This is a genomic window from Helicobacter pylori FD535, assembly GCF_000296015.2.
GTDB lineage: Bacteria > Campylobacterota > Campylobacteria > Campylobacterales > Helicobacteraceae > Helicobacter > Helicobacter pylori_CT.
This window is the reverse complement of the sequence record NZ_AKHP02000012.1, coordinates 1-42,191: the sequence shown is the minus strand read 5'-3', so window position 1 is coordinate 42,191 and position 42,191 is coordinate 1. Positions and strand designations below refer to the sequence as shown.

The 42,191-nt window shown below is 36.3% G+C and carries 39 protein-coding genes and 3 pseudogenes; 23 read left to right on the top strand and 19 right to left on the bottom strand.

Annotation, left to right across the window (positions count from 1 at the left end):
* Together DV63_RS11085 and accA are read left to right on the top strand one after the other, a co-directional pair.
* Nucleotides 1–428: pseudogene (locus tag DV63_RS11085) on the top strand (beta-ketoacyl-ACP synthase II); the annotation flags it as partial.
* A gap of 22 nt (nt 429–450) precedes the next feature.
* The gene (accA, locus tag DV63_RS11080; RefSeq protein WP_000312031.1) at nt 451–1,389 is read left to right on the top strand and encodes an acetyl-CoA carboxylase carboxyl transferase subunit alpha; all 939 of its coding nucleotides are present in this window, start codon (nt 451–453) and stop codon (nt 1,387–1,389) included.
* 85 nt (nt 1,390–1,474) lie between these two features.
* Here the strand turns inward: accA and DV63_RS18340 are convergent, their stop codons facing one another.
* The 6 genes from DV63_RS18340 to rpmE all read right to left on the bottom strand — a co-directional run bounded on the left by DV63_RS18340 (nt 1,475) and on the right by rpmE (nt 5,670).
* Nucleotides 1,475–1,648 carry a hypothetical protein gene (locus DV63_RS18340; protein ID WP_020982380.1) on the bottom strand — a complete coding sequence of 58 codons (174 nt, stop codon included), beginning with the start codon at nt 1,646–1,648 and terminating at the stop codon, nt 1,475–1,477.
* A 444-nt stretch (nt 1,649–2,092) separates the two neighbouring features.
* Nucleotides 2,093–2,914, bottom strand: a complete 822-nt coding sequence (locus DV63_RS11070) for a hypothetical protein (protein WP_000792858.1) — start codon at nt 2,912–2,914, stop codon at nt 2,093–2,095.
* Nucleotides 2,911–3,870, bottom strand: coding sequence for a hypothetical protein (locus DV63_RS11065; protein ID WP_000437281.1), 960 nt, complete (start codon nt 3,868–3,870; stop codon nt 2,911–2,913). The genes DV63_RS11070 and DV63_RS11065 overlap by 4 nt, the downstream gene beginning before the upstream one ends.
* A 12-nt stretch (nt 3,871–3,882) precedes the next feature.
* The gene (rlmB, locus tag DV63_RS11060) at nt 3,883–4,566 is read right to left on the bottom strand and encodes a 23S rRNA (guanosine(2251)-2'-O)-methyltransferase RlmB (protein WP_001149465.1); all 684 of its coding nucleotides are present in this window, start codon (nt 4,564–4,566) and stop codon (nt 3,883–3,885) included.
* Nucleotides 4,567–4,578: 12 nt separating this feature from the next.
* Nucleotides 4,579–5,442, bottom strand: coding sequence for a 16S rRNA (cytidine(1402)-2'-O)-methyltransferase (gene rsmI / locus DV63_RS11055; RefSeq protein WP_000965272.1), 864 nt, complete (start codon nt 5,440–5,442; stop codon nt 4,579–4,581).
* A 24-nt stretch (nt 5,443–5,466) separates the two neighbouring features.
* Nucleotides 5,467–5,670: a 50S ribosomal protein L31 gene (gene rpmE, locus DV63_RS11050; protein ID WP_000715278.1), complete on the bottom strand. Its 204-nt coding sequence runs from the start codon at nt 5,668–5,670 to the stop codon at nt 5,467–5,469.
* Nucleotides 5,671–5,932: 262 nt separating this feature from the next.
* On the opposite strand from rpmE, the gene rho reads away from it, so the two are divergent.
* Together rho and murI are read left to right on the top strand one after the other, a co-directional pair.
* Nucleotides 5,933–7,249, top strand: a complete 1,317-nt coding sequence (gene rho, locus DV63_RS11045; RefSeq protein WP_001004716.1) for a transcription termination factor Rho — start codon at nt 5,933–5,935, stop codon at nt 7,247–7,249.
* A gap of 36 nt (nt 7,250–7,285) precedes the next feature.
* Entirely contained in the window at nt 7,286–8,053 is a 768-nt protein-coding gene (murI, locus tag DV63_RS11040; RefSeq protein WP_000690320.1) for a glutamate racemase, read from the top strand.
* Nucleotides 8,054–8,211: 158 nt separating this feature from the next.
* On the opposite strand, the gene DV63_RS18750 is transcribed toward murI, so the two are convergent.
* From DV63_RS18750 to cagA, 8 genes and pseudogenes are all read right to left on the bottom strand, one after another.
* Nucleotides 8,212–8,787, bottom strand: a complete 576-nt coding sequence (locus DV63_RS18750; protein WP_238554906.1) for a DEAD/DEAH box helicase — start codon at nt 8,785–8,787, stop codon at nt 8,212–8,214.
* A 186-nt stretch (nt 8,788–8,973) separates the two neighbouring features.
* A pseudogene (locus DV63_RS18745) lies at nt 8,974–9,621 on the bottom strand (AAA domain-containing protein); the annotation flags it as partial.
* A gap of 47 nt (nt 9,622–9,668) precedes the next feature.
* Nucleotides 9,669–11,600, bottom strand: a complete 1,932-nt coding sequence (locus DV63_RS18740; protein ID WP_020982378.1) for a coiled-coil domain-containing protein — start codon at nt 11,598–11,600, stop codon at nt 9,669–9,671.
* Nucleotides 11,600–11,974 carry a hypothetical protein gene (locus DV63_RS18465; protein WP_238554905.1) on the bottom strand — a complete coding sequence of 125 codons (375 nt, stop codon included), beginning with the start codon at nt 11,972–11,974 and terminating at the stop codon, nt 11,600–11,602. The genes DV63_RS18740 and DV63_RS18465 overlap by 1 nt, the downstream gene beginning before the upstream one ends.
* A gap of 99 nt (nt 11,975–12,073) precedes the next feature.
* Nucleotides 12,074–12,223 carry a hypothetical protein gene (locus DV63_RS18335; protein ID WP_172635376.1) on the bottom strand — a complete coding sequence of 50 codons (150 nt, stop codon included), beginning with the start codon at nt 12,221–12,223 and terminating at the stop codon, nt 12,074–12,076.
* Between the two features lie 380 nt (nt 12,224–12,603).
* A complete protein-coding gene (locus DV63_RS0209030; RefSeq protein WP_031202273.1) occupies nt 12,604–13,062 on the bottom strand; it encodes a hypothetical protein in 459 nt (152 codons plus the stop codon).
* A gap of 14 nt (nt 13,063–13,076) precedes the next feature.
* Nucleotides 13,077–13,277: a hypothetical protein gene (locus DV63_RS18460; protein ID WP_031202271.1), complete on the bottom strand. Its 201-nt coding sequence runs from the start codon at nt 13,275–13,277 to the stop codon at nt 13,077–13,079.
* Between the two features lie 188 nt (nt 13,278–13,465).
* Nucleotides 13,466–17,011: a type IV secretion system oncogenic effector CagA gene (gene cagA, locus DV63_RS11025; RefSeq protein WP_000180729.1), complete on the bottom strand. Its 3,546-nt coding sequence runs from the start codon at nt 17,009–17,011 to the stop codon at nt 13,466–13,468.
* Nucleotides 17,012–17,423: 412 nt separating this feature from the next.
* On the opposite strand from cagA, the gene cagB reads away from it, so the two are divergent.
* From cagB to cagG, 6 genes are all read left to right on the top strand, one after another.
* Nucleotides 17,424–17,651 carry a cag pathogenicity island protein B gene (gene cagB, locus DV63_RS11020; RefSeq protein WP_000428886.1) on the top strand — a complete coding sequence of 76 codons (228 nt, stop codon included), beginning with the start codon at nt 17,424–17,426 and terminating at the stop codon, nt 17,649–17,651.
* Between the two features lie 143 nt (nt 17,652–17,794).
* Entirely contained in the window at nt 17,795–18,142 is a 348-nt protein-coding gene (cagC, locus tag DV63_RS11015; RefSeq protein ID WP_000670882.1) for a cag pathogenicity island type IV secretion system protein CagC, read from the top strand.
* Nucleotide 18,143: 1 nt separating this feature from the next.
* Nucleotides 18,144–18,767, top strand: a complete 624-nt coding sequence (gene cagD / locus DV63_RS11010) for a cag pathogenicity island type IV secretion system protein CagD (protein ID WP_031202270.1) — start codon at nt 18,144–18,146, stop codon at nt 18,765–18,767.
* Nucleotides 18,768–18,776: 9 nt separating this feature from the next.
* Nucleotides 18,777–21,728 (top strand): cag pathogenicity island type IV secretion system ATPase CagE, encoded by a 2,952-nt coding sequence (gene cagE, locus DV63_RS11005; protein ID WP_000495971.1) that lies wholly within the window; start codon nt 18,777–18,779, stop codon nt 21,726–21,728.
* Between the two features lies 1 nt (nt 21,729).
* Nucleotides 21,730–22,536 carry a type IV secretion system chaperone CagF gene (gene cagF, locus DV63_RS11000; protein WP_000814247.1) on the top strand — a complete coding sequence of 269 codons (807 nt, stop codon included), beginning with the start codon at nt 21,730–21,732 and terminating at the stop codon, nt 22,534–22,536.
* A gap of 54 nt (nt 22,537–22,590) precedes the next feature.
* Nucleotides 22,591–23,019: a cag pathogenicity island type IV secretion system translocation protein CagG gene (cagG, locus tag DV63_RS10995; protein WP_000855883.1), complete on the top strand. Its 429-nt coding sequence runs from the start codon at nt 22,591–22,593 to the stop codon at nt 23,017–23,019.
* Here the strand turns inward: cagG and DV63_RS18455 are convergent, their stop codons facing one another.
* On the bottom strand, nt 23,020–23,217 hold the full coding sequence (locus DV63_RS18455) for a hypothetical protein (protein ID WP_000562351.1): 198 nt from the start codon (nt 23,215–23,217) through the stop codon (nt 23,020–23,022). It lies immediately after the preceding gene.
* On the opposite strand from DV63_RS18455, the gene DV63_RS10985 reads away from it, so the two are divergent.
* From DV63_RS10985 to cagL, 3 genes are read left to right on the top strand one after another with little or no spacing between them, the layout of a single operon-like run.
* The gene (locus tag DV63_RS10985) at nt 23,204–24,148 is read left to right on the top strand and encodes a hypothetical protein (RefSeq protein ID WP_000125252.1); all 945 of its coding nucleotides are present in this window, start codon (nt 23,204–23,206) and stop codon (nt 24,146–24,148) included. The genes DV63_RS18455 and DV63_RS10985 overlap by 14 nt on opposite strands.
* 10 nt (nt 24,149–24,158) lie before the next feature.
* Nucleotides 24,159–25,304 carry a cag pathogenicity island type IV secretion system translocation protein CagI gene (cagI, locus tag DV63_RS10980; RefSeq protein WP_000649580.1) on the top strand — a complete coding sequence of 382 codons (1,146 nt, stop codon included), beginning with the start codon at nt 24,159–24,161 and terminating at the stop codon, nt 25,302–25,304.
* A complete protein-coding gene (gene cagL / locus DV63_RS10975; protein ID WP_000854581.1) occupies nt 25,301–26,014 on the top strand; it encodes a cag pathogenicity island VirB5 family T4SS-associated adhesin CagL in 714 nt (237 codons plus the stop codon). Before cagI ends, cagL begins: the two co-directional genes overlap by 4 nt.
* A gap of 81 nt (nt 26,015–26,095) precedes the next feature.
* Here cagL and cagN read toward each other — a convergent pair whose 3' ends face one another.
* Both cagN and cagM read right to left on the bottom strand, forming a co-directional pair.
* Nucleotides 26,096–27,016 (bottom strand): cag pathogenicity island type IV secretion system protein CagN, encoded by a 921-nt coding sequence (gene cagN, locus DV63_RS10970; protein ID WP_000835525.1) that lies wholly within the window; start codon nt 27,014–27,016, stop codon nt 26,096–26,098.
* A gap of 14 nt (nt 27,017–27,030) precedes the next feature.
* Complete coding sequence (gene cagM, locus DV63_RS10965) at nt 27,031–28,161, bottom strand: type IV secretion system apparatus protein CagM (protein ID WP_000879881.1); 1,131 nt, start codon at nt 28,159–28,161, stop codon at nt 27,031–27,033.
* Between the two features lie 399 nt (nt 28,162–28,560).
* Here cagM and cagP point away from each other — a divergent pair, with 399 nt between their 5' ends.
* The 5 genes and pseudogenes from cagP (at nt 28,561) to cagS (ending at nt 31,294) form a co-directional block, all read left to right on the top strand.
* Nucleotides 28,561–28,905: a cag pathogenicity island protein CagP gene (gene cagP / locus DV63_RS10960; protein ID WP_033636548.1), complete on the top strand. Its 345-nt coding sequence runs from the start codon at nt 28,561–28,563 to the stop codon at nt 28,903–28,905.
* 287 nt (nt 28,906–29,192) lie between these two features.
* Nucleotides 29,193–29,379, top strand: a pseudogene (locus tag DV63_RS18450) (hypothetical protein).
* A gap of 28 nt (nt 29,380–29,407) precedes the next feature.
* On the top strand, nt 29,408–29,713 hold the full coding sequence (locus DV63_RS10955) for a hypothetical protein (RefSeq protein ID WP_000516356.1): 306 nt from the start codon (nt 29,408–29,410) through the stop codon (nt 29,711–29,713).
* 55 nt (nt 29,714–29,768) lie between these two features.
* Complete coding sequence (locus DV63_RS18330) at nt 29,769–29,924, top strand: hypothetical protein (protein WP_000610509.1); 156 nt, start codon at nt 29,769–29,771, stop codon at nt 29,922–29,924.
* Nucleotides 29,925–30,694: 770 nt separating this feature from the next.
* A complete protein-coding gene (cagS, locus tag DV63_RS10950) occupies nt 30,695–31,294 on the top strand; it encodes a cag pathogenicity island protein CagS (protein ID WP_000069601.1) in 600 nt (199 codons plus the stop codon).
* 201 nt (nt 31,295–31,495) lie between these two features.
* Here cagS and cagT read toward each other — a convergent pair whose 3' ends face one another.
* Together cagT and cagU are read right to left on the bottom strand one after the other, a co-directional pair.
* Nucleotides 31,496–32,338: a type IV secretion system apparatus protein CagT gene (gene cagT / locus DV63_RS10945; protein ID WP_000776485.1), complete on the bottom strand. Its 843-nt coding sequence runs from the start codon at nt 32,336–32,338 to the stop codon at nt 31,496–31,498.
* Nucleotides 32,339–32,350: 12 nt separating this feature from the next.
* The gene (gene cagU, locus DV63_RS10940) at nt 32,351–33,001 is read right to left on the bottom strand and encodes a cag pathogenicity island translocation protein CagU (RefSeq protein WP_001285816.1); all 651 of its coding nucleotides are present in this window, start codon (nt 32,999–33,001) and stop codon (nt 32,351–32,353) included.
* A 247-nt stretch (nt 33,002–33,248) separates the two neighbouring features.
* Here cagU and cagV point away from each other — a divergent pair, with 247 nt between their 5' ends.
* From cagV to cagZ, 5 genes are all read left to right on the top strand, one after another.
* Entirely contained in the window at nt 33,249–34,007 is a 759-nt protein-coding gene (gene cagV, locus DV63_RS10935) for a cag pathogenicity island type IV secretion system protein CagV (RefSeq protein ID WP_000900791.1), read from the top strand.
* 4 nt (nt 34,008–34,011) lie between these two features.
* On the top strand, nt 34,012–35,619 hold the full coding sequence (gene cagW / locus DV63_RS10930; protein WP_000481936.1) for a cag pathogenicity island VirB6 family T4SS protein CagW: 1,608 nt from the start codon (nt 34,012–34,014) through the stop codon (nt 35,617–35,619).
* A 52-nt stretch (nt 35,620–35,671) separates the two neighbouring features.
* Complete coding sequence (gene cagX, locus DV63_RS10925) at nt 35,672–37,237, top strand: type IV secretion system apparatus protein CagX (protein ID WP_000371653.1); 1,566 nt, start codon at nt 35,672–35,674, stop codon at nt 37,235–37,237.
* Nucleotides 37,238–37,251: 14 nt separating this feature from the next.
* The gene (locus DV63_RS10920) at nt 37,252–41,658 is read left to right on the top strand and encodes a CagY family CD-EC repeat-containing protein (RefSeq protein WP_020982377.1); all 4,407 of its coding nucleotides are present in this window, start codon (nt 37,252–37,254) and stop codon (nt 41,656–41,658) included.
* Nucleotides 41,659–41,794: 136 nt separating this feature from the next.
* Nucleotides 41,795–42,191 (top strand): cag pathogenicity island translocation protein CagZ (gene cagZ / locus DV63_RS10915; RefSeq protein ID WP_020981590.1); only part of this gene is annotated, 397 nt, incomplete at its 3' end.

Genomic DNA, 42,191 nt, shown 5'->3' with positions numbered 1-42,191 from the left:
ACCACATCACAGCCCCAGCCCCTGAGGGTGAAGGGGCTTTTAGAGCCATGAAAATGGCTTTAGAAATGGCGAAAGTGGAAGTAGGCTATGTGAACGCTCATGGGACTAGCACGCATTATAACGATTGGTATGAAAGCATCGCTCTAAAAAATGTGTTTGGCTCTAAAGACAAAGTCCCTCCCGTCAGCTCCACTAAAGGGCAGATTGGGCATTGTTTGGGCGCTGCGGGTGCGTTAGAAGCCGTTATTTCTATCATGGCCATGAATCAAGGAATCTTACCTCCTACCATCAATCAAGAAACGCCTGACCCAGAATGCAATTTGGATTATATCCCTAATACGGCCAGAGAAAAACAAGTGGATGCGGTGATGAGTAACTCATTTGGTTTTGGTGGCACTAATGGTGTTGTGATTTTCAAAAAAGCCTAGTTTTACAAAGTTAGGATTTTGAATGGCCGTTTATTTAGATTTTGAAAATCATATTAAAGAGATTCAAAATGAAATTGAATTAGCCCTTATTAGAGGCGATGAGGACGCTAAAGAAATCTTAGAAAAAAGATTGGAAAAGGAAGTTAAAAGCATTTACTCCAATCTCACTGATTTTCAAAAACTCCAATTAGCAAGACACCCTGACAGACCCTACGCTATGGATTACATTGATCTCATCTTAAAAGATAAGTATGAAGTCTTTGGGGATAGGCACTATAACGATGATAAAGCGATCGTGTGTTTTATAGGGAAAATTGATAATGTTCCGGTTGTGGTGATCGGAGAAGAAAAGGGCAGAGGGACTAAAAACAAGCTCTTAAGGAATTTTGGCATGCCTAACCCTTGTGGCTATCGTAAGGCTTTGAAAATGGCAAAGTTTGCTGAAAAATTTAATTTGCCTATTTTGATGCTTGTAGATACAGCCGGGGCGTATCCGGGGATTGGCGCAGAGGAAAGAGGCCAGAGTGAAGCAATCGCTAAAAACCTCCAAGAGTTCGCTTCCTTAAAAGTCCCTACTATTTCTGTAATTATCGGTGAAGGGGGCAGTGGTGGTGCACTAGCGATTGCAGTGGCTGACAAATTGGCTATGATGGAATATTCCATTTTTAGCGTTATATCCCCAGAAGGTTGCGCGGCGATTCTTTGGGATGATCCTAGCAAGACTGAAGTGGCTATTAAAGCGATGAAAATCACGCCTAGAGATTTAAAGGAGGCAGGGCTTATTGATGATATTATCTTAGAGCCTAGCAAAGGGGCTCATAGAGACAAATTCTCAGCCGCCAACACGATCAAAGAATATTTTTTAGACGCTCTAAGGACTATCCAACAAGACCCTCATTTCCTTGACAACCGCTATCAAAAATTAATGTCGCTTGGTTCGTTCGTGGAGAGCATGGATTAGATCGATAAAAAACTTTGCTTTAATGAAATATTGATATTGGTTCTTTAAAAATTGTGTGTTTAAACTTTATTTTAAACCCATTCTCTTAAGGAAATAAGGGGTATTTTGAAATCCATTCCCCCCTACAACTAAAATCCATCCTAAAGAACGCTTTAAAAAATACCGCTTGAATAAAATCAAACTCTTTACTATCCAATCTTAAAAAATGCAATATTTTTTTATAACCAACGCTCAATAAAAACAAAGCTAAATTTTTCACTACTTGCTATCATTTTAGAAAAAAGCGGATATTTTACATAGTTTGTGTAATAATATAAAAACATCATTGTGTTACCAATCTGCTATCTCTCTCCTTTTGTTTGAATACAAAAAGACAACCATCATGCTCGGCATGTTGAATGAAAGCATTCTCATTTTACAATACAAAAGTTAGAACATTTGATTTGGTGGTTTTTGATTTCTTTTGGTGGGGAATTTGTAGCAGGCATGGCGTTTGGCAAAAAAGGTAAAATCTTTAAAACTCGCTTTGGAATTTCTATTGTTAGCGGCATTTCACTATTGCTTGGCACTTTACACGAGCGCATTTTATTTTTTGTATAGTTTGGTTTTATTAATGGGTGGGCTGTCCTTTTTATAGAAGCGGAAGCTTTGTCTTATTAGCAACCTGTTTTATTCCAATCAATTGGATAAGATTACCCCCTACTTAAGGCATCGCATCAAAAACCACGCTAATCCCATTTTTTAAAATGATAGGGTTTTTTGCGTCAGTGATATGGATAAAACGCACGCCATCAAGCAAATTAAGAGCGATTTCTTGTTGTCTGTTTTCTTTGGCAATGATTTGAATAATCTTTAAGTTTTCATCATAAAAAATGATTTTGGGTTGCCATAAAGGGTTATTAGAGCTTATTTTTAAATACGCATTTTGATTCACGCTCAGCCAGTATTTCCCGCTCGCTTCCTTAAACTCCACAGGATCGCTACTCAAAACTAAGACTCTCGCATTAGGGAGCTTGATTTTTTGTAAGACAAAGTCGTATTCCCACTCTTTTAAAGACACCCGTTTAATATCTGTAAAATCAAAACCATGCCTTTTCATCGTCTCTATCAAAATGTTAGGGTCTAAAACATATTCCGTTTTAAGCTCGTATGAAAAAACATTCTCGCCCAAAGAGCTTTGCATCTTAATGGGCAAAACATACGAATACCCCATCATGCTCAAAGAATTATTGATGCTTTTGGCAAACACTAAGGGATTGCTTGAAGCCTTGAAGGTGATTTTTAACATGCTTGGCTTGTCAAAATTAAAAGACAAAAGCCCGTTTTCTTTGAGAGTGTTGAGCAGTTTCAAGGAATCCAAACGCCCCATTACATAGAAATCCTTACGATTTTTAAACAAACGCTCTAAAAAAAGCTTGTTCGTATGATAAGCCCGCTCCCCCATTAAATTCTCAATCTTATCGTTTAAAGCATCAGCGCTTAATAGCGTTCCCCCAACAATAAAAGCTAAAAAAAGGTTTTTCATTGCTGGAGTTCTTTGTATTGGGCCTCGTTGATGAGCGTTAAACCTTTGGCTGGCTCGTATAAAAACCGCCTAGTTTTGCTGTCGTTATAATCTTGTTCTTGATGGTTGTTTTTAAGACTAAGATGCCCATGCCCAAAACGCAACAACAAGCGGTGGTTTTTGGTTTCTAAAGGATATTTTTTTTTAAAAACCTTTTGAAAGGAGTTTTTTTTCTCATCTAAATCAACCACTTCTACCCAAATATCTCGTTTAGGGATAATATAAATGGTGTTAGGATTTTCTTTGATCACTTCTTGTTTTTGCTCTTGTTCTTTGTGTTTTTCTTCTAGTTTAGGCGTTGTCTCTGGCTTGTTTTCTTCTGTAGGATTAGCTTTATTGAAAGTATTTTTAGTGCCGGATTTAATAGCGCTTTCTTGCCCTCTTTCTTCTTTTAAAGAAGAGCTGTTTTGAATGATAACAACCACTAAAACAATGACAATCACCCCTAAAACGATAACAAAGGGTTTCCATTTAGAAGATTTTTTGGATAGTGAAGTATTAGCCTGATTGATGCTGTAATCCAATTCAACCTTAAGGGGTTTTTTTGCTGTTTCTTCAGGGTTTGTTTCTTGATTTTTCTCTTCTCCCACGCCCTCTTTAAAAACACACACTTTGTCAAATTCTTTCACCCATGCGCTCAAATCAATTTTATACTCGCGCTCTAAAATTTGTATAAATCCCCTAGCATGCACCCTTGATAAAGACTCATAGCGTTTTTCCAAGATAGAATGGATATTTTTAGAAGCGATTTTAGTCGCCTTGCAAATTTCTGCCACTCCAACTTCTTTTAAAATTTGCAAATTTTTATCTAAATTTTTAAGCGATAATTCTTCTAAAGTCGCACCAGAAATATCTTTAGAAATGTTTTGAACATCAGAAAGATCTAAATTTTCTAAACTTTTTTTATTCTGTTCCATTCAATTGACCACCTAGTTGATTTTATCCATTAAGATCCCTGCTGCCACGCTCACATTGAGCGAATCAAAATCTCTTCGCATTTTTACGCTCAATATAGTGTCCATTTTAGCAAGGATTTTTTTAGACAACCCCTCATGCTCGCTCCCCAAAAAAAGAGCGCATTTTTTTAAGGATAGATTTTCTGCTTGACTAGAGCCTTGCATGCTCGCGCCCAAACATAAAAACCCGCTCGTTTTCAATTCATTGATTAAATCCAGCGTGTTAGGCGCAACGCTAAAAGGCAAATCATACATAAGCCCCAAGCTGGATCGTACAATCCCCTCATAAGCCAATTCTTTAGCAAAATCTAAAATAACGCCATCCATTCCTAAGCAATACGCGCTCCTAAAAATACCCCCAATATTCCCCACATCCGTAATCCCGCAAAGCACCAAAAGTTTTTGAGCTTTTTTAACCTCTTTTAAAGAAACCGCTAATGGCAGTTCCACCTTAGCCAAAACCCCTTGATGATTCCCCCCCTTAGCCAAGCTTTGCGCTTTTTTATTATCCACTTTGATGATATTAGGGCATGCTTTTTTGAGCGCGAAAAAAAACTTTTTGTCTATTTCTTTAGAAAGATAGATTTCTTGCAATTTTTCTTGATGGGAGTTTAGAATGCGCATAACCACCTGCTTACCATAAACCACTGCTTGCATGCTAAACCCCTTTTATTGATTTTTTTCTTCTAACAAACGCTGGAAATAAAGCTCTTTAGCGTTTTTTTGTGTCATAGCGGCTTCAATTTTAGCCTTAATTTTAGGAGGTAAATCCAACTCCAACAATGCTGATAGTCCCATGCAAGGCTCTATTTTTTTCTCATTCAAAAGCACTAAAACCCACTCCCCTTGGATAGTGCTTTGTTGCAACCGCTCTATGATTTGAGAAACTTCTCCTAAATAATATTGCTGGTGGAGTTTGGTAAGCTCTTTAGCCGCAAACAAATGCATGCCTTGAGCCAAATCGTTTAAATCCTTTAAAGTCTCCAACAATCGGTGCGGGCTTTCATAAAAAACCACCGGGGTTTTTTCTTCTAAATACGCTAAAGCGTTTAAAATTTTAGCGATTTTTAAGCGCCTTTCCTTACTCTTATGAGGTAAAAAGCCGGCGTAAAAAAACCGCCCTTCTAAAAACCCGCTCGCGCAAAACGCCGTAGTGAGCGCATTAGCCCCGGGCAAAACATCGTAGGGAATGTTATGTTTTAAAGCGTAAGCGGCTAAACTCATGCCTGGATCGCTCAAACTTGGCATGCCTGCATCGCTCATCACAGCGATTTCTTTGTCAAAAAAAGAGAGCTCTATTTGGTTTAAAAATTCCTGGTCATTGTGCGAATGGAATGCGATAAATTCCCTTTTTTTAGTAGCGATATTAGGGAAAGAATGGCTAATAACAGGGTTTTTTGCAAGCAAGTGCAACAACCTCTTACTCACCCTTGTATCCTCGCATAAAAAAACCTCGCAACGCTCTAAAACTTCTAAGGCGCGCAGCGTAATGTCAGCGAGATTACCTATAGGAGTGGGCAAAAAATACAGCACAAAAAGCCACGCTTTTTAAAAGAATTACTTCAAGTTGTAGCGTTGCTTGAATTTCTCTACTCTCCCTGCAGTGTCAGCGATTTTATCGCTACCAGTATAGAAAGGGTGGCAAAAGCTAGAAATATCAATACGCATTTCAGGTTTAGTGCTTAAAACTTCAATTTCTTTCCCGCTGGTTACGCAAGTAACTTTGCATGGGATATATTCGGGGTGAATGCCTTTTTTCATCAAGTATCCTTTATTTTAAATTTAAACTTAAAATTATAGCATAAGTAACAACAAATTAAAACCACTCTAAAGTTAAATAAAATTTGACTTTGTTAAAAAAATTATGATAGTATAGCAAAGCATTACGAAATTCAACACTTGTGGCATGCACCACTTATTAGCATCTTTTGGTTACACTAATTTTTTAAGAATGCTTTAGCTTTTTGTATTTTTATCTTAATTGCAACAAACTAGAAACCTCTTTTTGTTAAAAGGAAATTTAATGAACGAAAACGCGCCTACGCACAAGAGTTCGCACAAAGTCAAAACACACACGCCAGTGAGCGGTTATCACATTGAAGATTTACGCACCTACCCTACTGAAAAGCTTTTAGAAATCGCTAACAAACTCAAAGTGGAAAACCCCCAAGAATTCAAACGACAAGACTTGATGTTTGAAATTTTAAAAACCCAAGTTACGCAAGGCGGATACATTCTTTTTACCGGGATTTTAGAAATCATGCCTGATGGCTATGGCTTTTTAAGAGGGTTTGATGGGAGTTTTTCAGACGGGCATAACGACACTTATGTCAGCCCTTCTCAAATCAGGCGTTTTGCCTTAAGGAATGGCGATATTGTTACCGGTCAAGTGCGATCCCCCAAAGACCAGGAAAAATACTACGCCCTTTTAAAAATAGAAGCCGTCAATTATTTGCCTTCAGATGAGATCAAAAACCGTCCTTTGTTTGACAATCTAACCCCCCTATTCCCTGATAAACAAATCAAATTAGAATACGAACCCACTAAAGTTACCGGCAGAATGTTAGATTTATTCAGCCCTGTGGGGAAAGGTCAAAGGGCTTTGATCGTTGCGCCACCAAGGACCGGGAAAACAGAGCTGATGAAAGAACTCGCCCAAGGCATCACCTCTAACCACCCTGAAGTGGAGCTGATTATCCTTTTAGTGGATGAGCGCCCTGAAGAAGTTACGGACATGCAACGAAGCGTTAAGGGGCAAGTTTTTAGCTCCACTTTTGATTTGCCGGCAAACAACCACATAAGAATCGCTGAATTAGTCCTAGAAAGGGCTAAAAGGCGAGTGGAAATGGGAAAAGATGTGGTGGTTTTATTAGATTCAATCACTCGTTTAGCCAGAGCGTATAACGCTGTAACGCCTTTAAGCGGTAAGGTTTTAAGTGGGGGCGTGGATGCGAACGCCTTGCACAGGCCCAAGCGCTTTTTTGGAGCCGCAAGGAATATTGAAGAAGGCGGGAGCTTGACGATTATCGCTACTGCGTTGATTGAAACGGGATCCAGAATGGATGAGGTGATTTTTGAAGAATTTAAAGGCACCGGGAATAGCGAAATCGTTTTAGCGAGGAATATTGCGGACAGGCGCATTTACCCGGCCTTTGATATTTTAAAATCCGGCACACGAAAAGATAATATCTTGCTTGGCAAAGACCGCTTGACTAAAGTGTGGGTTTTAAGGAATGTGATGCAACAAATGGATGACATAGAAGCCTTAAGCTTTGTGTATTCTAAAATGCAACAAACTAAGGACAATGAAGAATTTTTAAATTTAATGAATGAAAAATAAAATCCCTAATTAATCCCATTAAATTAAAAAAGTGTCATGAAAATAGGCGTTTTTGATAGCGGTGTGGGAGGGTTTAGCGTTTTAAAAAGCCTTTTAAAAGCGCAATTGTTTGATGAGATCATCTATTATGGCGATAGCGCTAGAGTGCCTTATGGCACTAAAGACCCCACCACGATCAAGCAATTTGGTTTAGAGGCTTTGGATTTTTTCAAACCGCACCAGATTGGATTATTGATTGTGGCATGCAACACAGCGAGCGCTCTGGCTTTAGAAGAGATGCAAAAGCATTCCAAAATCCCTATTGTGGGCGTGATTGAGCCAAGCATTTTAGCGATCAAACAACAAGTAAAAGATAAAAACGCCCCCATTTTAGTGCTAGGGACAAAAGCGACGATTCAATCCAACGCTTACGATAACGCCCTAAAACAACAAGGCTATTTGAAGGTTTCGCATTTAGCCACTTCTCTTTTTGTGCCTTTGATTGAAGAAAATATTTTAGAGGGCGAATTGTTAGAAACTTGCATGCGTTATTATTTCACTCCATTAGAGATTTTACCTGAAGTGGTTATTTTAGGCTGCACGCATTTTCCCTTGATCGCTCAAAAAATTGAGGGCTATTTTATGGAACATTTTGCCCTTTCAGCACCCCCCCTACTCATCCATTCGGGCGATGCTATTGTAGAATATTTGCAGCAAAAATACGCCCTTAAAAAAAATACATGCACATTCCCTAAAGTGGAATTTCATGCGAGCGGCGATGTGATCTGGCTAGAAAAACAGGCTAAAGAATGGCTCAAATTATAACACTAATCAAAATTTAGAGTCAAAATAACTCCATTCCAAAAAAGGGCTATAGCTCACACTATAAGGGTGTTGTGTTGATTGTAAAGTGCCTTAGAGAGATCCATTGAAAGCGTTTTAAAACGAAGAAGGTCTGATGGTTATATTCAAAAAAGAATTACCTATCTACAGACTTGCAAAATAGCGCTAAAGATATTCTTCTCATCACTTTGCAAATCCTCAAAGAAAGACTTTTTACCCACAAAAATAAGATTTTCTTTTGCTCTAGAAATAGCGACATTCAAGCGTTTAGAATCCAACAAGAAAGAAAGATTACCACAAGTTTTCACGGTGGAATAAATAATAATGTCTGCCTCTTCACCTTGAAAAGCATCCACAGTGTCTATTTTGGGATTATCAAAATTCTTGAAGCCGCATTTTTTTACTTCTGAACGCAAGCGTTGTTTTTGGGCACTATAAGGCGTGATAATTCCTATGGTTTTTCTGATTTTTCTTTGATTAAGAGCGCGATTGATTCGCTCTAAAATCTCTATGATTTTTTGAACTTGAGCTTTGTTATAGCTGCTTGTTTTTTCTAATTTATGTCCCCCTTCAACATTAATCCAACGGATAATATTCTTAGGATCGTAAAATTGCTGGGTATTTTTGATCACTCCATTCTTAAGTTTCTCTTTATAAAAAAGCTGACTAACTAGCGATCCAATAGGAGCAGGCATTCTAAATTGCCCATTGAGCATGGCCTTATTACTCTTTGGAATGTGCTTATAGAGATTCTCAAAAAAACTCTCTTGCAATAATTGGCGATCAATGGCATCCAAGTTTTGAAGATCATCGCTCTCTAATTGTTCTAGGAGGTGTCTATCAATGCTGGGCGGGAGCTGGTTGTGATCGCCTATTAGGATCAGTTTTTTAGTGCAAAGTGCAGGAATTAAGATTTCTGGTGCTGTGGTTCTGCCTGCCTCATCGACGATAATAACATCAAATTCCATCAATTCAATCCCAAGATCTTTAACAGCAAGCCCAACGCAAGTAGCTCCTAAAATTTGATGCTGACTTATTAAAAGTTGTTTGATGTCATTATCAATGTCTTTAAAATCCTTGTCTTTTATACACTCATGCCATTTGTTCCTATAGTGGTGCAACCTAGCGTTTTGGGTTGCATTTATTGGATTCTGTTTTATCTTTTTTTCTATCTTTTCTTTATAAGATGACCACCAGTTTTCCAAAACATAGGGCTTGATATTTTCATACTGCACCTTCTCTTCTTTACCGATGCGCACCATTGATCTAATACCTTGCTGTTGCAAACCGTTCAACACATTGTCCACGGCTATATTTTGCTGAGAAATGATGCATACTTTGGCAAAATGGCTAGCGTTGAGAATTTGAAACACGATTTCTTTAATCACGGTTGTTTTGCCCGCTCCCGGTGGACCTTGGATTAAAAAGATATTCTTTTCATTGAGAGCTTTTAAGACAATTTCTTTCTGATTTTTTGTTAGTTGCTGATTATAAAACTTCTCAAGGCGTATGCCCAGGGGGGTATAAAAAATTATCTTTGGATCGAGCAAGAAACGCTTGAGATCTTGATTGACAATTTCGTTTCTATTAAACTGTTCTAAAGCTTTTTTTGCCGCTCCAAAGGGGCAATATAATCCGTTCTAAGAAACAAGAAACCTTCTTGCGGGAATGTAACACCCAGAGGTTTAAATTCTATACAGATCTCTTTATTAGTTTTATCAATTCCGCCGATCACTTTGCCTGTTCTTTGGACTGCTTTTTCACCCACGAAACCATCCACTTTCGCTTCGATCGCACTCTCTATTTTCTCTATTTTAGGATCAGTAGTTTTAAAAGTGTATTGATGATTTTTCTGCGTATAAGATTGATAAGCCACTTGAGTGTAAGAATTAGTTTGAATTTGGTGCTCGATGATTTGTTGCCATTTTTTAAAGGGGTCATACTCAGGCGCTTGAATTTGGCTTAAACGCATCTGCGTTTGAATATAGACTAACATGTCTTCCATACCCACACCGAGTGCTACCGCTAATTCATCATAACGCCCTTTCTCTTTCTCATACACAAAAGTGATGCCTCGCTCTAGGGGAAAAATTTTGTCGTTGAATATTTCAGTGAAATTTTCAGGCAGTTTTCTAACCTCTTGCAATACGAGATGATTAGGAGTGGTGCGGCATTTTAGCATCAGATGAGCGATTCCCAAGGTTAAAACATTTTTTTGATAATCTAACACGGAATAATTAAGATTGAAGTCATTAAAAATATAAGCATATTTTAAAATTTGAGATCCCAGTCGGTCATTAAAGAGCATAATCACATCCATGTGTTTGGGTTCTGGCTCTTTTTCAGCAATGAATGCACTTTTTAGCAAGCTGTCATAATTTGTTACCCACACCTTGAGAGTATCCCTTGGTGTGTACTTTTTGTGTTTAAATTCCTTGTATGCAATGGGCAGTGAAAGTTGTATCCCATGAAACAAACACTTGGTCATTTTCTTATCAATTGCATCTTCATACCTAGGCGACACTTCAAAAACGCTCTCTTCTAAAATGTGTTTATAGAGCAAACCTTTACACAAGCTAGCTTTGAAAAGTCTGTTGTCTTCTTTATTTGGCCGTGTGATTAAAATATAAAATTCCTCTTGAGAGTTATAAGAATCCCATAACTTTTTTTCATGTTCTCCAGATTCCAAACTTAGGCGTTGCCCATAAATATTGCTTTCTTCATCTCCATCATGCGCATAGATTTCACTTTTATTGAAACAAGCAAGTTTTCCGACATAAAGAAAGTCTTGAGGTAAGAGATAGTTTGGCTCCATAGTTTGGATATGCTTTAAAATTTCATCTATGTCGCATTCTTTTTTATTTATCCAACTTTGAGTCTTAGCGATAAAATCTTTGGCTTTTTTGATATTGTCTTCATTGCGATCCATTCGTTCTTGCATCTCATCTGCATTGTCTGGGTTATCGAATTGCGACTTATCTCGCCACTCTCTATGTCTCTCCAGCCACTCTTGGTTATAGGCGATATTCTCGTAACTCTTTTTGACTTTTTGCTTTAATTCTTTAATCCCACCCAAATCGCTTTCAATACGCTTTTCTTTCTCTTGTAATGAAGTTTTTAAGCGAGACAAATAATCCAAATAAGCTAAAGCGCGGCGTTGCGCGTCTTCAAAGCGGTTATAATTTATTTGCAACGCATGTTTTTGCTGTGTGGGTAGAGATTCCATTTCTTGTTGGATTTGCTCTAAAACAGCCTTTAATTGCGTGGGTGCATCTTTCTTTTCTTGTTGCAATCTTTCAATTTCTTGCAAATAGCGTTGAATAATATTGAGACAATGGTTTGCGATCTTTAGGGTTTGCGAGTATTTGTGGTGTTTTTTAGCCTGTTGCACCTTATGTTCATAACTCTTTATCTCTTCTTTGAGCTTTTTTTGATTCTGTTTTTCTTTTTCGGTTTCAACATCAAAAACAAACGCCAACACACTGAAACCAACTGCTAGAATGGCCCCACCCACAATAAAGGGTAGCATTAATGCACCTTAGATACTAATGACAAAAGATTTTGTTGTTTAAGGATAAGCTGCTCATAAATATCATCCACCACCTGGTGCTTCCCTTGTTCTCTGTAACGGATTAAATCTTTTTGCAATGAATCAATCTTATTGATGATGTCTTGCATTATTTCTAAACGCTTCATATCTTTTTCATGCTCATTAGAGAGTTTTCGCATTTCCTGCTCATGCATATTGTTGAGCACTGTCATATCTCTTTCAAATTCAGCGAGCTTTTCTATCAACCTGTTGTCTGAAGCTTTAATTTCTTGATCTGCTTGTATTCCTACTTGTTGGGTCTTTTCTTGCTCTTTGATAATTTCTTTACGAGCATTAATTGTTGCTGAAATCAAGTCTTTAAAAGCAGTTACCAACTTAACTGATGAAGAGAGATTGTCAAAAAACTCCCTTTAGAGCTGCCTTTTGGTGTGGGTAAATCAACGCTTTTCATACTAACCTCCTATAAAATTTAAAGACGCTTGGCAATGCGCGCTGAGTGCTTCATGGTATTGTTGGCGCAAATGCACCACTCTTTGGGCATTGTCATAAGGGAATTTTTTCTCATATTCATCTAAACGCTCCTTGATGCATTTTAGAATCATGAAGCTGCTTTCATAAGCTGATTTAAGCAGATGCATTTTGTCCGCACGCTTGCGTATTCTGGCATCTATCTTTTCTGAATCTAATGCAAGCTGTAATCTGAGCTTCTGTTTGTCTAATCTTAATTCTTTCAAAAGATTTTCGTATTGTTTTTTCAAACTATTGCGTATTGTTTCTAATTGTTTGGTCTGCTCTTTAGCGACACGATATTAGCTATAAGATTGGATCAGATCGGCCAAACTAAGTGTTACATCCACACAAACTAAAACTGGACTCACTTGAGCAATCCCTTTTGCTCCATAGCGTATGGCACTATAGATGATTTTTGTGTTATGCATACCACGCGCAAAACGCCCATTGGTTTTAAAGAGATTGATGCTTATCATAGTTGCTTGCAGAGTGTTTCTGTCTCTATAAAACACTCTTTCTCCCCATGGATTGCACGGACATATATTTTCCCTTCGATCTTTGTAAGTGTTAGCGCCTTTGGATTGATTTTAAAAACTAAAAACCGCTCTACTTCCTTTGGTTCTAAACGCACCATGATCTCATCTGAAACATCTTTGAAGTCTTTCGCATTATCCAATAAGCACAATACCTGATTAATGTCCTTGCGCACATTATAAAGCTTCTCAAATTCTTGTAGGTTTAAACATTCTTCTGCGATGAGCCACCCACGAGAATGATCTGTTAGATCTTGGCATTCACGCCATCTTTTCACTTTTTCTCTCACTGCATTTTCTAAAAACACCACTTTATTTGTGCGATTAAATTTCTTGATGCTATCATGTAATTTTAAAATGTTGCACCCATAAGCACTGATCTTGTGTTTTTCATCCACAAACCCCCACTTTACTAAAAATCTAGGTGTTTTTGAATAATCATGCGATCAATGGCTGTAACTTGCGATAATTCATTAAGATTTAATCCATCCTCAAAAGCATGCAAGCAGAATAGAGTGAATTCCCCTATATCTTCAATTCTTTCCAAACAAAAACTTAGCTTATATCCATGATATGGAACACTCACACCTACAACACTAATGCCATGCTTCACTCTTATAGCTCCTAAAATTCTCTTTTTATTAATTGAGTTTCTTTATCAAAGAGTTAAGTTTTTTTGGGGTAGGAAATATCCATGCAGACTTTAAAGAATAAAGCCTTTCGTGTTAGTGCCCATTAGGGTGCTTTAGTTAGGAAGCCCTTTGCTTTAGCAAAGGGGTGTTTTTAGTGTTCCTTAATCCTTTACGATTTTTGGAAACCACCTTTTGTATTAGCGTTCTTGATTCCATGCTCTGCATGTTCTCCCGCCAAGCAGTAATAAGATGCTGTAGAAAATGCATTGGTTAAAAATTGCGTAAAGCCAGACTTAATGTCTTTTGCGGCATTGTTTAACTTGGTGGAAAACTTGAACGAATCAGAATAATCTTTCATGTTCTTTTGGTTGAATCCAATCTTATCATACTCTGACAAAGGAACGCTTCCCACATTATGCGCAACTATCTTATCATTCACGAGCTTAAGCCACTCAGGGTTTTTTTGCGTTAGCATGCCGGTCGCTTTTTCATTGATTGCTCCATTTCGGATATTGCTATTAATGCGTGTGTGGCTGTTAGTAGCGTAATTGTCTAGTTTCGCTGACAAACTAGCAGGCACTTTTTTCGCACTTTCAGCCCATAGATTCACAGGATTGTTTTTTGCAGAATCTTTGAGATTGTCTATCGTTTGCTCTAGATTGCCAAAAAAACCTGCTTTAGCCTCTGATACCGCTTGATTGAGATTGTCAATTTTCTGAGCCAATTCTTGATTCCTTGAAAGCCCTACCTTACTGAGATCATCAACTTTATCATGCCTTTTCAAAGGGAAAGGTCCGCCGAGATCATCAATCGTAGCATAGATGGGTTCAGGGCTAACCGATCGCCCTACCTTACTGAGATCATCAACTTTATCATGCCTTTTCAAAGGGAAGCCCGCTGCTTTCCCTACACCACCCAAACCATTTGCTATTTGATTGAGTCGGTCAATTTTTGCATTTACCTTTTTAGCAACTTGAGCATAAATGGGTTCTTCAGGGCTAGCTGCTTGTCCTGCTTTCTTTTTATTAACTTTAGCATAAATGGGTTCGTTTTTGAGTCCATTATTGTTATTGTTATTGAAATTTCCAAGTTTTGCATTCAACTCTTTCTTGATATCCGAAAAGTTTTTAGAAAGAGTTGTGGCTTCTGCTTGAGATAATCCATTACCGACTAGGGTTCCATTCACACCATTCTTAACGGATTGGTATATTTCAGATTTTTTTTCAGCATTGAAACTTTCATTTTTTTGAGCTTGTTGAGCCAATTGATCCTTTGAGAAATTTTTGAGATCGGCTAACGCTTGCTCTACCTTACTGAAATCACCCATTGCTTTAGCCACTGATACCGCTTGATTGAGATTGTCAACTTTATCCGTTATCTTTTGATTGATGATCACATCTTTAACGGAATTTTCAAGGTCGCTTTTTGCCTGTGTTACCTTGCTGAAATCCTTATTTTTGCCATTTTTGAATTCATTCAAAGCTGCATTAAGGTTTTCAACTTTTGAAATCCATTCTGGACTGATACCTAAATCTTTCACCGAGCCTTTAAGGGCTTTTAGCGTTTCTTCTGCCTTGCTGAAATCCTTATTTTTGCCATTTTTGAATTCATCAAAAGATTTACTAAAGTCTTTCAAATTCTTGTTGACATTTTCAAGTTTATCAGACAATTCCCTTTTGATGCCTTTAAGATTCGAAGCGTAAGTGGCCGCTCTTGCTTCCCTACTAGCCTCTTTATTAATCAACGCAAAAATCTCATCTTTTTGGCTGTTAGCTTGAGATTTCGCTTCCATTTTGTTTTTGTTGCCGCTTTTGCTCTCCAAATCTTTCGCTACTTCTTTCTCTAAATGCTCTCGTTTCCTTAGAGATTTTTCAAGATCTTTCTGAGCTTTTTTCACTTCATCATAATTGCCTGTGTTTTTAGCTTCAGCTACAGCTTTATTGAAGTTTAAAGCTTTTCCAACCAACTCTTTGTTGTTGCTCAAAAAGTCTTTGATGAGCTTATTAGCTTCTTGTGGGGACAATCCTTTAGCCCATAGTTTACCTTCTAAATCCTGCCTTATAAAATTAGTGATAGCGAGATTATTCAAATTAGGCAAATTAAAGACAGCTACCTTGTTAAAGCCTGCTTCTAAATGGGAAACGCCATTCGTAACGCCTACACCCTTATTGGGATTCTTGGAGGCGTTGGTGTATTTGAAATTAGAATAATTAACAAACATCACGCCATCATGTTCTAGGTTACCTTGAAGAGTAACATTTTTCTCCCTATCTAAAGCTTTATCTGCTTTTTTCCCATAATCTTTGAGAGTGTAGCTCAAATCCCCATTACCAAACTCAGTAATTAAAGCTGAATGTTTTGTGTCTTTTTTAGAAACAAAAGCAATACGATCATTCCCTAGGGCGTCTAAATAAGCCTTAGAGTCTTTTTGGAAATCTTTAATCTCAGTTCGGAATTTTTCCTTCTCTTTCTCGCTCAAGTTGTCTAATTTAGCATTATTTTGTGCAAGAAATTCCATGAAATCTACTTTGTTTCGGATCTCTTCTTGACTCAATGCTCGTTGTGAGCCTGTGAGTTGGTCTTCTTTGTAGAGATAAAAACTAGGGTTGTTAATCCCTTTCTCACCACCTGCTATGACTAAACCACTGCCGTTTTTCATATGCACATTAATTATTGTAGCCACATTGTTACCTTGTTGGTCTTTATAACCAACGGTGGCGTTCCAATCGTGTCTAGCTCCAGGACCACCATTACCCCCATACAATAATGAAACTTTTTCAGGTTCTATGCCATTATGACTCCCCATTAACACAGAAGACAGAGCGTTATTGTGAATCAATAATTGGTTGAACTTGTAATTGGGATCAATGTCAGCGACTCCCTCAACATCTAACATTTCCATATCGCCAAGAGTGAATTTAGAAAAATTACCCCTTTCATCAAGTAAATCTCTAGCTTCAGGCGGTAAGCCTTGTATGTGGGTGGTGGTAGTGGCTATATCTGGTTGGACATGGGGAACTGGTTCTTGATTGATTGCTTCTTTGACATCAGAAGATTGTTTTTTGTCAAATATAAATGAGAGAAAAATATCCAACCAATCCCCACCAGTAGGCCCTCCATTTTTTTCTGCTTCTTGCCTTTCTTTCAAGGATTCATCAAACACGCCCATGAACTTTTGATCCGTTCGGATTTGATTCCCTATAATGATTCCTGCAAAAGATTGTTTGGCAGATTTCAAAAACTCTGCTTTTTCTTTATCATCAGAGATAGGGGGTTGTATGATATTTTCCATAAAATTTCGGATCGATCGGGTGTTGATTTTAGACGGATCGTTTTGATGGGACACCCAACTTGTGAAAATTCGGTAACGCTGATCCCCAAATTTCTGAAAGCTCTTTGTGGAAGATTCTACATCAATGAGAGCGTCTTTGTTGATTAAATCATTGCTCTTATTGATAAAGTCTGAAAAATACTGATTCTTTTTGGTAGGATTTTTGATCGCTTTATTGGAGTATTCTTCCCTTAATTGCGAGATTCCATCAAAAGCTTGCCTGTTATCCCTATCGTTCTTATCAACGATTGGTTTTTGATCAGGATCGTATGAAGCGACAGCGTTATCAACTTTAAGAAAAGCCACTTGAAGATTATTGATAAATTGCTGCGGGTTAAAAGCCGCCTCGGTTTGTGGTTGTTGGTCAATAGTTTCGTTAGTCATTGTTTCTCCTTACTATACCTAGTTTCATACCTATCGGTATCTTATTGGTATCAAAGACTGCTAAAAATCGCTACACACTTGAGTGATCAATTCAGGTCTTTGAACATTTTTATTATACAACAAATGTTAGGAATTTTTTCATTAATATTGTTAATATTGAAAAAGTCCAATCGTTGCAGGCATCTAAAAGCTAGGAACGATTCACATTTTTACCCACAATTAACAAAAACTTGCTAAAATGAACAAGTTTTAAGAAGAAATCAAATGCAATGCTTAAAGTATGGTTAAAGAAATGGTTGGAAGCAAGGTGGGTGCATGAAGCGTTCTAAAAATAGTTTGGTTTGTGTGTGCCATGCTTACCATTAAGTATATATCTGCAATTAGGCGTTTGTGATCCACATTGGGAAACAAAATGGAAAACAAATCAATAGGACAGATTTTCAAAGACAGCTTCAAAAAAAGTTTCTTTAGTGGTCTATGGAGTTGCTTGAAATGGAGCTTTATTCTCACTCTGATCAGCTTGGGTTTGTTTTTGCTTGTTTTTAGGTTTCAACCTGAGACGATTAAAAAATACATCAAAGATCCTAAAGATCTACAATTCTACAACGACTTGAGAAAGAAAAATGGTTGGGACAAGTAGGTTTATTGTTTCTAAATGGTGCCAATTGTCAAACAAAAGCGTCGGTTTTGATTTAAATTATGAAGTAGTGCTTGTATGAATAGTATAAAAATACTTTTTTTTTGATATACTCAAGCAATTGATTTCAATTTGAAAGGAAACGCATGAAATTTCTTACAAGAATCACTGACAGCTACAAGAAAGTTGTAGTCACTTTAGGGCTAGCGATAACAACCAATCCTTTAATGGCGGTCACTAGTCCTACAGCAGGCGTCACTGAGACTAAAACTTTGGTGATTCAGATCATTTCTGTTCTAGCGATCGTGGGTGGTTGCGCTCTAGGGGTCAAAGGCATAGCAGATATTTGGAAAATCTCTGATGACATCAAAAGAGGTCAGGCGACTGTTTTTGCTTATGCGCAACCCATAGCTATGTTAGCGGTGGCAGGCGGTATTATCTATTTGAGCACTAAGTTTGGCTTCAATATTGGCGAAAGTGGAGGAGCTAGCTAAATTGATCAATAATAATAGTCATAAAAAACTAAGAGACTTTTTTTTAAAAGTTCTCTTAAGTTTCGTTGTTTTCAGTTCGTATGGGTCAGCAAATGATGATAATCAAGCCAAAAAAGAAGCACTAGAAAAAGAAAAAAACACTCCTAGTGGGCGTGTTTATACGAATTTAGATTTTGATAGTTTCAAGGCGACTATCAAAAATTTGAAAGACAAGAAAGTAACTTTCAAAGAAATCAATCCCGATATTATCAAAGATGAAGTTTTTGATTTCGTGATTGTCAATAGAGTCCTTAAAAAAATAAAGGATTTGAAGCATTACGATCCAATTATTGAAAAAATCTTTGATGAGAAGGGTAAAGAAATGGGATTGAATGTAGAATTACAGATCAATCCTGAAGTGAAAGACTTTTTTACTTTCAAAAGCATCAGCACGACCAACAAACAACGTTGCTTTCTGTCATTGCGCGGAGAAACAAGAGAAATTCTATGCGATGATAAGCTATATAATGTTTTATTGGCCGTATTCAATTCTTATGACCCTAATGATCTTTTGAAGCATATTAGCACCGTAGAGTCTCTCAAAAAAATCTTTTATACGATTACATGTGAAGCGGTATATCTATAAAAGAGAGGGGTGTTTGTGGCAAGCAAGCAAGCTGACGAACAAAAAAAGCTAATCATAGAGCAAGAGGTTCAAAAGCGACAGTTTCAAAAAATAGAAGAACTTAAAGCAGACATGCAAAAGGGTGTCAATCCCTTTTTTAAAGTCTTGTTTGATGGGGGGAATAGGTTGTTTGGTTTCCCTGAAACTTTTATTTATTCTTCTATATTTATATTGTTTGTAACCATTGTATTATCTGTTATTCTTTTCCAAGCCTATGAACCTGTTTTGATTGTAGCGATTGTTATTGTGCTTGTAGCTCTTGGATTCAAGAAAGATTACAGGCTTTATCAAAGAATGGAGCGAGCGATGAAATTTAAAAAACCTTTTTTGTTTAAGGGCGTGAAAAACAAAGCGTTCATGAGCATTTTTTCCATGAAGCCTAGTAAAGAAATGGCTAATGACATCCACTTAAATCCAAACAGAGAAGACAGACTTGTGAGCGCTGCAAACTCCTATCTAGCGAATAACTATGAATGTTTTTTAGATGATGGGGTGATCCTTACTAACAACTATTCTCTTTTAGGCACAATCAAATTGGGGGGCATTGATTTTTTAACCACTTCCAAAAAAGATCTCATAGAGTTACACGCTTCTATTTATAGCGTTTTTAGGAATTTTGTTACCCCTGAATTCAAATTTTATTTCCACACTGTTAAAAAGAAAATCGTTGTTGATGAAACCAATAGGGACTATAGCCTTGCTTTTTCTAATGATTTTATGCGAGCCTATAATGAGAAGCAAAAGAGAGAAAGTTTTTATGATATTAGTTTTTTTCTGACCATAGAGCAAGATTTATTAGACACTCTCAATGAACCCGTTATGAATAAAAAGCATTTTGCAGACAATAATTTTGAAGAGTTTCAAAGGATTATTAGAGCCAAGCTTGAAAACTTCAAGGATAGGATAGAGCTCATAGAAGAGCTATTGAGTAAATACCACCCCACCAGATTAAAAGAATACACCAAAGATGGGGTTATTTACTCCAAACAATGCGAGTTTTACAATTTTCTTGTGGGAATGAATGAAGCCCCTTTTATTTGCAACAGAAAAGACTTGTATCTCAAGGAAAAAATGCATGGTGGGGTGAAAGAAGTTTATTTTGCCAATAAACATGGAAAAATCTTAAATGACGATTTGAGTGAAAAATATTTTAGCGCTATTGAGATTAGTGAATACGCCCCTAAATCACAGAGCGATTTGTTTGATAAAATCAACGCTCTAGACAGCGAATTCATCTTTATGCATGCTTATTCGCCTAAAAACTCACAGGTTTTAAAGGACAAACTAGCTTTCACCTCTAGAAGAATTATTATTAGTGGAGGCTCTAAAGAGCAGGGCATGACTTTAGGTTGCTTGAGCGAATTAGTGGGTAATGGTGATATTACGCTAGGCAGTTATGGTAATTCTTTAGTGCTGTTTGCTGATAGCTTTGAAAAAATGAAACAAAGCGTTAAGGAATGCGTCTCTAGTCTTAACGCTAAAGGTTTTTTAGCCAACGCAGCGACTTTCTCTATGGAAAATTACTTTTTTGCCAAACATTGCTCTTTTATCACGCTTCCTTTTATTTTTGATGTAACTTCTAATAATTTTGCTGATTTCATCGCCATGAGGGCTATGAGTTTTGATGGCAATCAAGAGAATAACGCTTGGGGCAATAGTGTGATGACGCTAAAAAGCGAGATCAATTCGCCTTTTTATCTGAACTTCCACATGCCTACTGATTTTGGTTCAGCTTCAGCAGGACACACTTTGATACTTGGCTCAACCGGTTCAGGTAAGACAGTGTTTATGTCAATGACCTTGAACGCTATGGGACAATTTGCTCACAATTTTCCTGCTAATGTCAGCAAAGACAAGCAAAAGCTCACTATGGTCTATATGGATAAAGATTATGGCGCTTATGGGAATATTGTCGCAATGGGTGGGGAGTATGTCAAGATTGAGCTAGGGACAGATACAGGATTAAATCCTTTTGCTTGGGCGGCTTGTGTGCAAAAATCCAATGCAACAATGGAGCAAAAACAAACAGCTATTTCTGTTGTCAAAGAGCTTGTGAAAAACTTAGCAACCAAAAGCGATGAAAAAGATGAAAATGGTAACAGCATCTCTTTTAGCCTAGCAGATTCTAATACGCTTGCAGCGGCAGTAACCAACCTTATCACAGGAGATATGAACCTAGATTATCCCATCACTCAACTTATTAATGCTTTCGGGAAAGACCACAATGATCCTAATGGGCTTGTCGCGCGATTAGCGCCTTTTTGTAAATCAACCAATGGTGAATTTCAATGGCTTTTTGATAATAAAGCAACCGATCGCTTGGATTTTTCAAAAACGATTATTGGCGTTGATGGGTCAAGTTTCTTAGACAATAATGATGTTTCGCCCTTTATTTGTTTTTACCTTTTCGCTCGTATCCAAGAGGCAATGGATGGGCGTAGATTTGTCTTAGATATTGATGAAGCGTGGAAATATTTAGGCGATCCAAAGGTCGCTTATTTTGTAAGAGACATGCTAAAAACTGCAAGGAAAAGAAACGCTATTGTCAGACTTGCGACTCAAAGCATCACTGATCTTTTGGCTTGCCCTATTGCTGATACTATTAGAGAACAATGCCCTACAAAGATTTTTTTGAGAAACGATGGGGGCAATCTTTCTGATTACCAAAGATTAGCTAATGTTACAGAAAAAGAATTTGAAATCATCACTAAGGGGCTAGATAGGAAAATCCTCTACAAACAAGATGGAAGCCCTAGCGTTATCGCCAGTTTTAATTTGAGAGGCATTCCTAAAGAATATTTGAAAATTTTATCCACGGATACTGTATTTGTCAAAGAAATTGACAAGATTATCCAAAACCATAGTATCATAGATAAATATCAGGCCCTAAGGCAAATGTATCAACAAATAGAGGAGTATTAAAATGAAACAAAGTTTGCGCGAACAAAAATTATTGAAAATTTTAGAAAATGATGTCTTGACGATTTTGGATAGTTTTTCTAATTATCTTTTTGAACTGAAAGAAGAATTGGACTTCATAGAAGAAGAAATGGAAGGCGAAATCACTGAACAAAACCTTACCACTCTTTATGATTTTTCTAATTTCTTAGAAGACCATGTCAATGTGTTTTATGAGAATGTTTTAAATATAGATGATGTCAAAACAGAACACCTTTATTCAGGTCTCATAGATAGTCTCAATGCTAATCTCCACTTTGTCAAGTCATTTCTCAGTAATCAGGATTTAGACTTCAGCTTTTTTAAAGAAATAAACGATGGGCAAGATCCCCAAAAAACATTATCAAGATTGATTCCTCTTCAAAGTGGGAAAAATGACGCAAGCTCGTTTAAAGCCAATAATTCTTTTGTCTCATTAGTTTATGTTTATGTTTATTTCATGCTAGAAACTATCATGCAGTCGTATAGGATTCTCAGATTACTAGAAAAACCTATCAATAACAATGTAAGCGAGGATATGCAAAGCGATATAGAGAATTTTTTTGTTCAAGCGAATTTTTTAGAATACTATGTTCAGAACAAAATATACCCAACCAATCATGCCTATGACTTCACGCATTTAATCATGGACTCCATTGTTCCTAATTGGATTCAAATTGATATGAACGTTGAAGCTAAAAAGAAAGAGCTTTTTGAAAAATATTTTCAAAACATTGATGAAGTAACAAACAAAATGCTCGATCAAAAAAATCAAAACAAAAACAGCGATTGAGTGGTGTTAATGCGCTAAAATAGTGCTAAAAATAAGAATAAAGGAGTCAAAAATATGAAAACGAATTTTTATAAAATTAAATTACTATTTGCTTGGTGTCTTATCATTGGCATGTTTAACGCTCCGCTTAACGCTGACCAAAACACTGATATAAAAGATATTAGTCCTGAAGATATGGCGCTAAATAGCGTGGGGCTTGTTTCTAGAGATCAACTAAAAATAGAGATCCCTAAAGAAACCCTAGAGCAAAAAGTGGCCATACTCAATGACTATAACGATAAGAATGTTAATATCAAGTTTGACGACATAAGTTTAGGGAGTTTTCAACCTAATGATAATCTAGGCATCAATGCGATGTGGGGCATTCAAAATCTTCTCATGAGCCAAATGATGGGCGATTACGGTCCAAACAATCCTTTCATGTATGGTTATGCGCCAACATACTCAGATTCATCGTTTTTACCACCGATCTTAGGGTATTAACTAGGGGGGTATTAACATGGCAGGTACACAAGCTATATATGAATCATCTTCTGCAGGCTTCTTATCGGAAATTTCCTCAATCATCTCAAGCACAAGTGGTGTTGCAGGGCCATTTGCAGGAATAGTAGCGGGTGCTATGTCAGCAGCGATTATTCCTATTGTTGTGGGATTTACTAATCCGCAAATGACCGCTATCATGACCCAATACAATCAGAGCATCGCTGAAGCCGTAAGCATGCCTATGAAAGCCGCTAACCAACAATACAACCAATTGTATCAGGGTTTTAACGATCAAAGCATGGCTGTGGGGAACAATATCTTAAATATCAGCAAATTAACAGGGGAATTTAACGCGCAAGGCAACACGCAAGGCGCGCAAATTAGTGCTGTTAATAGTCAGATTGCAAGCATTTTAGCGAGTAACACTACCCCTAAAAATCCTAGCGCTATTGAAGCTTATGCGACGAATCAAATCGCTGTTCCTAGTGTGCCAACAACGGTTGAAATAATGAGCGGTATCTTAGGCAATATTACAAGTGCAGCACCAAAATACACCCTAGCTCTACAAGAGCAACTGCGTTCTCAAGCAAGCAACAGCTCAATGAATGATACAGCCGATTCCCTTGATAACTGTACCGCTTTAGGTGCGCTTGTTGGCTCATCAAAAGTGTTTTTTAGTTGCATGCAAATTTCTATGACTCCTATGAGTGTTTCTATGCCCACTGTTTATGCCAAATACCAAGCGTTAGCCGCTAATGCCCTAACTTCAGGCGTTAATCCTATGACCACTCCTGCATGCCCTATTGGGGACAAAGTTCTTGTCGTTTATTGCTATGCTGAAAAAGTAGCAGAAATTTTGAGAGAATACTATATAGAATTTGTGAAAAACAATACCAATTTGTTGCAGAACGCTTCTCAAATGATACTTAATCAATCAGGATTAGCTACTAGCACCTATGACACTCAAGCGATTTCTAACATAAGCTCGCTATATAATTACAATATAGTAGCGAATAAATCTTTTTTGAAATCGCATTTGACTTATCTTGATTACATCAAAGACAAACTTAAGGGGCAAAAAGATAGCTACTTAACAGAAAGGGTGCAAACTAAAATAATCGTGAAGTGAGGAAAGAGATGTGAAATGTTTTTTAAGCATATTTTCTTTCTTGACTTTTTGTGGCTTGTCTCTGAATGGTGCAGGGGCAGTAATAACGCTTGAACCTGCCTTAAAAGCCATTCAGGCAGATGCACAAGCCAAACAAAAAACCGCTCAAGCCGAATTAAAAGCCATAGAGGCTCAATCTAGTGCCAAAGAAAAAGCCATTCAAGCGCAAATAGAGGGAGAATTGAGGACTCAGCTTGCAACTATGAGCGCTATGTTAAAAGGGGCTAATGGCGTTATTAATGGTGTCAATGGCATGACAGGGGGGTTTTTTGCAGGTTCAGACATCTTGCTTGGCGTCATGGAAGGGTATTCAAGCGCGCTTAGTGCATTGGGGGGGAATGTCAAAATGATCGTGGAAAAACAAAAAATTAATACCCAAACAGAAATCCAAAACATGCAAATTGCGCTCCAAAAAAATAACGAAATAATCAAGCTCAAAATGAACCAGCAAAACGCTCTCTTAGAAGCGTTAAAAAACAGCTTTGAACCGAGCGTTACCCTAAAAACACAAATGGAAATGCTTTCTCAAGCTCTGGGAAGTTCTTCTGACAACGCTCAATACATCGCTTACAATACGATTGGTATCAAGGCGTTTGAAGAAACCTTAGAAGGTTTTGAAACATGGTTGAAAACAGCTATGCAAAAAGCAACTCTTATTGACTATAATTCCCTAACGGGTCAGGCTTTGTTTCAAAGCGCCATCTACGCGCCTGCTCTTAGTTTTTTTTCAAGCATGGGAACACCATTTGGAATCGTTGAAACATTTACTCTAACGCCCACAAAATGCCCCTATCTTGATGGGCTAAAAATTTCAGCTTGCCTTATGGAACAGGTTATTCAGAATTACAGAAAGATTGTAGCCCTTATTCAAAATAAACTGAATGATGCAGATTTTCAAAATATCGCTTATTTGAATGGGATCAATGAACAAATCAAAACCTTAAAAGGATCAGTAGATTTGAATGCGCTCATAGAAGTTGCTATCTTAAACGCAGAAAATCATTTCAACTATATAGAGAATCTTGAAAAAAAAGCCGATCTTTGGGAAGAACAACTGAAATTAGAGAGAGAAACAACAGCAAGAAACATTGCTAGCTCTAAAGTTATTGTCAAATGAAAACACTCATGAAAAATACCATATCTTCTTTTTTGCTATTGTCTGTTTTGATGGCAGAAGATATAACAAGCGGCTTAAAGCAACTTGATAGCACCTACAAAGAGACCAACCAGCAAGTGCTCAAAAACTTAGATGAGATTTTTTCAACCACTAGCCCTAGCGCTAATGATACAACGGGTGAAGAAGATGCTCTAAACATCAAAAAAGCGGCCATTGCTTTGAGAGGAGATTTAGCGTTATTGAAAGCCAATTTTGAAGCGAATGAGTTATTTTTCATCTCAGAAGATGTGATTTTCAAGACTTATATGTCTAGCCCTGAACTTTTATTAACCTATATGAAAATCAATCCCTTAGACCAAAACACTGCTGAGCAACAATGCGGAATATCCGATAAAGTTTTAGTTCTTTATTGTGAAGGGAAACTGAAAATCGAGCAAGAAAAACAAAATATAAGAGAGCGTTTAGAAACTTCTCTAAAGGCGTATCAGAGCAACATTGGAGGTACAACTTCCTTAATCACTGCTTCACAGACGCTTGTAGAAAGCCTAAAGAATAAAAATTTCATCAAAGGAATCAGAAAGCTTATGTTGGCCCACAACAAGGTCTTTTTAAATTATTTAGAGAAGTTGGACGCATTAGAAAGATCCCTAGAACAAAGTAAGCGGCAATACCTACAAGAAAGGCAATCAAGCAAGATCATTGTCAAATGATTTTTCTGAGACGATAGGCTATGATTTCTAACCTTTGGGATTTGTTTCTCTAGTTGTTTTTTGATCTAATAATTTTGATCGCTATTTTTTTCCATGAGCGATGCTTTGTTCTATTTGATTAATGACGCTATTGGGCAGTTCAGATTTAGAGCGATTGTTTGAAAACGCTGCATCTTTGGCTTCGTTTTCTTTTGCATCATTAGCTCCAAACTCAATTGCATTTGTAGTATCTTGGTAGTTATTTTCTTGCTCCATTTCTTTTTTTCTCTTCTCACAAATAGCGCACGAAGCTATAAGAAAGGTTTTATTGTTGCTGTTATGAAGAGCGAGTTTTAAACCACTCAAGTGTTGTCTAGAAAACTTGTTATTTTCTGTCTCTATTTCTTGAATTTTTTTTAATAAGGGGGCAAGAATTTTTTGATCCTTGATGCCTTTGATCAAACACTTTCTTAACCCATCGTAATCGTTGCTTGAAATAATACACTCATTGATAACGATTTCAATTTCAGGGGTTCTCCACTCATCAGGCACCAGCGGAGCAGCAGGTTTCACAAAAGCTCCATTCACCTTATTGATCATCTCATCAAAGTTATCATCTTTATTAGATTTGGTTTCAGCGGAAGAATTGCTATTAGGGTTGTCATTCAAAGGGGTAGCGTTAATTTCGTTTAATTCTTGTAATCCTTTGTGCTTAGCCGCTTTTTTTTGAATAGAAGAGTTGTTCTTTTTTTCAAACGCTTCAATATTCTTTTGAATTTGCTCTGCTCTCGCCCTATCATTTCGTAATTTTTCTCTCAAAGCGTTAGTGGCGAATTCTTTTTCCTCTTTTGTAATTTCTTCGTCGTCATGTCTTTGATGGAATGTTTTGATTTTTTTAAAGCCCAAAGCCACTAATTTTTTGTATTCACTCGGCAATAATGCTGTATTGATAGCGTTTAAGCCCCCATAAATAACTAAAGAATAAAGAGCGACAGAACCTAGTTTTTTGAAGATACTTTTCAAGAGTGTCTCCTTTCCTATTCAAAGGGATTATTCTTGGCAACATTGTTTCGGTATGCAGAAACCACTGTTTTGAAGAAATTAAATATCTTGTAGTGTTCTTTTTGCATAGTGGTTTTGTCATGCATCATAGGATCGCTATCTACGAAAATATTGTATTCATTAGTCTTTTTTAATATAGATTTTTTGGATTGGGTATCAAAATTGAAGCTGTCTAAAACCAACAAACACAATTTTTGTTTTTGAGCGAAACTCAATTTTTGATTGGTAAAGTTTTTAGTCAGAGTATTCAATTCCACATCATCTTTGACATTTTTCAACAAGTTAGAAAAAGCCTCATAGCCCCTTAAGTATTTCTCATTGATCTTATCAATCGCCATGCTAAACGCCAAGCGTTCCGAGTTAAAAATAAGCGTGTTAGTGGCTTTTTGAGCAATATCTTTTGCTTTGGAGTCAAACTTGTTTCTTTCAAGCTGTAAGTAATAATCTATATTATCCAATTCTTTTCGGCTCAATAAATTAGAAACGTTATTGGAATATTCTTCAATCGCTTGCTTGTAAGATAAAGCTAATCGGCTCGCTTTTTTGTTTTGTTCTTCATCTAAAGAAAACACACCCATTTGAAGCAAAGCCTGAGCCTTATCTTTAGTGGTAGCGGTGGTTTTTTTAAAAATACTGCTCGTTTTCACTTGGGGGTAGTAATAACTCAGACGCTCCTTATCTTCTTTGGTGAATGTTTCTTGGTTTAAAACATAGGCATAAGGGTTAGGGAGGAGTTTCTTATAGAGAGGGTTATCTTTTAAGGCTTGCTCCAAATCCCCATAAGCCTTTGACTTAGCAGTAAGGATCTTACCTCTTGTCTCTTTCTCTAGAGCTTCTTTTTCTTTTTTGTATTTGTTTTCTAAGTCTGAAAGAACTTTAGCTCTATGATCCATAAGCTCTTTGATTTTTTGTTTTCTAAAAACCAAGTCTTCTAAGAAATCATGCGTATTGTTTAAGAGCTTCTTGCGAGCCTTAAGAGCGTCTTCTTTTGCAGCCACTTCTTCTTGTTCTTTTTTTATCTCGTTGAAAAATGAACCAAACTGCTCCACATTAGCCAACAAAACTCCAAATGCAACCAATGAGCTAAAAACGATTTTTGCAAGCATCTTATAGTTTTTGTAACCTTAAAATTTCAAAAAATACTAGCTCATTTTACCACAATTTTTACAAAACTATGGATCAAAATTTTTCCATATCCAAAAGGTAAGTAAAATCTAGATCTTATAGTGTTATGTTTTTCTTGCTTGTATGCGGTTTGTTGGTATTTTTTAAGTTTCTCTTAAGATTATTTCTATACAATGGATCTGTGTTTTTTCTTTAACAGATGTTTTCTGTTTTTTGTTTGGCACAAACAAATCGTGGGTTTGTGCTACACCACATGTTAGTATCAACAAGTGGGGTATTCTTTGAAATTTGGAGTTAGATTAGGGTGGTTTTGTAAAATATTTATTATTTTATGCTCCTTTATAGGTTCACCGCCTTGAACTATTTCTTTAAAAACCAAAATGAAACAACCAATTAACCAATTAAAACAAAACTTCTTACAATTCAAACATTCTTTTAACAAACATTTAAATAAGTACAGCCTTTATTATAGGCTGTTCAATATCAGCTCTATCGTTATAGGTTTTTTAATAGCGCTTTTTTCTTATGGGGCAGGAGTGATTTTAGTTTATCCAATATTATTCTTATTCGCTCTTATAATAAAACCTAGCTTTTTTTATTACACTACTTATCTTTTGTTGCTCGTTTCTCTCAGCGTAATAAGCAAATACTATCTCTTAAGCCACGCAAATTTCACAATGAAGCTAATCATACTTATGACTCAATGGCAAAATTGGTTCTTGTAAGTGTCTCAAGCTCTAATGATAACTTTATCCCACTAGCGAAAAACTCCGTCCTTTAAGGCACTACATGTAAGTGCCTAGCCCATTAGGCTATTTTTAGTATCGTTCTATCTAATCCATTTAATTTTTAGTGTATTCTGCTAAACATTGGAGTTTCCCCACAACTCCTAACAATAGATCAATTTAAATTAAAAAGTGTTAAGATGCTTCTATGAAATCCAATAAAGGTTTTAAATTCCGTTTAATATTAAGAAAAATTTGCTATAATAAGCAATAGAAACAAAAAGAATATGAATGTTTGGTGGCAAAAAATGTTTGATTTGTTTGTGGTTGGTGGTTATTTAGCACTTGATTTCATGGATAATTTTAGGATCAAAGGATTTTCTTAGTGGTTTTAGGTATATTGCTGTGGAATGCTCTCTGCTAAAACACGCATTAGAACTCCGAGCAAGCAAGAACTTGTGCAACCAAAAATAATAGGAATTCAAAAATAAAAGGACTGATTATGGGAAAAATTTTAGCTTCTTTGTTGGGTGGCGGAACAAATCTTTTTTCAGGTTTATCTAGCGATTTGTTTTCTATGATATTAAATTTTTTGTTCTTTCTAATGCTAATGATGGGACTTAATGAAATATTAGAGAAGAAATTCAATTTACCCATGGATAATATCAAGGATTTTATGACGGAAGTGCTGAAGAATGGATTTGGTAGTATGAAAAACATGGGATCTGCTTTGATTGGCAATGTTTTTAGCAGTAGCAAATCAGACAGAACCGCTAATAAAATGAGTGTCCCCCAAGTAAAACTTTAGTGGTGCATTAACCATCTAAAGATGGAATTTTTTCATCTTTCACGGAGAGATTTATTTGATCAACAGGCTTTTTGTCGCCCTTAATTTTCTACTCGCTTCAAAAGAGACTTTAGAACAACAAGACAAAGAATTTTCACTCAATGGAATCAAAGAATTAAAAGAGAATCGCTTGTATCCATCAGATAAAAACAATTGCAATATCAATAACTAAACCACCGCAATACCCACTAAAATCTGTCTTTTCACTATAAAAATCTTGAAAAACCAATGATTTTCCACCTAAAAACACGCTAAAAACGCATACTCTTTTTATGACTTTAATTTTACTTAAACAACCTTTTTAAAAGGATCAAAAACTCTATATGCCATTTATTCTTTAAGAGTTTCACTCTATAGTGTGTTTTGAACTCATAACCCACTAATCTGTCATAAGATTTCTCGCTATTACATTATGCTCTCATCAAGGTTGCTAAATCTCTTAAAATGGGTAATAACTCACTAGCTGAACATTATGATTTTATTGATGTTTGATTTATGATTGATTTTTGCTATTTTGAAAAGCTCAATACCCATTGAAAAATATTGAATAATCTCTCTGAATTTGGTCTTAAGAATTTTAATTAAAAACTTGTTTAACATCGTGATAATGGTAACTTAAGAATCCTTTTTGAAAATTGAGTTATCCTGACCCTTTATTTTAGTTGTAACGCATTTTTACGACTTATCTTGCTTTTTTATAGCATTAAAACTTTTTTAAATCGGTTTTTAGAGCTATTTGTGAAAGCGTTTTTTGTAGGTTTTGAAAAATAGATATAGGAGTGGTTGAAACAATATTTTATGGTTAAAAAATAGTTTCTTGATCTTTGAATGATGACCGCTCTGAAATTTTCACACAACAGATATTGTATAATTTTAATATAAAGCTTTACGATTTGAACAATCTAAAGAGAAACAAAATCCATTGAAGGGATCAAGAGCGATATGAGTAATAACATGCGAAAACTCTTCTCAATGATTGCTGACTCAAAAGATAAGAAAGAAAGACTTATTGAGAGTTTGCAGGAGAACGAACTTTTAAACACTGATGAAAAAAAGAAAATCACAGATCAAATAAAAACCATGCATGATTTTTTCAAACAGATGCATACAAACAAGGGAGCGTTAGATAAGGTTCTGAGAAATTACATGAAAGATTATCGCGCTGTTATCAAAAGCATTGGTGTTGATAAGTTTAAAAAGGTTTATCGATTGCTTGAGAGTGAGACTATGGAGCTGTTGCATGCGATTGCAGAGAATCCTAATTTCTTATTCTCTAAATTTGATCGATCAATTCTTGGAATATTTCTGCCTTTCTTCAGTAAGCCCATCATGTTCAAGATGAGTATTAGAGAAATGGACTCGCAAATAGAATTGTATGGCACTAAGCTCCCACTATTGAAATTGTTTGTGATGACAGATGAAGAAGTGAATTTCTATGCTAATCTAAAAACCATTGAACAATATAACGACTATGTTAGGGATTTGCTGATGAAATTTGATCTTGAAAAATACATGAAAGAAAAAGGAGTGCAAAATGTTTGATGTGGAAAACGAACAAAAAATCTCGGTGTAACTAACAAAATTCAGTTTGAAAAATATTTGTCTCAGGCAGAGACAGAATTAAAAAATGACGAGCACTTTAAAAAGATTACCTACTTGATCGCCTTACCTATCAAGTAAGGCTAACGCCTATTGGCGTTGCCCTCTACCCTTAGAAAAATCTACTCTCTCCCTTTCTTCCAATCACTTACCACTGAGCAAACTTCTGATTTGATTGCGCAAGTATTCATTCTCTCTTTCTTCTTGTAGCTTCTCCCTAACTTCTTCTTCTTTGGCTTGCATGTTCAAGTTGCCATTCTTAAAAATCTCAGAACTAATCACATTCTGCCTCATTTGATAACCTGCACGATTACTCAATGTTTCTAAAATTTCTCGTTGGTTATTTTTCCTAGTGGTATATTCTTGTTCCTTGTCTTGTAAGAGAGTTTTGTAATACTGATTGATTTTTTCTAGCTGAGCTTTTTCTCTTGCCACTTCATTGATCACTTGCTTGTTGTTTGCTCCACTCACATCATAGCCATGCAAGTTTTTTGTATTAGCTCCTAGCATTGGCTGACTTCCTTGCAACACATCAAAGGTCTGTGGTTGTTCTTTGTTGTTAGGATTATCATTGTAGTTACTCGCTATCATCACCACACCCTTTTGATTCAAAGTAGGCTGCAAGTAAAAATCAATGTCGGATCTCGCTCCATTAGCTTGGAAGTAATTCTTGTATTGAAGTATCTTATTGGCATCGCCTATGAGCGTAATCTTTTTAGAATGATGAACAAGTTTGAAAGTTAGTACAACTTGTTTATTATCCAACAAATAGTCCTTGTAATTTGGCAACTTCACTTGCACCATGAATGGTGTGTCTTTGAGTTTGTCATTTAAGGGTATCTCACTATACTTCTCTATCAGTTCATTATACACAGGCGTATAAACATGATTCTTTTGTTTCACCACTTTTTTCGCATAATTACTGCATGCACTTAAAGTTAAGCACAGAATTGCCACACCGATTAAAACACTTGCTCTCAGTTTCATTGTCGTTTCTCCTTATTGCCCTTGTTTCTTTGAAGTGAAAAGACCATTGATAAAATTTTTTATACCAATAACCTTAATAACTTTATAAATCAAATAGCCCATACCTATAAAACAAATGTTTTTCAAAACAAAAAGCACCTTGTCGTTAGTGCTACCAATTCCTAATATATATAGTTCATAAATAGATCTAATTGTTTCTAATCCAAAAAACAAAACCGCACCTACACCAAAGGCATAATAAAAATACTGAAGTTTTAGTTTTGTTTTTAGACTTTCCACCAGATCCGTGTTTTTGCTAGTTCTTAAAAATACAAAATAGATTGCAAACAAAACAAATATCCCACCCATACATAATCCTAACAGATGCTCTAGTCCCCCTATATATCCTAAGAATGAATGAGCGTATGCTTCCATTATTCTCTGTTTAGCTTGTCCTATCTGCATCAAAAGTTCATACCTTTTTTCTTGCGGTAGCTTTTCTATTTCTATTAGGATATTTTTCAACTCTTCTTGATTCTTTAGAGCTTCGTGAAATCTTTGCTCCCCTAAACTCCCTTTGGGATATAACGAGTCTAGCAAATTTAAAAGATCATTGCTCTGTGAGTTGCTAGGTGGTGGGGCGTTTAGCGCATTGGATCCATGATGCTCTGTTGTATCGCTCATGAAACTCCTTTCAAGAATTAAATTGAGAAATTGTTTTGTTATTATACCATTCTCTCTGAGTTGTGATTGTCTTATCTATTTAGAATTAGGCGCTTCTAAAATTTCATTACTGAAAGGTTTTTTCAAATATATATTTTTACAGAAATTTTGCTATACTATAATTGAGATTGATTTAAGGGGTTCTTAATGAAAAAATTTCTCAAGTTCTACAACCAACAAACCAATAACTAAACAATAAAGCTGTCGCATGTTAGGGAAAAAAAACGAGGAAGTCTTGATTGATGAAAATTTGGTTGGGGGTGTGATAGCCCTTGATAGATTGGCAAAACTCAATAAGGCCAATAGGACTTTCAAAAGGGCTTTTTATCTCTCTATGGTGCTCAATATCGCCGCTGTAACGAGTATTGTAATGATGATGCCTTTGAAGAAAACGGATATATTTGTTTATGGCATTGATCGATACACAGGAGAATTTAAAATTGTCAAACGCTCCGATGCTAGACAAATTGTCAATTCTGAAGCTGTTGTGGATAGTGCAACTTCAAAATTTGTTTCATTGCTGTTTGGTTATAGCAAAAATTCTTTGAGGGATCGCAAGGATCAACTAATGCAGTATTGCGATGTGAGTTTCCAAACCCAAGCAATGAGAATGTTCAATGAAAATATCAGACAATTCGTAGATAAAGTCCGAGCAGAAGCTATCATTAGCTCTAACATACAAAGAGAAAAAGTCAAAAATAGTCCCTTAACGAGATTGACATTTTTTATTACCATCAAAATCACACCGGATACAATGGAAAATTATGAATATATTACTAAAAAACAAGTAACTATTTATTATGATTTTGCTAGAGGTAACTCTTCTCAAGAAAATCTTATCATCAATCCTTTTGGTTTCAAAGTGTTTGACATTCAAATCACAGATTTACAAAACGAACAGACGGTAAGCGAAATTTTGAGAAAGATTAAAGAAGTGGAATCAAAAAATAAGGCATTAAAGCAATAAGAGCATGTTTAATATTAAAAGGACTTTTTTAGTAACGATCATAAGTTTTTTTCTCATTGTTCCTAATTGGTTGAAAGCTATTGATTTGCCCATTGTTTCAAATCTCAAAATTTACCAAACAGTTTATTGCATGCTGATACCGAGTTATGTTTTAACCAACAAAAGTTTTGCAGATATTTTGACAGGCTATACATCTATTGGTGCATCAGGGAGTGGAAAGAGTTCAGGGCAGGGTGTGATCGAAGCGCTTAGCACACCATTAGCCACAAGTTTAGCTGCTAGCAATCTGGTGAAATATTTGAATACTTTAGGCCCTTTATGGGGATCGGCGTGGGCAAGCGTCGCTACAGCTATACAAGGTTTTGCTCTAACGCCATCAAGTGGCTGTAATTTTGGTTGGAACGCATTGATAAATAAAAACATAGATGTATCCATGGATAGCATGCTAGACAATTTGAGCAACAAGATTCAGAATTTTACCAAAGGCGGTGTTGAGGACAATGTGAAAGGTAATGTTCTTTTACAAATAATTAGCTCAATAACCGCTCAAGCTTCTACGAATATTACAGCTGATGGTTTAATTTGGCTGATTGGCAAAGAATTCACTGCAAATAAACTGCAAAACAACACTACAGCCATGCTCGCTTTTGCCGCACTAGAATCTGTTGTCAAAGGAGCGGACGCTGCTGTTCTTCCTGCATATGGTGTAGTCAATCTGCCTGATATTATCATAGGGCAAGGGTCATATCTTGATTTTGTTTCTTACCTAATTTATATTGTCTTTGGGATTTTTGTTTTTATTTCTTTTATGAAATTAAGAGATATTTCAAATGGCATTCAGATCAACATAGGTTTTGAATACATGCGGTTTGTTGGGGGGACATTATTCAAAATGGCGATGGTCTCTTTTATCGCCTATGCAGGTTTTGGTTATCTTTATAAAATCTCTTATTCCATTTATTTTGGTTTAGCAGGCGCTTTTGGGCTGAATCAAGTTCTTTTTTGGGCTTTAGATTTAGTGCTGAATTACACTGTTAATTCAATTTTACCTGCAGTAAGAGCTGTTTTTTCTAATGTTGGCAACAACGCTCCTAGTTTGTTACAAGGCTTGCAAGTGGCAGGCATTTCTTTATTCGCTATTTTTATGCAAGTAACTATCATTATGAGAATAAGCACTGTTGTTGTGAAACCTTTGATAGCGGGGGCTTTTAGCGGTATTGTGTTCCCTATTGCGGTATGTTTGATCGTGCTAGATTGGTTCAAAGATTCTATGAAAAACATATTGATATGGTTTATTAATAATTTGTTTATCTTGGTTCTAGCCATTCCTATTTTGCTCTTTGGTGTTTTGGCATTATTGGCATTCAATTTGACCATAACGCCCTCTGTTGCTATACAAAACATCAATCAAGGGGGACTGGGTATCGATTCAACTATTGCGAGTTTGATCACCCTATTTATTTTAAAAGGTTTCATAGAGACGATCATTGAGAGTGTCAATGCGATCGTTAATACTATTTTCAGCTCTGTTTCTATGGATGGCAGCAGAATGGATAGAGAAAGAGATGCCTTAATGATAGGAAGAGTTCATGGATCTATGTTTAAAGGATAAGCCGCTTTATTCTTGTATTACAATTACAAATATTTTTTAAGAGGAATTGTTGATGGATCAGGCATTTTTTAAAAAAATTGTTGGCTGTTTCTGTCTTGGTTATTTATTTTTATCTAGCGCAATAGAAGCAGCACCTGACATTAAAAATTTTAATCGTGGTAGGGTGAAAGTGGTGAATAAGAAGATTTCTTATTTGGGAGATGAAAAACCTATTACGATTTGGACTTCATTAGACAATGTTACTGTGATCCAACTTGAAAAAGATGAAACTATTTCTTACATCACAACAGGTTTCAATAAAGGTTGGAGTATTGTGCCTAATTCTAATCATATATTCATTCAACCTAAATCGGTAAAAAGTAATCTCATGTTTGAAAAAGAAGCAGTGAATTTTGCCCTAATGACAAGGGATTATCAAGAATTTTTAAAAACAAAAAAACTTATCGTAGATGCGCCTGACCCTAAAGAATTAGAAGAACAAAAAAAAGCTTTAGAAAAAGAAAAAGAAGCTAAAGAACAGGCGCAAAAAGCGCAAAAAGATAAAAGGGAAAAAAGAAAGGAAGAGCGTGCGAAAAATAGAGCCAATTTAGAAAATCTCACTAACGCTATGAGTAACCCACAAAATTTGAGCAATAACAAAAATCTTAGCGAATTTATCAAGCAACAACGAGAAAATGAATTAGACCAAATGGAACGACTAGAGGACATGCAAGAACAGGCTCAAGCTAATGCGCTCAAACAAATTGAAGAACTCAACAAGAAACAGGCTGAAGAGGCAGTTAGACAAAGAGCCAAGGATAAAATCAATATTAAGACAGATAAGCCTCAAAAAAGCCCTGAGGATAACTCCATAGAATTATCTCCTAGCGATAGCGCTTGGAGAACTAATCTTGTTGTGCGGACTAATAAAGCCTTGTATCAATTCATTTTGAGAATAGCTCAAAAAGACAATTTTGCTTCGGCGTATCTAACAGTCAAATTAGAATACCCACAAAGACACGAAGTCTCTAGCGTTATTGAAGAGGAGCTAAAAAAGAGAGAAGAAGCAAAGAGGCAGAGAGAATTGATCAAGCAAGAAAATCTTAACACCACAGCCTACATCAATAGAGTGATGATGGCGAGCAATGAACAGATTATCAACAAAGAAAAAATAAGAGAAGAAAAACAAAAAATTATCTTAGATCAAGCAAAGGCGCTAGAGACTCAATATGTGCATAATGCCTTAAAAAGAAACCCCGTGCCTAGAAACTACAATTACTACCAAGCGCCTGAAAAACGCTCTAAACATATTATGCCCTCTGAAATTTTTGATGATGGCACATTCACTTATTTTGGTTTCAAAAACATCACTCTCCAACCTGCTATTTTTGTGGTTCAACCTGATGGGAAATTGAGCATGACTGATGCTGCCATTGATCCTAACATGACCAATTCAGGATTGAGATGGTATAGAGTTAATGAAATTGCAGAAAAGTTTAAGCTCATTAAAGACAAAGCCCTTGTAACAGTAATAAATAAAGGCTATGGGAAAAATCCATTGACAAGAAATTACAATATCAAAAACTATGGTGAATTGGAGCGCGTGATTAAAAAGCTCCCTCTTGTCAGAGATAAATAAAAAGGCGTTAAGACATGAATGAAGAAAACGATAAACTTGAAACTTCTCAAAAAAACCAACAACATTCACCCCAAGATTTATCCAATGAAGAAGCGACAGAAGTCAATCATTTTGAAGATTCTTCAAAAGAATCCGAAGAAAGCTCAGATCATCATCTTGACAACCCCACAGAAACTAAAACCAATTTTGATGAATACGAGTTAGAAGAAACCCAAACTCAAATGGATTCTGGAGGTAATGAAACTTCAGAATCTAGCGATGGCAGTCTAGCAGACAAGTTATTCAAAAAAGCCAGAAAATTAGTTGATAATAAAAGACCTTTCACTCAGCAAAAAAATTTAGATGAAGAAACCCAAGAACTGAACGAAGAATACGATCAAGAAAATAATGGGTATCAAGAAGAAACTCAAATAGACTTAATTGATGATGAAACTTCTCAAAAAACCCAACAACATTCACCCCAAGATTTATCCAATGAAGAAGCGACAGAAGTCAATCATTTTGAAGATTCTTCAAAAGAATCCGAAGAAAGCTCAGATCATTATCTTGACAACCCCACAGAAACTAAAACCCATTTTGATGAAGACAAGTCAGAAGAAATAACTAACAACTCTAACGATCAAGAGATTATCAAAGGAAGCAAAAAGAAATATATTATTGGTGGCATTGTAGTCGCTGTTCTTATCGTGATTATTTTATTTTCTAGAAGCATTTTTCACTACTTCATGCCTTTGGAAGATAAAAGTTCTCGTTTTAGCAAAGACAGGAATCTTTATGTCAATGATGAAATCCAAATAAGGCAAGAGTATAACCGATTGCTGAAAGAACGGAATGAAAAAGGCAATATGATCGATAAGAATCTTTTCTTCAATGACGATCCCAATAGGACCTTATACAACTATTTAAATATTGCAGAAATTGAGGACAAAAACCCATTAAGAGCCTTTTATGAGTGTATTGGTAATGGTGGCAACTATGAAGAATGTTTGAAGCTTATCAAAGACAAAAAACTTCAAGATCAAATGAAAAAAACTCTAGAGGCTTATAATGACTGCATCAAAAATGCCAAAACTGAAGAAGAAAGGATCAAGTGTTTAGATTTAATCAAAGATGAAAACCTGAAAAAAAGCTTATTAAACCAACAAAAAATTCAAGTGGCGCTAGATTGTTTGAAAAACGCTAAAACCGATGAAGAACGAAACGAGTGCCTAAAACTCATAAATGACCCTGAGATCAGAGAGAAATTCCGTAAGGAATTAGGGCTTCAAAAAGAGCTTCAAGAGTATAAGGATTGTATCAAAAACGCCAAAACAGAAGCTGAGAAAAACGAATGCTTGAAAGGCTTGTCTAAAGAAGCTATAGAAAGATTGAAACAGCAAGCGCTAGATTGTTTGAAAAACGCTAAAACCGATGAAGAACGAAAAAAGTGCTTGAAAAATATTCCCCAAGACTTGCAAAAAGAACTACTAGCTGATATGAGCGTTAAGGCTTACAAGGATTGCGTATCAAAAGCTAGGAATGAAAAAGAGAAACAAGAATGCGAGAAATTGCTCACCCCTGAAGCGAAAAAAAAGTTAGAACAACAGGTTCTAGATTGTTTGAAAAACGCTAAAACCGATGAAGAACGAAAAAAGTGTTTGAAAGATCTCCCTAAAGACTTACAAAGCGATATTTTAGCTAAAGAGAGCCTTAAGGCTTATAAAGACTGCGTATCTCAAGCCAAAACTGAAGATGAGAAAAAAGAATGCGAGAAATTGCTCACTCCTGAAGCGAAAAAACTTTTAGAAGAAGAAGCCAAAGAAAGCGTTAAGGCTTATTTGGATTGCGTATCTCAAGCCAGAACTGAAGCTGAGAAAAAAGAATGCGAGAAATTGCTCACCCCTGAAGCGAAAAAAAAGTTAGAAGAAGCTAAAAAAAGCGTTAAGGCTTATTTGGATTGCGTATCTCAAGCCAGAACTGAAGCTGAGAAAAAAGAATGCGAGAAATTACTCACCCCTGAAGCGAAAAAACTTTTAGAGCAACAAGCGCTAGATTGTTTGAAAAACGCTAAAACCGAAGCTGAGAAAAAAAGGTGTGTCAAAGATCTCCCTAAAGACTTGCAGAAAAAGGTTTTAGCCAAAGAGAGCGTTAAGGCTTATTTGGACTGCGTTTCAAGAGCTAGGAATGAAAAAGAGAAACAAGAATGCGAAAAATTGCTCACCCCTGAAGCGAAAAAACTTTTAGAAGAAGCTAAAGAGAGCCTGAAAGCTTATAAAGACTGCCTCTCTCAAGCTAGAAATGAAGAAGAAAGGAGAGCTTGCGAGAAATTACTCACCCCTGAAGCGAGGAAACTCTTAGAACAAGAAGTTAAGAAGAGTGTTAAGGCTTATTTGGACTGCGTTTCAAAAGCTAGGAATGAAAAAGAGAAACAAGAATGCGAAAAATTACTCACCCCTGAAGCGAGGAAATTTTTAGCGAAGCAAGTGCTAAGTTGTTTGGAAAAAGCTGGAAATGAAGAAGAAAGAAAAGCATGTCTTAAAAATCTCCCTAAAGACTTACAAGAAAATGTTTTAGCCAAAGAGAGCCTGAAAGCTTATAAAGACTGCCTCTCTCAAGCTAGAAATGAAGAAGAAAGRARAGCTTGCGAGAAATTRCTCACCCCTGAAGCGARRAAACTCTTAGARCAAGAAGTTAAGAAGAGYGTTAAGGCTTATTTGGACTGCGTTTCAAAAGCTAGGAATGAAAAAGAGAAACAAGAATGCGAAAAATTACTCACGCCTGAAGCGAGGAAATTTTTAGCGAAAGAACTCCAACAAAAAGATAAAGCGATCAAAGATTGCTTGAAAAACGCCGATCCTAATGACAGAGCGGCCATTATGAAGTGTTTGGATGGTTTGAGCGATGAAGAGAAGCTCAAATACCTGCAAGAAGCTAGAGAAAAGGCTGTCTTGGATTGTTTGAAAACGGCTAGGACCGATGAAGAAAAAAGGAAATGCCAAAACCTTTATAGCGATTTGATCCAAGAAATCCAAAATAAAAGGACACAAAGCAAACAAAATCAATTGAGTAAAACAGAAAGATTGCATCAAGCAAGCGAGTGCTTGGATAACTTAGATGACCCTACCGATCAACAAGCCATAGAGCAATGTTTAGAGGGCTTGAGCGATAGTGAAAGGGCGCTAATTCTAGGAATTAAACGACAAGCTGATGAAGTGGATCTGATTTATAGCGATCTAAGAAACCGCAAAACCTTTGATAACATGGCGGCTAAAGGTTATCCGTTGTTGCCAATGGATTTCAAAAATGGCGGCGATATTGCCACTATTAACGCTACTAATGTTGATGCAGACAAAATAGCTAGCGATAACCCTATTTATGCTTCCATAGAGCCTGACATTACCAAGCAATACGAAACAGAAAAAACCATTAAGGATAAGAATTTAGAAGCTAAATTAGCTAAGGCTTTAGGCGGTAATAAAAAAGATGACGATAAAGAAAAAAGTAAAAAATCCACCACAGAAGCTAAAGCAGAAAGCAATAAGATAGACAAAGATGTCGCAGAAACTGCCAAGAATATCAGTGAAATCGCTCTTAAGAACAAAAAAGAAAAGAGTGGGGAATTTGTAGATGAAAATGGTAATCCCATTGATGACAAAAAGAAAGCAGAAAAACAAGATGAAACAAGCCCTGTCAAACAGGCCTTTATAGGCAAGAGTGATCCCACATTTGTTTTAGCGCAATACACCCCTATTGAAATCACTCTAACCTCTAAAGTAGATGCCACTCTCACAGGTATAGTGAGTGGGGTTGTGGCCAAAGATGTATGGAACATGAACGGCACTATGATCTTACTAGACAAAGGCACTAAGGTGTATGGGAATTATCAAAGCGTGAAAGGTGGCACACCCATTATGACACGCTTAATGATAGTCTTTACTAAAGCCATTACGCCTGATGGTGTGATAATACCTCTAGCAAACGCTCAAGCAGCAGGCATGCTGGGTGAAGCAGGGGTAGATGGCTACGTGAATAATCACTTTATGAAGCGCATAGGCTTTGCTGTGATAGCAAGCGTGGTTAATAGCTTCTTGCAAACTGCGCCTATCATAGCTCTAGATAAACTCATAGGCCTTGGCAAAGGTAGAAGTGAAAGGACACCTGAATTTAATTACGCTTTGGGTCAAGCTATCAATGGTAGTATGCAAAGTTCAGCTCAAATGTCTAATCAAATTCTAGGGCAACTGATGAATATCCCCCCAAGTTTTTACAAAAACGAGGGCGATAGTATTAAGATTCTCACAATGGACGATATTGATTTTAGTGGCGTGTATGATGTTAAAATTACCAACAAATCTGTGGTAGATGAAATTATCAAACAAAGCACTAAAACTTTGTCTAGAGAACATGAAGAAATCACCACAAGCCCCAAAGGTGGCAATTAATTCAAGAGAAAGGATAAAATATATTCATGTTATTAAACTCGGTTCTTTACAAAATAAAAGACAAAACCAACAACAGGCTCTTCTAGAGGATGTAGTGGCGGAAAAAACCAAGCAAAAACAATGAAAGGAAACAGCAATGGAACTCGGTTTCAATGAAGCAGAAAGACAAAAGATCTTAGACAGCAACAGATCTCTTATGGGAAATGCAAATGAAGTAAGGGATAAGTTTATTCAAAATTACGCCTCTTCTTTAAAAGATAGCAACGATCCGCAAGATTTTTTGAGAAGAGTTCAAGAGTTAAGAATCAATATGCAAAAGAATTTTATTAGTTTTGATGCTTATTACAACTATTTGAACAACCTTGTGTTAGCCAGTTACAATCGTTGCAAACAAGAAAAGACTTTTGCAGAAAGCACGATCAAAAATGAACTAACGCTTGGGGAGTTTGTTGCAGAAATTTCTGACAACTTCAATAATTTTATGTGTGATGAAGTGGCAAGAATTTCAGACCTAGTGGCTTCTTATCTGCCAA

Coding starts and splice junctions, on each gene's coding strand:
- DV63_RS10955 (WP_000516356.1), top strand. CDS start 29,408: ATGGGAAAAATTTTAGCTTCTTTGTTGGGTGGCGGAACAAATCTTTTT.
- rpmE (WP_000715278.1), bottom strand. CDS start 5,670: ATGAAAAAAGGCATTCACCCCGAATATATCCCATGCAAAGTTACTTGC.
- cagB (WP_000428886.1), top strand. CDS start 17,424: ATGGAAAACAAATCAATAGGACAGATTTTCAAAGACAGCTTCAAAAAA.
- cagS (WP_000069601.1), top strand. CDS start 30,695: ATGAGTAATAACATGCGAAAACTCTTCTCAATGATTGCTGACTCAAAA.
- DV63_RS18740 (WP_020982378.1), bottom strand. CDS start 11,600: ATGCTACCCTTTATTGTGGGTGGGGCCATTCTAGCAGTTGGTTTCAGT.
- cagL (WP_000854581.1), top strand. CDS start 25,301: ATGAAAACACTCATGAAAAATACCATATCTTCTTTTTTGCTATTGTCT.
- DV63_RS18455 (WP_000562351.1), bottom strand. CDS start 23,217: ATGATAGCGGTCATTTGCGGATTAGTAAATCCCACAACAATAGGAATA.
- murI (WP_000690320.1), top strand. CDS start 7,286: ATGAAAATAGGCGTTTTTGATAGCGGTGTGGGAGGGTTTAGCGTTTTA.
- cagX (WP_000371653.1), top strand. CDS start 35,672: ATGGATCAGGCATTTTTTAAAAAAATTGTTGGCTGTTTCTGTCTTGGT.
- DV63_RS10985 (WP_000125252.1), top strand. CDS start 23,204: ATGACCGCTATCATGACCCAATACAATCAGAGCATCGCTGAAGCCGTA.
- cagW (WP_000481936.1), top strand. CDS start 34,012: ATGTTTAATATTAAAAGGACTTTTTTAGTAACGATCATAAGTTTTTTT.
- DV63_RS11070 (WP_000792858.1), bottom strand. CDS start 2,914: ATGAAAAACCTTTTTTTAGCTTTTATTGTTGGGGGAACGCTATTAAGC.
- cagV (WP_000900791.1), top strand. CDS start 33,249: ATGTTAGGGAAAAAAAACGAGGAAGTCTTGATTGATGAAAATTTGGTT.
- cagU (WP_001285816.1), bottom strand. CDS start 33,001: ATGAGCGATACAACAGAGCATCATGGATCCAATGCGCTAAACGCCCCA.
- cagT (WP_000776485.1), bottom strand. CDS start 32,338: ATGAAACTGAGAGCAAGTGTTTTAATCGGTGTGGCAATTCTGTGCTTA.
- cagP (WP_033636548.1), top strand. CDS start 28,561: ATGAAACAACCAATTAACCAATTAAAACAAAACTTCTTACAATTCAAA.
- DV63_RS18335 (WP_172635376.1), bottom strand. CDS start 12,223: ATGATTCTAAAATGCATCAAGGAGCGTTTAGATGAATATGAGAAAAAA.
- accA (WP_000312031.1), top strand. CDS start 451: ATGGCCGTTTATTTAGATTTTGAAAATCATATTAAAGAGATTCAAAAT.
- rho (WP_001004716.1), top strand. CDS start 5,933: ATGAACGAAAACGCGCCTACGCACAAGAGTTCGCACAAAGTCAAAACA.
- rlmB (WP_001149465.1), bottom strand. CDS start 4,566: ATGCAAGCAGTGGTTTATGGTAAGCAGGTGGTTATGCGCATTCTAAAC.
- cagA (WP_000180729.1), bottom strand. CDS start 17,011: ATGACTAACGAAACTATTGACCAACAACCACAAACCGAGGCGGCTTTT.
- DV63_RS11065 (WP_000437281.1), bottom strand. CDS start 3,870: ATGGAACAGAATAAAAAAAGTTTAGAAAATTTAGATCTTTCTGATGTT.
- cagG (WP_000855883.1), top strand. CDS start 22,591: ATGAAAACGAATTTTTATAAAATTAAATTACTATTTGCTTGGTGTCTT.
- cagM (WP_000879881.1), bottom strand. CDS start 28,161: ATGCTTGCAAAAATCGTTTTTAGCTCATTGGTTGCATTTGGAGTTTTG.
- cagC (WP_000670882.1), top strand. CDS start 17,795: ATGAAATTTCTTACAAGAATCACTGACAGCTACAAGAAAGTTGTAGTC.
- DV63_RS18750 (WP_238554906.1), bottom strand. CDS start 8,787: ATGCTCAATGGGCAATTTAGAATGCCTGCTCCTATTGGATCGCTAGTT.
- cagF (WP_000814247.1), top strand. CDS start 21,730: ATGAAACAAAGTTTGCGCGAACAAAAATTATTGAAAATTTTAGAAAAT.